Source organism: Variovorax sp. Varisp53 (assembly GCF_059491555.1).
This window is the reverse complement of sequence record NZ_CP168512.1, coordinates 1,138,753-1,196,423: the sequence shown is the minus strand read 5'-3', so window position 1 is coordinate 1,196,423 and position 57,671 is coordinate 1,138,753. Positions and strand designations below refer to the sequence as shown.

At 64.0% G+C, this 57,671-nt stretch carries 48 protein-coding genes, 1 tRNA gene and 1 pseudogene (2 of these 50 only partly in view); 14 read left to right on the top strand and 36 right to left on the bottom strand.

Features of this window, described 5'->3' with window-relative positions; translation table 11 throughout:
* The 3 genes in view from ACEOAB_RS05350 to ACEOAB_RS05340 are tightly spaced (at most 32 nt apart) and all read right to left on the bottom strand, a layout consistent with a single transcriptional unit that may run on beyond the window.
* Positions 1-139 carry the start of an ABC transporter permease gene (locus ACEOAB_RS05350; protein ID WP_007837472.1) on the bottom strand. Its footprint begins 701 nt before the window's first position, so 139 of the gene's 840 nt are visible here — the first part of the coding sequence; it begins with the start codon at positions 137-139; the stop codon falls past the left edge of the window.
* A gap of 3 nt (positions 140-142) precedes the next feature.
* The gene (locus ACEOAB_RS05345) at positions 143-1,084 is read right to left on the bottom strand and encodes an ABC transporter permease (protein ID WP_056586187.1); all 942 of its coding nucleotides are present in this window, start codon (positions 1,082-1,084) and stop codon (positions 143-145) included.
* Positions 1,085-1,116: 32 nt separating this feature from the next.
* Positions 1,117-2,694 carry an ABC transporter substrate-binding protein gene (locus ACEOAB_RS05340; protein WP_056587736.1) on the bottom strand — a complete coding sequence of 526 codons (1,578 nt, stop codon included), beginning with the start codon at positions 2,692-2,694 and terminating at the stop codon, positions 1,117-1,119.
* A gap of 190 nt (positions 2,695-2,884) precedes the next feature.
* Here ACEOAB_RS05340 and ACEOAB_RS05335 point away from each other — a divergent pair, with 190 nt between their 5' ends.
* Complete coding sequence (locus tag ACEOAB_RS05335) at positions 2,885-3,274, top strand: RidA family protein (RefSeq protein WP_007837475.1); 390 nt, start codon at positions 2,885-2,887, stop codon at positions 3,272-3,274.
* 17 nt (positions 3,275-3,291) lie between these two features.
* On the opposite strand, the pseudogene ACEOAB_RS05330 reads toward ACEOAB_RS05335, so the two are convergent.
* Positions 3,292-3,888: pseudogene (locus ACEOAB_RS05330) on the bottom strand (ATP-dependent Clp protease proteolytic subunit).
* A gap of 172 nt (positions 3,889-4,060) precedes the next feature.
* Here ACEOAB_RS05330 and ACEOAB_RS05325 point away from each other — a divergent pair.
* Complete coding sequence (locus tag ACEOAB_RS05325) at positions 4,061-4,582, top strand: hypothetical protein (RefSeq protein WP_413749898.1); 522 nt, start codon at positions 4,061-4,063, stop codon at positions 4,580-4,582.
* 4 nt (positions 4,583-4,586) lie between these two features.
* Here ACEOAB_RS05325 and lolD read toward each other — a convergent pair whose 3' ends face one another.
* Together lolD and ACEOAB_RS05315 are read right to left on the bottom strand one after the other, a co-directional pair.
* On the bottom strand, positions 4,587-5,264 hold the full coding sequence (gene lolD, locus ACEOAB_RS05320; protein WP_056586181.1) for a lipoprotein-releasing ABC transporter ATP-binding protein LolD: 678 nt from the start codon (positions 5,262-5,264) through the stop codon (positions 4,587-4,589).
* The gene (locus tag ACEOAB_RS05315; protein WP_413313782.1) at positions 5,257-6,513 is read right to left on the bottom strand and encodes a lipoprotein-releasing ABC transporter permease subunit; all 1,257 of its coding nucleotides are present in this window, start codon (positions 6,511-6,513) and stop codon (positions 5,257-5,259) included. The genes lolD and ACEOAB_RS05315 overlap by 8 nt, the downstream gene beginning before the upstream one ends.
* 142 nt (positions 6,514-6,655) lie before the next feature.
* Between ACEOAB_RS05315 and ACEOAB_RS05310 the strand changes: the two genes are divergently transcribed.
* From ACEOAB_RS05310 to ACEOAB_RS05275, 8 genes are all read left to right on the top strand, one after another.
* Complete coding sequence (locus ACEOAB_RS05310; protein ID WP_413749899.1) at positions 6,656-7,618, top strand: hypothetical protein; 963 nt, start codon at positions 6,656-6,658, stop codon at positions 7,616-7,618.
* Complete coding sequence (recJ, locus tag ACEOAB_RS05305) at positions 7,615-9,426, top strand: single-stranded-DNA-specific exonuclease RecJ (RefSeq protein WP_413749900.1); 1,812 nt, start codon at positions 7,615-7,617, stop codon at positions 9,424-9,426. Before ACEOAB_RS05310 ends, recJ begins: the two co-directional genes overlap by 4 nt.
* A 132-nt stretch (positions 9,427-9,558) precedes the next feature.
* Complete coding sequence (locus tag ACEOAB_RS05300; RefSeq protein WP_495653519.1) at positions 9,559-10,368, top strand: SDR family NAD(P)-dependent oxidoreductase; 810 nt, start codon at positions 9,559-9,561, stop codon at positions 10,366-10,368.
* A 188-nt stretch (positions 10,369-10,556) separates the two neighbouring features.
* The gene (locus ACEOAB_RS05295; protein WP_495653518.1) at positions 10,557-14,708 is read left to right on the top strand and encodes a WGR and DUF4132 domain-containing protein; all 4,152 of its coding nucleotides are present in this window, start codon (positions 10,557-10,559) and stop codon (positions 14,706-14,708) included.
* A gap of 43 nt (positions 14,709-14,751) precedes the next feature.
* The gene (locus ACEOAB_RS05290) at positions 14,752-15,888 is read left to right on the top strand and encodes an ATP-binding protein (RefSeq protein WP_413750918.1); all 1,137 of its coding nucleotides are present in this window, start codon (positions 14,752-14,754) and stop codon (positions 15,886-15,888) included.
* Between the two features lie 144 nt (positions 15,889-16,032).
* Positions 16,033-18,471, top strand: a complete 2,439-nt coding sequence (locus tag ACEOAB_RS05285; protein WP_495653517.1) for a DUF5682 family protein — start codon at positions 16,033-16,035, stop codon at positions 18,469-18,471.
* A complete protein-coding gene (locus tag ACEOAB_RS05280) occupies positions 18,468-19,592 on the top strand; it encodes a VWA domain-containing protein (RefSeq protein ID WP_495653516.1) in 1,125 nt (374 codons plus the stop codon). Before ACEOAB_RS05285 ends, ACEOAB_RS05280 begins: the two co-directional genes overlap by 4 nt.
* Positions 19,589-21,748, top strand: coding sequence for a YehQ family protein (locus ACEOAB_RS05275; RefSeq protein WP_495653515.1), 2,160 nt, complete (start codon positions 19,589-19,591; stop codon positions 21,746-21,748). The genes ACEOAB_RS05280 and ACEOAB_RS05275 overlap by 4 nt, the downstream gene beginning before the upstream one ends.
* Before the next feature lie 40 nt (positions 21,749-21,788).
* Here the strand turns inward: ACEOAB_RS05275 and ACEOAB_RS05270 are convergent.
* The 7 genes from ACEOAB_RS05270 to ACEOAB_RS05240 form a co-directional block, all read right to left on the bottom strand.
* A tRNA-Thr gene (locus ACEOAB_RS05270) sits at positions 21,789-21,864 on the bottom strand.
* Positions 21,865-21,915: 51 nt separating this feature from the next.
* Positions 21,916-22,491: a ClpXP protease specificity-enhancing factor gene (locus tag ACEOAB_RS05265; RefSeq protein ID WP_056509633.1), complete on the bottom strand. Its 576-nt coding sequence runs from the start codon at positions 22,489-22,491 to the stop codon at positions 21,916-21,918.
* Positions 22,492-22,532: 41 nt separating this feature from the next.
* Positions 22,533-23,144: a glutathione S-transferase N-terminal domain-containing protein gene (locus ACEOAB_RS05260; RefSeq protein ID WP_007835362.1), complete on the bottom strand. Its 612-nt coding sequence runs from the start codon at positions 23,142-23,144 to the stop codon at positions 22,533-22,535.
* Positions 23,145-23,239: 95 nt separating this feature from the next.
* Positions 23,240-24,016, bottom strand: a complete 777-nt coding sequence (locus ACEOAB_RS05255; RefSeq protein ID WP_007835359.1) for a cytochrome c1 — start codon at positions 24,014-24,016, stop codon at positions 23,240-23,242.
* A gap of 35 nt (positions 24,017-24,051) precedes the next feature.
* Positions 24,052-25,488, bottom strand: coding sequence for a cytochrome b (locus tag ACEOAB_RS05250; protein WP_413747859.1), 1,437 nt, complete (start codon positions 25,486-25,488; stop codon positions 24,052-24,054).
* A gap of 14 nt (positions 25,489-25,502) precedes the next feature.
* Positions 25,503-26,120: a ubiquinol-cytochrome c reductase iron-sulfur subunit gene (gene petA / locus ACEOAB_RS05245; protein WP_056509624.1), complete on the bottom strand. Its 618-nt coding sequence runs from the start codon at positions 26,118-26,120 to the stop codon at positions 25,503-25,505.
* Between the two features lie 199 nt (positions 26,121-26,319).
* Positions 26,320-27,081, bottom strand: coding sequence for a LuxR C-terminal-related transcriptional regulator (locus ACEOAB_RS05240; RefSeq protein WP_413747860.1), 762 nt, complete (start codon positions 27,079-27,081; stop codon positions 26,320-26,322).
* A gap of 352 nt (positions 27,082-27,433) precedes the next feature.
* Between ACEOAB_RS05240 and ACEOAB_RS05235 the strand changes: the two genes are divergently transcribed.
* The 3 genes from ACEOAB_RS05235 to ACEOAB_RS05225 all read left to right on the top strand — a co-directional run bounded on the left by ACEOAB_RS05235 (position 27,434) and on the right by ACEOAB_RS05225 (position 31,511).
* Complete coding sequence (locus tag ACEOAB_RS05235) at positions 27,434-27,736, top strand: hypothetical protein (protein WP_413747861.1); 303 nt, start codon at positions 27,434-27,436, stop codon at positions 27,734-27,736.
* 134 nt (positions 27,737-27,870) lie between these two features.
* Complete coding sequence (locus ACEOAB_RS05230) at positions 27,871-28,497, top strand: YjbF family lipoprotein (protein WP_413747862.1); 627 nt, start codon at positions 27,871-27,873, stop codon at positions 28,495-28,497.
* Positions 28,494-31,511: a YjbH domain-containing protein gene (locus ACEOAB_RS05225; RefSeq protein ID WP_413747863.1), complete on the top strand. Its 3,018-nt coding sequence runs from the start codon at positions 28,494-28,496 to the stop codon at positions 31,509-31,511. Before ACEOAB_RS05230 ends, ACEOAB_RS05225 begins: the two co-directional genes overlap by 4 nt.
* Before the next feature lie 60 nt (positions 31,512-31,571).
* On the opposite strand, the gene ACEOAB_RS05220 is transcribed toward ACEOAB_RS05225, so the two are convergent.
* The 20 genes from ACEOAB_RS05220 to ACEOAB_RS05125 form a co-directional block, all read right to left on the bottom strand.
* The gene (locus ACEOAB_RS05220; RefSeq protein ID WP_413747864.1) at positions 31,572-33,566 is read right to left on the bottom strand and encodes a polysaccharide biosynthesis protein; all 1,995 of its coding nucleotides are present in this window, start codon (positions 33,564-33,566) and stop codon (positions 31,572-31,574) included.
* A 197-nt stretch (positions 33,567-33,763) separates the two neighbouring features.
* Positions 33,764-36,019 carry a polysaccharide biosynthesis tyrosine autokinase gene (locus tag ACEOAB_RS05215; RefSeq protein WP_056586134.1) on the bottom strand — a complete coding sequence of 752 codons (2,256 nt, stop codon included), beginning with the start codon at positions 36,017-36,019 and terminating at the stop codon, positions 33,764-33,766.
* Entirely contained in the window at positions 36,016-36,450 is a 435-nt protein-coding gene (locus ACEOAB_RS05210) for a low molecular weight protein-tyrosine-phosphatase (RefSeq protein ID WP_056586130.1), read from the bottom strand. The genes ACEOAB_RS05215 and ACEOAB_RS05210 overlap by 4 nt, the downstream gene beginning before the upstream one ends.
* 114 nt (positions 36,451-36,564) lie before the next feature.
* Positions 36,565-36,933: a VanZ family protein gene (locus ACEOAB_RS05205; protein WP_413747865.1), complete on the bottom strand. Its 369-nt coding sequence runs from the start codon at positions 36,931-36,933 to the stop codon at positions 36,565-36,567.
* Positions 36,930-38,120, bottom strand: coding sequence for a DegT/DnrJ/EryC1/StrS family aminotransferase (locus ACEOAB_RS05200; protein WP_413747866.1), 1,191 nt, complete (start codon positions 38,118-38,120; stop codon positions 36,930-36,932). Before ACEOAB_RS05200 ends, ACEOAB_RS05205 begins: the two co-directional genes overlap by 4 nt.
* A gap of 6 nt (positions 38,121-38,126) precedes the next feature.
* Positions 38,127-38,786, bottom strand: coding sequence for an acetyltransferase (locus tag ACEOAB_RS05195; protein WP_413747867.1), 660 nt, complete (start codon positions 38,784-38,786; stop codon positions 38,127-38,129).
* A complete protein-coding gene (locus tag ACEOAB_RS05190; RefSeq protein ID WP_056586117.1) occupies positions 38,783-39,388 on the bottom strand; it encodes a sugar transferase in 606 nt (201 codons plus the stop codon). Before ACEOAB_RS05190 ends, ACEOAB_RS05195 begins: the two co-directional genes overlap by 4 nt.
* Entirely contained in the window at positions 39,385-40,620 is a 1,236-nt protein-coding gene (locus ACEOAB_RS05185) for a glycosyltransferase family 4 protein (RefSeq protein WP_413747868.1), read from the bottom strand. The genes ACEOAB_RS05190 and ACEOAB_RS05185 overlap by 4 nt, the downstream gene beginning before the upstream one ends.
* Positions 40,621-40,623: 3 nt before the next feature.
* Positions 40,624-41,760, bottom strand: coding sequence for a non-hydrolyzing UDP-N-acetylglucosamine 2-epimerase (gene wecB / locus ACEOAB_RS05180; RefSeq protein WP_413747869.1), 1,137 nt, complete (start codon positions 41,758-41,760; stop codon positions 40,624-40,626).
* 24 nt (positions 41,761-41,784) lie between these two features.
* Positions 41,785-42,912 carry a UDP-2-acetamido-2,6-beta-L-arabino-hexul-4-ose reductase gene (wbjC, locus tag ACEOAB_RS05175; RefSeq protein ID WP_413747870.1) on the bottom strand — a complete coding sequence of 376 codons (1,128 nt, stop codon included), beginning with the start codon at positions 42,910-42,912 and terminating at the stop codon, positions 41,785-41,787.
* Between the two features lie 4 nt (positions 42,913-42,916).
* Positions 42,917-43,960 (bottom strand): polysaccharide biosynthesis protein, encoded by a 1,044-nt coding sequence (locus tag ACEOAB_RS05170; RefSeq protein ID WP_056586104.1) that lies wholly within the window; start codon positions 43,958-43,960, stop codon positions 42,917-42,919.
* Between the two features lie 8 nt (positions 43,961-43,968).
* On the bottom strand, positions 43,969-45,051 hold the full coding sequence (locus ACEOAB_RS05165; RefSeq protein WP_495653514.1) for a glycosyltransferase family protein: 1,083 nt from the start codon (positions 45,049-45,051) through the stop codon (positions 43,969-43,971).
* A gap of 74 nt (positions 45,052-45,125) precedes the next feature.
* Complete coding sequence (locus ACEOAB_RS05160) at positions 45,126-45,950, bottom strand: hypothetical protein (protein ID WP_157609910.1); 825 nt, start codon at positions 45,948-45,950, stop codon at positions 45,126-45,128.
* Positions 45,951-46,003: 53 nt separating this feature from the next.
* Positions 46,004-47,185: a hypothetical protein gene (locus ACEOAB_RS05155; RefSeq protein WP_413747872.1), complete on the bottom strand. Its 1,182-nt coding sequence runs from the start codon at positions 47,183-47,185 to the stop codon at positions 46,004-46,006.
* A gap of 141 nt (positions 47,186-47,326) precedes the next feature.
* Positions 47,327-48,721: an oligosaccharide flippase family protein gene (locus ACEOAB_RS05150; protein WP_082571925.1), complete on the bottom strand. Its 1,395-nt coding sequence runs from the start codon at positions 48,719-48,721 to the stop codon at positions 47,327-47,329.
* Between the two features lie 6 nt (positions 48,722-48,727).
* Positions 48,728-49,813 carry a DegT/DnrJ/EryC1/StrS family aminotransferase gene (locus ACEOAB_RS05145; protein WP_413747873.1) on the bottom strand — a complete coding sequence of 362 codons (1,086 nt, stop codon included), beginning with the start codon at positions 49,811-49,813 and terminating at the stop codon, positions 48,728-48,730.
* Positions 49,810-50,400: an N-acetyltransferase gene (locus ACEOAB_RS05140; protein WP_413747874.1), complete on the bottom strand. Its 591-nt coding sequence runs from the start codon at positions 50,398-50,400 to the stop codon at positions 49,810-49,812. Before ACEOAB_RS05140 ends, ACEOAB_RS05145 begins: the two co-directional genes overlap by 4 nt.
* Positions 50,401-50,417: 17 nt before the next feature.
* On the bottom strand, positions 50,418-51,365 hold the full coding sequence (locus ACEOAB_RS05135; RefSeq protein ID WP_413747875.1) for a Gfo/Idh/MocA family protein: 948 nt from the start codon (positions 51,363-51,365) through the stop codon (positions 50,418-50,420).
* A 28-nt stretch (positions 51,366-51,393) separates the two neighbouring features.
* Entirely contained in the window at positions 51,394-52,695 is a 1,302-nt protein-coding gene (locus tag ACEOAB_RS05130; protein WP_413747876.1) for a nucleotide sugar dehydrogenase, read from the bottom strand.
* A 132-nt stretch (positions 52,696-52,827) separates the two neighbouring features.
* Complete coding sequence (locus ACEOAB_RS05125; protein ID WP_495653828.1) at positions 52,828-53,949, bottom strand: polysaccharide biosynthesis/export family protein; 1,122 nt, start codon at positions 53,947-53,949, stop codon at positions 52,828-52,830.
* A 489-nt stretch (positions 53,950-54,438) separates the two neighbouring features.
* Here ACEOAB_RS05125 and mscL point away from each other — a divergent pair, with 489 nt between their 5' ends.
* Complete coding sequence (mscL, locus tag ACEOAB_RS05120; RefSeq protein WP_056586078.1) at positions 54,439-54,867, top strand: large conductance mechanosensitive channel protein MscL; 429 nt, start codon at positions 54,439-54,441, stop codon at positions 54,865-54,867.
* A 4-nt stretch (positions 54,868-54,871) separates the two neighbouring features.
* On the opposite strand, the gene pdxA is transcribed toward mscL, so the two are convergent.
* The 3 genes from pdxA to ACEOAB_RS05105 all read right to left on the bottom strand — a co-directional run.
* A complete protein-coding gene (pdxA, locus tag ACEOAB_RS05115; protein ID WP_495653513.1) occupies positions 54,872-55,903 on the bottom strand; it encodes a 4-hydroxythreonine-4-phosphate dehydrogenase PdxA in 1,032 nt (343 codons plus the stop codon).
* Between the two features lie 64 nt (positions 55,904-55,967).
* Positions 55,968-56,741: a Nif3-like dinuclear metal center hexameric protein gene (locus ACEOAB_RS05110; RefSeq protein WP_056586072.1), complete on the bottom strand. Its 774-nt coding sequence runs from the start codon at positions 56,739-56,741 to the stop codon at positions 55,968-55,970.
* Positions 56,738-57,671, bottom strand: partial view of an MFS transporter gene (locus ACEOAB_RS05105; RefSeq protein ID WP_413747879.1) — the 3' portion only. It continues 419 nt past the right edge of the window; only the last 934 of its 1,353 coding nucleotides appear in the window; the start codon falls outside the window, past its right edge; the stop codon is at positions 56,738-56,740. Before ACEOAB_RS05105 ends, ACEOAB_RS05110 begins: the two co-directional genes overlap by 4 nt.

The following is a 57,671-nucleotide window of genomic DNA, read 5'->3' as shown; positions in this document are numbered from 1 at the left end:
GCACCGCCGTGTCGTTGGGATCGATGGAGGCGAACAGCGGTGCGCCGATCGCCAGGATGGCGATCACCAGCAGCACCAGGGCGGAAACCATCACGATGCGGCGATGCATCAGCTGGCGGAGCATTCGAGGCATGCGCATCGCTCAGACCTTCACGCGCGGATCGACCACTGCGTACAGCAGGTCGATCGAGAAATTGATGAGCACATAGATCGCGGCGATCACGAGCAACGCACCTTGAATGACCGGATAGTCGCGCCGCAGCACGGCGCTGACCACAAGGTTGCCCACGCCGGGCAGGCCGAACACGGTCTCGGTGATGACGGCGCCGCCGATCATCAGCGCGACCGTGAGGCCGATCACGGTGACGATGGGCACCAGCGCATTGCGCAGCGCGTGCTTGAGCACCACCGTGCTTTCGCTCAAGCCCTTGGAGCGCGCCGTGCGCACATAGTCTTCGCCGAGCACATCGAGCATCGAGGCGCGCGTGAAGCGGATGATGAGCGCCGAGTTCAAGAGGCCCAGCACCGTGGCCGGCAACACCAGCGCGTGCAGCCGCTCGGCCAGCGCCGCATCGGGCGCGCCGTAGCCCGACACCGGGAACCAGCCGAACGACACCGCGAAGATCTGGATCAGCACGATGCCCAGCCAGAAGCTCGGAATGCTCGCGCCCAGCATCGCGATGCCGGTGAACAGCTGGTCGACCACGCGCCCGCGGAACACGGCCGAGACGATGCCGCATGGCACGCCGATCAGCGCGGCGATGGCCACCGCCATCAGCGCGAGCAGCGTGGTGGGTTCGGAGCGCTCCCACAGCGCCTGCGTCACCGGCCGCTGCAGGAAGATCGAGGTGCCGAGGTTGCCCTGCAGCACCTCGCGCAGCCAGTACCCGAACTGCACGGGCAGCGGCTTGTCGAGGCCGTACTCCTTCTGCACGCGGGCGATGTCGGCCGCGGTGGCCTGGTCGCCCAGCAGCACCGAGACCGGGTCGCCCGATGCGGCGCGCGTGAGCACGAAGACGAGCACGGCCACGATGGCGAGCACGACGAGCATGCCGGCGGCGCGGGAAGCGATGTAGCGGATCATGGGGCGGGTTGTCGTTTCAACGGCCTCATTACTTACTTGATCCGGGCATTCCAGAAGAACGGCCAGGTCGCGGGCTGGTAGTTGTCCAGCGCCGGGCTCTTTGCCGACAGGCCGTTGAACTTGCCGACGTTGATGTACGGCACCTCGTCGTAGACCACCTGCTGCACCTTGCCCCACAGTGCGCCGCGCTTGGCAGGGTCGCTCTCGACGTTGAAGGCCTGCAGTGCCGTCTTCTTGGCGGGCGTGTCCCACCAGCCGGGTGCACCGTCGCCGAGCTGCGGCGGCGAGAGCATCGGCTCGGGGAACTGGCCCGAGTGCGTGACGTAGATGTCCCACAGCTTGGCGTCGTTGCGGCGCTGCACCAGCGTGGCCCAGTCGACCACGTTGAGGTCGACCTTGAAGCCGGCGCGCTTGAGTTGCTCGGCCATCAGCAGCGCCATGTTGTAGTGGAAGTCGTACTGGCGGCTGGTGAGCACGCGGATCGGCTCGCCCTTGTAGCCGGCCTTGGCCGCGGCTTCCTTCGCCTTGGCGGCGTTGCGCTGGTTGTACTGGTCGGCGCCGGCCGCCGAATAGAACGGCGAGCCCTTCGGGAAGTGGTTGCCTTCGGCCACGAAGAAGCGCGTGTCGCCGAAGCCGGCAGCGAGCATCTCGCCTTCGCCGAGCGCGGTCTGGATCGCCTGGCGCACCGGCTGGCTGGCGGCCACGCCTTCCTTGGTGTTGAGCACGAGGTACGGGAAGCCGAACGACGGCGTCATGATCGGCACCGTCTTGCCGCCCGACTTCTCCAGGCGCGGCAGCGCTTCCACCGGCAGCAGGTCGGCAAAGTCGTACTGGCCGGCCAGCGCGCCTTCGACACGCGTGCTGGCGTTGGGCACGGGCACGAAGCGCAGCTCCTCGATCGCCGCTTCGCGCTTGCCGCCGTAGCCGCTCGCCGGTTCCTTGCGCGCGCTGTACTTGTCGAAGCGCGTGAGCAGCACGAACTGGTCGGGGCGGCGTTCCTTGAACTTGTAGGGGCCGGTGCCGACGAAATCCTTCAGCGGCGAGGCGATGGAATCCTTGGCCATGATGGCGGCCATGCCGCTGGGCAGCGCGAGCTGCGACAGCAGCGGCGCATAAGGCTCCTTCAGCACGACCTCGACCGCCAGCGGGCCCTTGGCCTTGAGGCTGGCGACCTCCTTGCCCACGGCCTTGCCGCGCGGCGACTGGTCCATCCAGCGCTGCAGGCTGGCCACCACATCGTCGGCGTTGAGTTCGCGCCCGTTGTGCAGCATCACGCCCTTGCGCAGGGTGATGGCGTAGGTCTTGCCGTCGGCCGAGATCTTCGGCATGCCTTCGGCCAGCATCGGCACCACGTTCCACTTGGCGTCGAAGGTGTAGAGCGTCTCGTACACGTGCTGCATGATGGTTCCGACCAGGTCGGCCGTGGAGGCCATCGGGTCGAGCGTCTGCGGCTCGGCCACCATCGCCAGCGTGGCGAAGTTGCGCGGGCCCTGGGCGTGAGCTTGCTGATAGGGCAGCGCGGCGCACAGCATCGCGAGCAGGGAGGCTCCCAGCAGGCTGCGCTTCGACAGCTTGGGCAGGCGCTGGACAACAGGACCGACGTGGGGCATGGGGAACTCCTTCATGGGGCTTGCGAGTTTGTGAAAGAAAATTTCTCTTCGGCCTGGACTTTGAAGCAGTATTCATGCCAAATCATCCGTGTTAACCCTTGATTGAGGGTTAATCTGAAAGAGATTTTCAGATTGAGCGCGATACTCGCGGCTCCCTTCTCCCTTCTTTCACCACTTCTCAGGAGTCTTCATGCCCCTCGAATACCTCGGCGCCCCGCCCGTCGCGTCCGATCGCCAGGCCCGCCCCTTCTCCCCGGCCGTGCGCGCCGGCGACTTCATCTACGTGTCGGGCCAGGTGCCGGCGAACAAGGATGGCGAGATCGTGGTGGGCGGCATCGAGGCGCAGACGCGCCAGGTGATGGAAAACCTCAAGACCGTGCTCGCGCTGGCCGGCGCCACGCTCGACGACGTGTGCAAGAGCACCGTCTGGTTGCAGGACGCGCGCGACTTTGGTGCCTTCAACCGCATCTACATGGGCTACTTCGGCGAGAACAAGCCGGCGCGCTCGACCACCGAGGCGCGGCTGATGGTCGACGCCAAGGTCGAGATCGACGTGGTGGCCTACAAGCCGAAGGCCTGAGGACGCGGGCTCGGACTTCAGCCCTTCAACTCGGTCTTGCGCTGGATGATGCGCGAGACCAGGCCGTACTCCACGGCCTCCGCAGCCGACAGCCAGCGGTCGCGCTCGATGTCGGCCAGCACCACGTCGATGGGCTTGCCGGTCTCGCGCGCGATCTCGTGCGCGATGCGCTGGCGGGCCTTGATGATTTCCTGCGCCTGGATCGCGATGTCCGTCGCCTGCCCGCCTGCGCCGCCGCTGGGCTGATGGATCAGGAAGCGCGTGTTTGTCAGTCACACGCTGCGCTCGGGCGGCGCGGCCAGGAACAGGTGCGTGGCCGCGCTGCCGACCCAGCCGGTGCCGATCATGTTCACCGGCGCGCTGATGAAACGCACGATGTCGTGGATGGCATCGCCCGACTCCAGGTGCCCACCGGGCGAGCTCACGAGGATGTCGATGGGCTTGTCGGCGCTGTCGGCATCGAGCGCAATGAGCCGGCGCGTCACGTCGGCGGCCACCGAATCGGTGACGGTGCCGAAGATCAGCAGCGTGCGCGACTTGAACGCTTTCTCCTCCAGGTAGGAGTTGCGCGGCTCGGCGGTGGCCGCGGGCTTGGTGTCGTCTTCGGATTCCATTGAGAACATGGGCAGCATGAAGCAGGCTCCTGTGGTTTTGGACTGTCGGACTATTTGACGGACTAGCCCCCAGTTTCGCGACATTTCAATCAATGGCAAGCTGCTCAGGTACTCGGCGAGCGCCATTTCTCGCCATGGCTGATCCAGCGCGCCCCGGAGGCAGAATCCGGCAATGAACAAAAGCCTGCGGGGGATCTCTGGTGCGCTCTATGTCGGGGTTCTTGTCGCCGTGTTGCTCGCCGCACTCAGCACTTTGGCACTCATCCCGGAGACGAAAAAAGAAGATCTTTCGCGCACTTCGGGATTGTTCATGGGCATCGAACCGGGGAAGGGACGTGCGCGATCCATCAACTACGCGGTCGTCGAGTCCGATGGCAATTCCCGGCAGCTCGCCATCGATGCATGCGAACAACAGATCGCCCAACTGCCGAAAGGCACTCCCGTCATCACGCTGCACGATGACCACACGCTCTTCGAGATCGCAGCGAATGGCCAGTTGCAATGCACCTATGCGGCCACTGTCCAAGCCAGGGCAGAAAAACGAAGCGACAACCTTCGCTGGACCCTCTCAGGCGCAGCAGGGGGCATCCTGCTCGCACTGCTGTCCATCTGGTCACGCTGGCGAACCAACCGCCATCTGACGCAACTGCGGGCCGCCATGCAACGCCGCGAAGCCAGCAGCGCTGATCAGTAGCGGCTCACCCCGCCAGCCGCCCCGCCACCAGCTGCAGCACCCGGTCGCAGCGCTTCGCCAGGTCCTGGTCGTGCGTGACCATCACGAACGCCGTGCGATGCCGGTGCGCGAGGTCGAGCATGAGCGCGAACACCGTGTCCGCCGTGCTGCGGTCGAGGTTGCCGGTGGGCTCGTCGGCCAGCACGCAGGCCGGCTGCGTGACCAGCGCACGCGCGATCGCCACGCGCTGGCGCTCGCCGCCCGACAGCTCGGCCGGACGGTGATGCAAACGCTGGCCCAGGCCCACGCTTTCGAGAATCTTCGCCGCCGACTGCGCGGCCGCATGCGGCTCCACGCGGCGGATCTTCAGCGGCATGGCCACGTTGTCGAGCGCGCTGAACTCGGGCAGCAGGTGATGGAACTGGTAGACGAAGCCCAGGTGCTGGTTGCGCAGCCTTCCCTGCTCCGCCGGATCCGCGTGCGCAATATCTTTGCCGAGCAGCTCGACCTTGCCCGTCGTGGGCGCATCGAGCCCGCCCATCAGGTGCAGCAGCGTGCTTTTGCCGGAGCCCGAGGCGCCGACGATGGCCAGTGTTTCGCCGGCATGCACGTCGAGGTCCACGCCGTGCAGCACGGTCAGGTCGAGCCTGCCCTCGTGGAACCGCTTGGTCAGTCCACGGGCCTTCAATACAACTTCACTCATAGCGCAGGGCTTCGGCGGGGTTCACGCGGCTGGCGCGCCAGCTCGGGTACAGCGTGGCGACGAAGGCCAGCACCAGGGAAATGATCGCGATCGGCACGATGTCGCTTTGCTGCGGATCGCTCGGCATCTTGCTGATCAGGTAGATGTCCTTCGGCAGGAAGCTCGCATGGAACAGCTGCTCCAAGAAGGGCACGATCACGTCGATGTTGTAGGCGATGCCCAGGCCCAGCAGCAGGCCGGCCACGGTGCCGATCACGCCCACCATCGCGCCCTGCACCACGAAGATGCCCATGATGCTGCGCGGCGAGCTGCCCAGCGTGCGCAGGATGGCGATGTCGGCGCGCTTGTCGGTCACGGTCATCACGAGCGTGGAGACGAGGTTGAAGGCCGCCACTGCCACGATCAACGTGAGGATGATGAACATCATGCGTTTCTCGACCTGCACGGCCGCGAACCAGGTCTTGTTCTGGCGCGTCCAGTCGCGGATGAGGAACTCGCCCGGCAGGGTCACTGCGAGCTGGTCGGCCACGTCGCGCGCCTCGTTGAGGTTCTTGAGCTTCAGGCGGATGCCCGTGGGCCCTTCGAGACGGAACACCTTGGCCGCGTCCTGCTCGTGGACCATGGCGAGCGCCGAGTCGTATTCGTAGTGGCCCGAGTCGAAGGTGCCGACCACGGTGAACTGCTTCAGGCGCGGCACCACGCCCGCCGGCGTGACCTGCCCGCCCGGCGCCACCAGCGTGACCTGGTCGCCCGGCTGCACGAAGAGCGAACGCGCCAGCTCCGCGCCAAGCACGATGCCGAATTCGCCCGGCACCAGCTTGTCGAAGGTGCCCTTGGAGGCGATGCCGTTGATGTCGGTGACTTCGGGCTCGAGCTTGGGATCGATGCCGCGCACGATGGTGCCCTTCATGTCCTCGCCGCGCGCAATGAGCGCCTGCGTGTTGATGAAGGGCGCTGCGCCGACCACCTCGGGGTTCTTGCGGGCAGCGGCCGTAATCGTGTCGAGGCTTTGCAGCGCCTGCCCGTCGCGCGAGAAGATCTCGATGTGCGACACCACGCCGAGCATGCGGTCGCGCACTTCCTTCTGGAAGCCGTTCATCACACTGAGCACAATGATCAGCGCCGCCACGCCCAGCGCGATGCCGAGCATCGAGACACCGGAGATGAAGGAGATGAAGCCGTTGCGCCGCGTCGCCCGGCCTGCGCGCGTGTAGCGCCAGCCGAGCTGCAGTTCATAGGGAAGTCGCATCAAATTCCCCGCCGAGCCGCCTCAAGGGGAATTTGCCCACCCTCGGGGGGCGGCGAATACACGAAGTGAGGAGCGAGGGGGTAGGTCATCGGCGGAATTGTGGCATCCCGGATACCCTGAGGGCTTCCCGGACAATAGGGAGATGGCCGAAACCCTCCCACGTCACCTGTTGATTCCCTTTGCCGGCCGCGGTTCCCCTGCATGCCGCGCTGCGCTGCCCACCTTGCGGCTCGCCAATCTCGAAACCTTGCTGGCGCGGCTCACGCTGGCCGATACCGACACGCAGGACGAAAGCACGCGCTCGCCTCCGCACGAACGCGCGCTGGCCCGGGCAGCGGGCATCGCCGCGGCCGACGGCTGCATTCCCTGGGCTGCGCTCGAAGCGCGGCAACTGGGCATCGCCGCGCCCAACGACCCTGAAGGCTGGGGTCTCGTCACGCTGTGCAACTGGCAGGTCGGCATCGACGACGTGGTGCTGGGCGACCCGTCCGCCATCGAGATCGACGCCGCCGAATCGGCCGCGCTGCTGCAAGCCGCGCGCCCCTTCTTCGAGGAAGACGGCATCGCGCTGCACCCCTCCCCCGTACCCGGCCGATGGCTGGCGCGCGCCCCCATCTTCGACGGCCTGGCCACCGCCTCGCTCGACCGCGCGGTGGGCTACCCGATCTCGCAGTGGTCGCCGCTCGGCGACTCGGCACGGCCGCTGCGCCGCCTGCAGAACGAAATGCAGATGCTGCTGTACACCCAGCGCGTGAACGACGACCGCGCCGCGCGCGGCGTGCCGCCCATCAACTCCTTCTGGCTCAGCGGCACCGGCGCACTGAAGCACGAGGTTGCGCCCGCAGCTGTGCCGGCAGTGAGCGATGCACTGCGCGAAACCGCCCTGCGCGACGACGGCATGGGCTGGGCTGCCGCCTGGCACGCGCTGGACGCCGGCCCGGTCGCCTCGCTGCTGGCCGGCTACACAGGCGGCGCCGAGGTGTCCCTCACGCTGTGCGGCGATCGCGCGGCGCAGCGCTACACCGTGCAGCCGCGCGGCCTGGCTGGCTGGGCCAGGAGCCTGTTCGACCGCAAGCGCGCATCGGTCGTGCTGGAGTCGCTATGAAAATCATCGCCAGGGAGATCCCGCCGCGCACCGTCTGGGCGCTGGAGCAGGCCGGCGTGCACCCGCTGCTCGCGCGGCTGTTCGCCGCCCGCGGCGTGCGTGCCAAGGAAGAACTCGACGATGGCCTCGCGCGCCTGCTGGCGCCCGACACGCTGCGCGGCACGCACGAGGCCGCGGTGCTGCTGGCCGACGCCATCGCGCAGGACAAGCGCCTGTGCATCGTCGCCGACTACGACTGCGACGGCGCCACCGCCTGCGCGGTCGGCGTGCGCGGCCTGCGCCTGCTGGGCGCGAAGCACGTGAGCTACCTCGTGCCCGATCGCGTGGTCGACGGCTACGGGCTCACGCCGCCCATCGCCGAGCGCGTGGCCGACAGCGGCGCCGACATGCTGATCACCGTCGACAACGGCATCGCCAGCGTCGAAGGCGTAGCCGCCGCCAAGGTGCGCGGCCTGCAGGTGCTGGTGACCGACCACCACCTGCCCGGCCCCGAGCTGCCGTCGGCCGACGTGCTGGTGAATCCGAACCAGCCCGGCTGCGAATTCGAGAGCAAGAGCATCGCTGGTGTCGGCGTGATGTTCTATGTGCTGCTGGCGTTGCGCTCCGAGCTGCGCAGGCGCGGTGTGTTCGACACGCCTGCGCCCGCCGCCGGGCCGCCCCAAGGCGGGCCAGCCTCCCCCTCGGGGGGTGGCGAAGCACACGAAGTGGCAAGCCGGGGGGCAGGCAAACCGCAGCCCAAGCTCGACGCGCTGCTGCCGCTGGTCGCACTCGGCACCGTGGCCGACGTGGTGAAGCTCGACGCCAACAACCGCCGCCTCGTGGCACAGGGCCTGCGCCGCATCCGCGCCGGTTCGATGCCTGCCGGCGTTGCCGCCTTGTTCAAGGCCGCGGGCCGCAATGCCTCCGTCGCCACCACTTTCGACTTCGGCTTCGCACTCGGCCCGCGCATCAACGCCGCCGGCCGGCTGGCCGACATGACGCTGGGCATCGAATGCCTGCTGACCGACGACGCGGGCCGCGCCGAGGAGCTCGCGCGCATGCTCGACGGCATCAACCGCGAGCGGCGCGACATCGAGGGCGGCATGCGCGACCAGGCGCTGCTGCTGGCAGAGTCGCTGTTCGCCACCGATGGCGAGGGCATCGAAGCGCCGCCGCCGGCCATCAGCGTGTTCGACGCGGGCTTCCACGAAGGCGTGGTGGGGATCGTGGCCTCGCGCATCAAGGACCGCTTCCACCGGCCGACCTTCGTCTTCGCCGCGAGCGGCGCGCCCGGCAAGGAGCAGGAACTGAAAGGCTCGGGCCGATCGATTCCGGGCTTTCACCTGCGCGATGCGCTCGACCTCGTGGCCAAGCGCCATCCTGGCGTGCTGCTGCGTTTCGGCGGCCATGCGATGGCCGCCGGCTGCACGGTTGCGCGCGAGCACTTCGAGACCTTCGAGAAAGGCTTCGCGCAGGTCGCCGGCGAATGGCTGGCCGAAGCCGCGCTCACGCGGCAGATCGAGACCGACGGACCGATCTCGCGCGAGTACATGCGCATCGACCTCGTCGACACGCTGCACCGCGAGGTGTGGGGCCAGGGCTTCGCGCCGCCCACCTTCAGCGAAGAGGTGGAAGTGGTGTCGCAGCGGCTGGTGGGCGAGAAGCACCTGTCGCTCAAGCTCAGGCACCAGGGCCAGCCGATCGATGCGATCTGGTTCAGCCACACCGAGCCGCTGCCGCCGCGCGTGAAGCTGGCGTTCCGGCTCGATGCCGATGAATGGCAGGGCGTGCGGCGACTGCGGTTCCTGGTCGAAGGGGCGGAGTTCTAGGGTCTGTCTCTGGAAAAGCCTGCAATCGCATGCCATGGCGGGCGGGCAGTCGGGACGGATTCCTACGCGTGCGGCAAGCCGGCGTTCCTAGGGTGGCCCAAGAAGGTTCATCCACTTCATCAGGAGACCGACATGCAACCCAACGACATCCGACCCCTTGCGGTGGTGACCGGCGCTTCGTCCGGCATCGGCTTTCAGCTCGCGCTGCTGGCCGCGCGCCGGGGCCACGACCTGCTGATCGGCGCCGACGAGCCGCTGGAGCAGGCCGAGACCGAACTGCGCGTGCTCGGGGCCAACGTGGTCGCGGTGCGTGCCGACTTCGCCACGCGCGACGGCGTGGACACGCTGCTCGCTGCCACCGAAGGCCGCCCCATCGCGGCACTGTTCGCCAACGCCGGGCACGGGCTGGGCCACGGCTTCCTCGACCAGGACTTCCACGACGTGCAGCACGTCATCAACACCAACATCACCGGCACCATCTACCTCGTGCAGTGCGTGGGCCGCGGCATGCGCGAAGCCGGGCAGGGGCGCATCCTGATCACCGGGTCGATCGCGGGGTTCCAGCCGGGCAGCTTCCAGGCCGTGTACAACGGCAGCAAGGCCTTCATCGATTCGTTCGCCATGGCCCTGCGCAACGAGCTCAAGGGCACCGGCGTCTCGGTCACCTGCCTGATGCCGGGCGTGACCGACACCCACTTCTTCGCGCGCGCCGACATGCTCGACACGCGCGTGGCCCAGCAGAGCGACAAGGCCGACCCGGCAGAGGTGGCCCGGGCCGGCTTCGAGGCGATGATGCGCGGCGAAAGCGGCGTGATCGCAGGATGGCGCAACAAGATGCAGGTGGCGCTGTCGCGCGTGATGCCGGCGCCCAGGCTGGCCGAGCAGCACCGGCGCATCGCCGAGCCCGGCAGCGCGGAGCAACAGGCCAGGCCCTTCGTCTGACCTTTTCTTCCGGGGCGCGGCGCTCCGGCGGGCGCGGCTACGGGGGCCGCCATCGGCGATCCTGCGGCAGGTGAATATTTTTTTCGTATTCGCCGACACGCAAAGCGAAATCTTCTCGTTACTCGGGGCCGAGCTTTCACGCCGGCCCCTTATCCTCTGCGGCGAACATACAGGAGGATGTTTTTTCCATGCGCCGCTTTGAACTGATCGAGGGAACCGCCAGCAAATTCTGGGAAGTCGAGCAGGTAGACGCCGAACTCAATATCCGCTGGGGCCGCATCGGCACCGCGGGCCAGAGCCAGACCAAGTCGTTCGCCGACGCCACCAAGGCCGCCACCGCGCTGACCAAGCTGGTGGCCGAGAAGACGGGCAAGGGCTACGCCGAAGTGGGCGTGGCGGCCGGCACGGCCATCGGCAAGACCGAGGCGAAACCGAAGGCCGAGACGGCAACGGAAAAGACTGCGGCCCCGCCCGCCGCGAAGGCCGCCGCGAGCGCAGAGGCTGCTGCCGCCCCCACCGAAGGCATCGACAGCCAGGCCGACCGCGTGTTCGAAACCGTGCGTGCGCAGATCGAGGCCGGCACGCTGACCGCCAGCGACACGCTCTCCACCGCAACGCTCAAGCGCCAGCACGGCGTGGGCGAGCAAGGTGCGGCGCTCGCCTTCAAGCGGCTTCAGTCCGCGGGCCTGCTGTACGGCTGGGGCACCAGTTGCGCACCCCCCAAGAACGCCCAGGCCATCGCGAAGGAACTGGGCGCCAATGCATCGGCCGCGTCGTCCGTGGCCCTGGCCGCGCCCGCCGCCGACCTGCCGCCCGCGGACGGGGACACGCCGCCCTGGCTCGCCGCCGGCACGCCCATCCGGCTCTCGCCCGACATGCAGCGCGCAGCCTTCCCTTCGCGGCGCTTTCCGCCAAAGCCCGTCGACGAAACGGCGAGCCCCGCCGCGGCCTGGCTGCCGGTGCGGCGCAAGCTCAGCCTCGACGTCGACATGAGCAGCACCGACGCGGCCTTGCGCGCGGTTGCCCAGCGCGTGATCGACCGCGGCACGCAGCCCTCCCCCGCGGCCGATGCCGAGGCCGACACCCTGCTGCTGGCGTTCGCGCTGGGCACCGGCGGCAACTACAACGCAAACGAGATGGGCGAAGTGGTGGTGCACTACCTCGTCAAGCAGTACGGACTGCCGGACACCATCGACATCCTGCTGGCCGCCCAGCAGATCGAAGTGCAGTCCACCTACGACCGGTCGACGAAGAAGCACCAGTACAGCTTCTGCGCCACCGTCACCCGCCAGATGGGAAGCTCCTACTACGGTCCGCTGGGAACGGGCGAACAGGCGCTGCGCGTGCACCTCTCGCTGGCCGCCCCCGAGGTCTGGCAGGAGTGCCGCAACCGCATCGAGGCCGGCCTGCCCAAGGTCCACCCGGCCCGCCAGCCCGTGCTGGCGATGCTGCTGCCCGACGCCCCCGAAATCTCCAACGCGCTCGTGCACACGCTGGCGGCCGACAAGAACACGACCGAGAACATGCACTGGCTGCTGCTGACGGCCACCGACCCCGACGCCATCGCGCTGGCCGCGAAGGTCCGCCTGAGCTATTCGAGCGGCTTCTGGGGCAGCGGCTCCATGACGAGCACGCTGGTGCAGGAGCGCGGCGTGGATGCCGTGCCGGTGCTGGAGCGCGGCGCCGCGGACGACCACGCGGGCGACGCGCTGGCCTGCATCGGCACGCCCGACGCCGTGCTCGCGCTGGCCCGCGTGGCGGGCAGTTCGAAGGGCGCGCTGGCGCGGCTGGCGCTGGCCGTCGACCGCTGGCCGATGGCGGCCATTCCCGCGCTGTCGCGGCTCGTCGCGGCCGGCGGCAAGGACGCCAACCTCGTCACGCCCGGCCTCACGCGCCTGCTGCGCGCGCATGGCCCTGCCCTGCCCACCCTGCGGCCCTGGCTCGATGCGGGTGCGCAGGCGGTGATCGACCGGCAACTGGCGCTGCTGGCCGGCCCGAGCGAGGTGGCCGATGCAAGCGAACTGCCCGGCGTGCTGGCCGCGCCACCCTGGCTCGCCAAGGTGCAGAAGAAGGCGGCCGGCACCCTGGTGCTGGAGCCGCTGGCATTGGCATCGGTGGAGCAATGGGGCGAAGGCAAGCGCGAGAGCGCGCAGCGCCTGAACTCGTGGCAGACCGGCCGCCACGACACCGCGCGCAAGAGCGTCGACGTGCTGCTCGACGAACTGGGCTTCGACAAGGGCAGGCACAGCCTTGTGCCATTCGCCAAGGCCGCCGCCGCGGCCGTCGCGGCCGGCGACGCCGGCGCGCTGATCACCAGCTGGCGCGAGATGGTGGCCGAGCGGAAGAAGGACCGCTACTACTGGTTCAACTTCCACGCGAGCTTCGTTACGCTGCTGCCGGCGGCGATCGGCGTGCCGTTCTGGAACGCCGTCGCGGGCGAGGCCGAAAGCGACAACATCGGCCTGATCCTGGCCACCCACGGCCTCGCGGTGCTGCCCGGCCTGGTGGCCATGGTGCGATCCAAGCCCGCAGACAACCTCTCGCACGCCCTGAACTACGGCGCCGTCGAGCTGGCCGCGCCGGCCGCGCGCGCCTTCGCCAAGCTCAAGACGCTGCGCGCCGAAGGGCGTGAATGGCTGCTGAAGTATCCCGAGCACAGCGCAGCCGGCCTGATCGCGCCGGCGCTGGGCAAGGCCGGCGAGGCGCGCGACTGCGCGGGTTCCGCTTTGCGCCTGCTGCAGGCCAATGGCCATGAGGCACTGCTGCTCGAAGTGGCTGGCCGCTACGGCAAGCCCGAAGTGGTGGAAGCGCTGCGCGCCGTGCTCGACGAAAGCCCGATCGACCGCTTTCCCACCCGGCGCGCGAAGCTGCCCGAGTTCTGGCAGCCGCGCGGCTGGCGGCGGCCCGTGTTGAAGAACGGCAAGGCGCTGCCCGACGACGCGCTCGACCATCTGGGCCAGATGCTGACCTTTCCGACCAACGAGGAAATCTACGGCGGCATTGCCATGGCCAAGGAGGCCTGCGATGCCGGCTCGCTGGCCGAGTTCGCCTGGGACGCCTTCACCGCCTGGCTCGAGGCCGGCGGCCCCAGCAAGGAAGGCTGGGCCCTCACCGCGCTCGGTCTGCTGGGCAACGACGACACCGCGCGCAAGCTCACGCCCTTCATCCGCGCCTGGCCCGGCGAGGCCGCGCATGCGCGCGCCGTGACCGGGCTCGACGTGCTGGCCGCCATCGGCAGCGACGTCGCGCTGATGCTGCTCAACGGCATTGCGCAGAAGGTCAAGTTCAAGGGCCTGCAGGACAAGGCGCGCGAGAAGATCGACGCCATCGCCGAGGCGCGCGGCCTGAGCACCGAGGAACTCGAGGACCGGCTCGCGCCCGACCTCGGCCTCGACGAACAGGGCACCATGCTGCTGGACTTCGGTCCGCGCGCCTTCAAGGTCGGCTTCGACGAGTCGCTCAAGCCTTATGTGCGCGAAACCGGCGCCGACGGCACGGACGGCGCGCGCCTGCCCGACCTGCCCAAGCCCAAGAAGACGGACGACGCCGAACTGGGCAAGGAAGCCGTCGAGCGCTTCAAGCTGCTGAAGAAGGACGTGCGCACCATCGCCAGCCAGCAGCTGCTGCGCCTCGAGGTGGCGATGTGCGCGCGCCGCCGCTGGACGCCCGAGGTGTTCCGCACCTTCCTGGTCGAGCACCCGCTGGTGCGCCACATCGTGCAGCGGCTGATCTGGGGCGTGTACGCGGTGGAAGGCGGTGCCAGCTATGGCGGCACGCTGCAGGCCTGCTTCCGCGTGGCGGAAGACGGCAGCTTCACCACCGCGGAAGACGATCTGTTCGAGCTGCCCGTGGGCGAGAACATCCGCATCGGCGTGCCTCACGCGCTGGAGCTGCCGGCCGCCGATGCCGCCGCCTTCGGCCAGGTGTTCGCCGACTACGAGCTGCTGCAGCCCTTCGCGCAGATCGGCCGCGACGTCTACACGCTGTCCGACGAGGAGAAGAAGAGCCTGAAGCTGGAGCGCTGGAAAGACGTCAAGGTGCCCACGGGCCGCGTGCTGGGGCTGGCCAACAAGGGCTGGCGGCGCGGCCAGGCGCAGGACTCGGGCTGCATCTGGTACTTCAGCAAGCCGCTGGGCACGAGCCGCGTGATCGAGTTGAGCCTCGACCCCGGCATCATCGTCGGCATGGTGGACGAATACCCCGAGCAGACGCTGGGCCAGGTGCAGGTGGGCCAGCCCTCGGGCTGGGGCGACATGCAGGATGCGGAGGCACTGCACCTGCTCGACCCGATTTCCGCCAGCGAGTTGATCCGCGACATGGAAGGCCTGCGGGCCGCATGAGGCGCTCCGCGGCATCCCGAACAACGACCCGATCGAATCCCAGATGGCCATCACCAGCAAGACCAAAGACACCGGCACGGCACAGCAGCAACTGCAGCGCCCGCCGGCCGAGATCCTCTACGCCGAACAGCTCGCGCGGCTGCGCGCGCAGGACACCGACCCGCGCCCGCCCGGCTGGGTGCTGGGCCTGAAGGCCGCGCGCTCGTTCATCCTCGGCGATGCGGCGCTCGGCATCGCGCCCAAGATCGTCGCGCCGGTGGCCAGCATCGAACGCATGCTCGTCACCCTGGCCACCGGCCGTGGGCTGATGCTGGTGGGCGAGCCGGGCACGGCGAAGTCGATGCTGTCGGAGCTGCTGGCCACGGCCATCTCGGGCGTCTCGACGCTCACCATCCAGGGCGGCGCGTCGATCACCGAAGACCAGATCAAGTACGGCTGGAACTACGCGCTGCTCATCAACGAAGGCCCGAGTCCGCGCGCAATGGTGCCGGCGCCGCTGTACCTCGGCATGCAGCAGGGCCAGGTGGTGCGCTTCGAGGAAATCACGCGCGCGCCGCTGGAGGTGCAGGACTGCCTGCTGGGCATGCTGTCGGACCGCGTGATGGCGGTGCCCGAGCTGTCGGGCGAGCACGGCATGCTCTATGCGCGCGAGGGCTTCAACATCATCGCCACCGCCAACACGCGCGACCGCGGCGTGAACGAGATGAGCGCGGCACTGAAGCGGCGCTTCGACTTCGAGACGGTGTTCCCCATCCTCGACTTCGACCGCGAGCTGGCGCTGGTGCAGGAATCGGCCACGCGGCTGCTCGCGCAGAGCGGCATTCCGAAGACCGTGCCCGCCCCCGTGCTGGAGCTGCTGGTGTCCACCTTCCGCGACCTGCGCGGCGCACCCGCCAAGGGCGACAACGGCAACGCGGGCGACGCGGCGATGGACCGGCTCACCGCCGTGATGTCCACCGCCGAGGCGGTGAACGTGGCGCATGCGGTGGGCGTGCGCGCATGGTTCCTCGAACAGCGCGAGGGCTCGCCGGCCGACCTGGTCGACTGCATCGCCGGCACGGTGGTGAAGGACAACGCCGACGACCGCGCCAAACTGCGGCGCTACTTCGAGCAGAAGGCGGCGAAGCGCAACGGGCCGCACTGGCGCGCGTACTACGACGCCCGCCACCGCCTGCCCTGACATGAGCAAACCCCCAGGCTTCGCGCACTCCGTGTCGCTTCGCCAACCCCCTTGCAGGGGGCAACACCAGCGGCCCGGCAAAGCCGGTTCCGCGGTGTTCCGCGAAGGGCCCTCGCTTCGCTTGGCGCGCCATCGGTGACGAGGATGAGCGAATCGCTTCACATCGTCGGCGTGCGCCACCACAGCCCGGCCTGCGCGCGGCTGGTGGCCGAGCGCATCCGCACGCTGCGCCCCGCGTACGTGCTGATCGAAGGCCCGGCCGACTTCAACGAACGCCTCGACGAGCTGTACCTGCCGCACCGGCTGCCGGTGGCGATCTACAGCTATCTCTCGGGCGACGACACGCACCGCGGTTCGTGGTCGCCCTTTGCCGAGCATTCGCCCGAGTGGCAGGCGCTGCAGGTCGCGCGCGAGGTCGGCTCCGCCGTGCGCTTCATCGACCTGCCGGCCTGGCACGACGCGTTCTCGCGCATGGAGAACCGCTATGCCGACGTGGCCGACCACGAGCACGAGGAGCGCGCCGAAGCCTACGAGCGCGCGCTGACGGAGAAGCTCTCGGTGCAGGGCCGCGATGCGTTGTGGGACCACCTGTTCGAGGACGGCTGCGATGCGGCCGAGCTGGCAAAGCGCCTGTCCACCTACTTCGATCACCTGCGCGGCGAAGACCCCGGCTCGCAGGGCAACCAGGCGCGCGAAGCCATGATGGCGCGCTGGATCGCCTGGGCGATGGCGCAGCCGGGCAAACCCGGCCGCGCGCAGGCGCTGGTGGTGTGCGGCGGCTATCACGCGCCCGCGCTGGCGCGGCTGTGGCAAGGCATGCCTGCGGAGCTGCCCGCCACGCCGCAGCCTTCGCTCGAATCCACCGACGAAGAAGACACGCACGACGCCGACACCGCGCTGCGATTCGGCTCCTACCTCGTGCCCTACACCTTCAAGCGCCTCGACGCCTTCGCAGGCTATGCCTCGGGCATGCCCTCCCCCGCCTACTACCAGTGGGTCTGGGACCACGGCCCTGAAGGCGCCGCGCGCCGCGCGCTGCAGCACGTGATGCAGCGCCTGCGCGAGAAGAAACTCCCCGCCTCCACCGCCGACCTGATGGCCGTGCATCTGCGCGCACAAGGTCTGGCGCGCTTGCGCGGCCACGAGAAGCCGCTGCGCTCCGACTGGCTCGACGCGCTGGCCGGTGCGCTCGTGAAAGACGCGCTCGACGCGCCGCTCCCCTGGACCTACCGCGGCGCCATCCGCCCCGGCACCGATCCCGTGCTGGTGCAGGCGATGGACGTGCTGGCCGGCGACACCGTCGGGCAGTTGGCGCCCGGCACGCCCCAGCCGCCGCTGGTGGCCGCGGTGCAGGCCGAACTCGCGGCGCACGGCATCGTGCTGCGCGGCCAGATCAAGCTCGACCTGCTGCTCGAAGCCGACCGCGCGAAAAGCCGCGTGCTGCACCGCCTGGCTATCCTGCGGCTGCCCGGCGTGCGCCGCACCCAGGGGCCGAAGCTCGCGATGTCGGGCGAGCGCACCGAGCTGTGGTCGCTGAGCGAACCGCTGGAACAGCAGGCCGCGCTGATCGAGGCCGGCGCCTGGGGCGCGAGCCTGCACGACGCAGCGCGCGCCCGGCTCGAAGACGATCTGCGCCAGGCCCACGGCCACATCGGCCCGCTCGCCGATGGCCTCAACCAGGCTGCGTGGGCGGGACTGTCGGCGCTCAGCGATGCGCTGCTGCGCGAACTGCAGGGCGCCGTTGCCAACGAGCCGCGCTTCGAGGCGCTCGGCCCCGCGCTGTCGGTGCTGCACACGCTGCTGCGGCACGGCCAGATGCTGGGCATGGCCGATGCGCCCGTGCTGCGCGTGGTGATCGAGTCGGGCTTCGACCGCGCGCTGTGGTTGCTGGAGCCGCCCGCGGACATCGCACCGGCCGACATGCAAGCCCACCTCGAAGGCCACCTTGCGCTGCGGCGGATCGTGGCCGACGTGCTGGCCCACGCGCAAGACCATGCGCACGACGCGCACGCCCCGTCGCTGCTCGACGTGGAGCCGGCCCGCGCGCTCGCCGTGTGGCAGCGCAAGGCCGCCGACGCCAGCGCCGCTCCGGTGAGCCGCGGCGCGGCGCTCGGTGCCACGCTGAGCCTGGCCGGCCGCGCCGCCAACGCGCAAACGCACGACGACCACGGCGTGGCCGAGGCGATGCAACTGCTGCATTCGCTCCCCGCCCCCGTGCTCGGCGATGCGCTCACCGGGCTGCTGGCGCTGGCGCGCGAGGTGCTCGCGTCCGAACCCGCTTTCGTCGCCGGCATGGACCGCACCGTGCAGGCCCTGGACAACGCCGACTTCGTGCGCGCCATGCCCAGCCTGCGCGCCGCCTTCGCCTGGCTGCCGCCGCAGGAACGCGGGCTGCTGGCCGACCAGGTACTGGCGCTGCACGACGCCACGCACCTCTCGCGCCGCACGCTCACCGCCCACCGTGCGGGAGAGGCGGCACCCGAACAGCTGGCCGAGGCCCGCCGCGTGGAAGACGCGGTGCTCGCGCGCCTCGCGGCCTGGGGCGTGGCGCTCGAAGACACAGAGGAAGCCCCCCGCCCATGAGCCTCGACATTCCCGATCCGCTGCAGCGCTGGCGCCTGCTGCTGGGCGACCCGGCCGAGTCGGCCTGCGGTGGCCTGAGCGCCGAGGCGCAGGCCGCCGATGCCGCGCTCGACTGGCTCTACGGCCGCGACAGCGACCGCGCGAGCCGTGGCGAACGCAGCGCGGGCCTGGGCCCGTCGGCGCTCAGCACGCCGGACTGGATCAACACCATCCACACGCTCTTTCCGAAGGAAGTGATCGAGCGGCTGGAGCGGGACGCGGTCGAGCGCTACGGCATCGACGAGGTGGTGACCAACCTCGAGGTGCTCGAACGCATCGAGCCCTCCGAATCGCTGCTGCGCGCGGTGCTGCACACCAAGCACCTGATGAATCCCGAGGTGCTCGCGGCCGCGCGCAAGCTGGTGGCCGAGGTGGTGCGCCGCATCATGGAAAAGCTCGCTACCGAAGTGCGCCTGGCCTTCAGCGGCAGCCGCGACCGGCGCCGCCGCTCGCGCATGAAGGTCGCGCGCAACTTCGACTTCAAGCAGACGCTGGCCGCCAACCTGCACCGCTACGACCCGCAGCGCCGCAAGCTCTACGTGGAGCGGCCGGTGTTCATCAGCCGCACGAAGCGGCACGCCGAACCGTGGGACATCGTCCTGCTGATCGACCAGAGCGGCTCGATGGTCGACTCGGTGATCCACAGCGCAGTGATGGCCGCCTGCCTGTGGCAGCTGCCCGGCATGCGCACGCGGCTCGTGGCCTTCGACACGGCGGTGGTCGACCTGACCGCCGACGTGTCGGACCCGGTCGAGCTGCTGATGAAGGTGCAGCTCGGCGGTGGCACCGACATTGCAAAGGCGGTGGCGTATGCGCAGTCGCTCGTCGCCAATCCCTCGAAGAGCATCGTGGTGCTGGTGAGCGACTTCTACGAAGGCGGCAGCGAGCACGAGCTGGTGCGGCGCGTGAAGGCGTTGGTCGAGTCCGGCGCTAAGGTGCTGGGCCTGGCGGCGCTCGACTCCAAGGCTGAACCCAACTACGACCGCGAGATGGCCGCGCGGCTGGTGCGCGAAGGCGCGCAGATCGGCGCGATGACGCCGGGCCAGTTGGCCGGCTGGCTGGCCGAGAAGGTGCAGGGATGAGCGGCACCACGGCATGGCGGGCCGACCTGCTGGAGCTGACGCCCGAGGCGCTGACGGCGCTGGCCAACGCGGGCTTCGTGAAGCGCGCGCAGAAGGACGTGGCGGCCGGCCTGCTGCCGAAGCTGGAGACCGGCGCCGACGGCGTGGTGCAGGCGCAGTTCGACGACGGCGTGCGCACCAGCCTGCCGCCGGGGCGCACGCTGCGCGACGCGCAGTGCAGCTGCCCCGCCAGCGGCATGTGCCGGCATCGGGTGATGCTGGTGCTGGCCTACCAGGCGCAGGCAGCGTCGGCGCAGGCGGATGCGCCCCGCGACGCAGAAGAAGCAGCCGCCGAGCCGGACGGCGCATGGAGCCCCGCGCAGTTCGACGATGCCGCACTGGCCGCCAGCCTCGCGCCCTCCGTGCTCGAACAGGCGAACAAGCTCGTCGCCGCGCGTCCGGTGGTCGGCGTGCAGGCCTGGCGCAGCGCGAGCGCGCCACCGGTGGCACGGCTGCCGATGTGCAGCGTGCGCTTCTTCTCGCGCAGCTCGCTGGTTCATGCGCGCTGCGATTGCAAGCAGGGCAGCGGCTGCGCGCACGTGGTGATCGCGGTGTGGGCATTCCGGCAGGCCGGACCGCTGGCGCCGGGTTCGGCGGAAGTGCTGCTCGAGGTGTCGCCGCCCGCTTCGGCAGGCGCGAACGCCTCGGACCCGGCACCGCCATCGGCGGCGATGCAGGGCGAAGCCGCCGTTGCGCTGCGCGCGCAGATCGACGCCCTGCTGCTGTCGCTCTGGCTCGACGGTTCGAGCCAGCCGCCGATGGCGCTCGCGGCCCGCTTCGAGGCCGTGCGCGACCAGGCGCGCGCGCTGGCCTGGAGCTGGGTGGACGATGCGCTCGACGAGCTCTGGCAACTGCTGCAGGCCCAGCATGCGCGCAGCAGCCGCTTCGAACCGCTGCGGCTGGTGCGCGTACTGACCGAGCTGTGGGCGCGATTGCAGGCGGCGGCGCATGCCGCGCGGCCACAGGCGCGGCCCGCGCTGCCGGCCAGCCGGATCCTCGGCATCGGCGTCAAGGGCGAGGTCGCGCTCGATCACCTTCGGCTGGTGTCGCTCGGGGCCGAACTCTGGTCGGACGACGCCGCCGAGGGCGCGAGCGTTTTGTTCGCGGACCCCGACACGCAGAACGTGACCGTGCTGGAGCGCCAGTGGTCGCGCGCGGCCGATGCCGCCGCGGGCGGCACCGCGCAGGCGCTGATGAACCGGCGCGTCGCGGGCTTTCCGCTGCGGCAACTGGCGAGCGGGCAGGTCATCACCAAGACCGCGACACGGCGCGCCAACGGGCTCGTCGACATCACGGCCGGCGCGCGGCAGACGGGCGTGCTGCCGCTGTCGCCCAAGTCGTGGGACGACCTCGTCGCACCACTGCGGCAGGACAGCGTGGCCGCGCTGGTGGCGCATCTGCGCGAGGCCGCTCCCGACTTCGTGCGGCCGCGGCAGGCCGCGGGCGGCGCGTCGGCGGGTGCGTCGGGGCAGCTGCATGTGGTGGCGTTCGAACGCATGGAGGCGGTGTCGTGCCACTGGGATGCGGCGGCGCAGGTGCTGCATGCGCGGCTGAAGCAGGCAGCACCGGAAGGGTCGGACGAAGCCCCGGCCGAAGACGACAACAACGAACACGACTGGCTGCACCTGGCCTTGCCGCATCGCGCGGTCGCGCCCGGCGCCGTCGATGCGCTGGCCCGCGCGCTCGCCGGGGAATACGGCCCGCTGCGCGCCGTGGCCGGCACCGTGCATCTGCAGGGTGATCAGGCGGTGATGCAGCCGCTGAGCCTGCTGACGGCGCAACGCGCCGTGGTGCTCCAGGTCGAAGCGGTGGCGCCACAGCCGCTGGGCCTTCGCAGCGATGTCGAGGACGTGCCCGCCTTGAACGCGCTGGCCGGCGACACGCTGGAACTGCTGGCGCTGTGGCTGCGCCAGGGCCTGCGCCATCAGGGCGGCGGCGCGCTGTCGCGAGCGCAAGCGCAGGTGCTGCGGCTGAAGCAGGCCGGTCTGGCGCAAAGTGCGGGCTTGCTGGAGGCCGTGCTCGAGAACCTGCGGTCGGCGCAGCGGCCGGCGCTGGTGGCGCAACTGGCGATGCTGGGTCTGCTGATGCAGGGCGTGGCGCAATCGGCCTCGGCATGAAAAAACCCCTGGGCCGGTGAAGACTCAGGGGTTCTTTGCGTGGTGCCGCTTGTCGGAATCGAACTGACGACCTTCCGCTTACAAGGCGGGTGCTCTACCAATTGAGCTAAAGCGGCGAAATTCCAATGCGTGATTCTAGTGGCGCCAGCCGGGGTGGCCGGCCGCTGCTACTTGATGCGCTTGAGCGACGGCCGAGCACCGCCACCGGCCGGCGGGCGCGGCGGCTCGTCGTCGGGATCGGCGGGCAAGCCGGTGTCGATGGCTTCGTCGGCGTCCTCGCCCGTCACCAGATGGACGACCTTGCCCGCGTCGCCTTCGGTGCCGCGCGAGGCGTCACGCAAGGGCATGCGGGCCTGGCCCTGGGACGACGACGATGCGGCGGACGACGGCACATCGCCTTGCTCGGTGCCGAGCGATGGCGCCGGCGCCGGAAACGCCATGCCCTGCCCGTTCTCGCGCGCGTAGATCGCGATCACGCGCCCCACCGGCACGCTGATTTCGCGCGCACTGCCCGCAAAACGGGCCTTGAACTCGATGAAATCGTTGCCGAGCTTGAGCGAGCTGGTCGCGTCGAAGCTGATGTTGAGCACGATCTCGCCGTTCTTCACGTACTCGCGCGGGACCTGGACGGTCTCGTCGACCTGCACCGCGACATAGGGCGTGAACCCGTTGTCGGTGCACCATTCGTACAGCGCCCGGATGAGGTACGGGCGGGTGGAGGACGACTCGAGCGCGTTGATCATGAAAAACTGCGAAAAGCGATGAAAGCAGGCACGAAGCTTACTTACTTTCGCATGACCTTTTCAGAGGGCGTCAGTGCTTCGATATAGGCGGGGCGCGAGAAGATGCGCTCAGCGTACTTCAGGAGCGGTGCCGCGTTCTTGCTGAGGTCGATGCCGTAGTAGTCCAGGCGCCACAGCAGCGGAGCGATGGCCACGTCGAGCATCGAGAAGTTGTCGCCCAGCATGTACTTGTTCTTGAGGAACACGGGGGCCAGCTGCGTGAGGCGATCGCGGATGTGCGAGCGGGCCTTTTCCAGCGCTTTCTCGTTGCCCTTGGTGGTGCGGTTCTCGAGCGTCGAGACGTGCACGAAGAGTTCCTTCTCGAAGTTGAGCAGGAACAGGCGCACGCGGGCGCGGTCGACCGGGTCGCCGGGCATCAGCTGGGGATGCGGGAAGCGCTCGTCGATGTACTCGTTGATGATGTTCGACTCGTACAGGATCAGGTCGCGCTCGACCAGGATCGGCACCTGGCCGTACGGGTTCATCACGCTGATGTCTTCGGGCTTGTTGTAGAGATCGACGTCGCGGATCTCGAAGTCCATGCCCTTTTCGAACAACACGAAGCGGCAGCGGTGGGAAAAGGGGCAGGTCGTTCCTGAATACAAGACCATCATGGCGAGAGACTCCTAAAAATCAAAAAGAGTGGGTCGCGTTGGCAACCCACTCTGTGGGACCGGATGCACGAGGCGCCCGGTCGGCGTGGACGGAACTACTTGACGTCTTTCCAGTACGAGGCGTTCAGTCGCCACACGAAAACCACCGACATGGCCAGGAACAGCAGCACCCACACGCCGATGCGGATGCGGGTGTTCTGTGCCGGTTCGGCCATCCATTGCAGGTAACTCACCAGGTCGCCGACCGCATGGTCGTACTGCACGGGCGTCAGGGTGCCGGGAGTGACTTGCTCCCAGCCCTTGAACACTTCAGCCTCGTGGCCGTGCTGTTCGATCTTGGTGTAGACCGGTCGGCGCTCGCCCTGCAGTTCCCACAGGGGGTTCGGCATGGCGACGCTCGGGAACACGAGGTTGTTCCAGCCGGTGGCCTTGGTGTCGTCGCGGTAGTAGGTGCGAAGGTACGTATAGAGGTAGTCGGCGCCGGTGCCGCCGTGGCCGGCGCGCGAGCGGGCGACCAGGGTCAGGTCAGGGGGCGTGGTGCCGAACCATTCCTTGGCCTGGCGCGCGTCGATGTTGGCCTTCATGGTCTCGCCGACCTTGTCGGTCGAGAACAGGAGGTTGTCCTTGATCTGCTGCTCGGTGATGCCGAGGTCCTGCAGGCGGTTGTAGCGCATGAAGGCAGCCGAGTGGCAGTTCAGGCAGTAGTTGACGAACAGCTTGGCGCCGTTCTGCAAGGCGGCCACGTCGGTCGTCTTGTTGGGCGCCTTGTCCCACGCAATGCCCTCGGACTCGGCCGATGCCGCCGCGGAGAAGGTCAGGCCCAGTGCAAGACCCAGGACCGCGAGCCAGCCGGAAATGCTTTTCTTCTTCATCGTGTTTCTCTCAGCTCTCTTGGCGCTTGTGGTTCTCAATGGGCGGCGAAGACCACGCGCTGGGGCACGGTCTTGAACTCGCCCTTGCGGCTCCACCACGGCATCAGCAGGAAGAAGCCGAAGTACACGAGCGTGCCGATCTGCGAGACGGTCTGCGCGATGTCCAGCTTGAACGAGCCGATGGCCAGCTCACCCCAGACGCCGGGCGGCTGGATGCCCAGGTAGCCCAGGATCAGGAAGAAGAAGACGAACAGGCCGTACACGTACTTGTGCCAGCCCGGACGGTAGCGGATCGACTTGACTTCGCTGTGGTCGAGCCACGGCAGGAAGAACAAGATGATGACCGAGCCGCCCATGATGACCACGCCCCAGAACTTGGCGTCGAAGTTCTTGAGCAGGAAGATCACGACAGCCGCAAGGACGACGCCGGCGATCTTCAGGCCCATGCCCGACTTGCCCTTGACGAAGTTCCAGATGGCGGCTGCAGCGACGATCAGCGAGAACACGTTGACCATGTCGTCGGTGGTCGCGCGCAGCATCGAATAGAACGGCGTGAAGTACCAGACCGGGGCGATGTGGTTCGGCGTTTTCAGCGAATCGGCCGGAATGAAGTTGTTGTACTCGAGGAAGTACCCGCCGGCTTCAGGGGCGAAGAAGATCACCGCCGAGAAGATCGTGAGGAACACCACCACGCCGAAGATGTCGTGCACCGTGTAGTACGGATGCGACGGGATGCCGTCCAGCGGATGGCCATCGGGGCCGCGGTTGGCCTTGATCTCGATGCCGTCGGGGTTGTTCGAACCCACTTCGTGCAGCGCGATCAGGTGGGCCACGACGAGGCCGAGCAGCACCAGCGGCACGGCGATCACGTGGAAGCTGAAGAAGCGGTTCAGCGTGGCATCGCTCACCACGTAGTCGCCGCGGATCAGCAAGGCCAGGTCAGGGCCGACGAAGGGGATGGCGGCGAACAGGTTCACGATCACCTGGGCGCCCCAATAGGACATCTGGCCCCAGGGCAGCAGGTAGCCCATGAAGGCCTCGGCCATCAGGCACAGGAAGATCGCGCAGCCGAACACCCAGATCAGCTCGCGCGGCTTGCGGTAGCTGCCGTACATGAGGCCGCGGAACATGTGCAGGTACACCACGATGAAGAACGCCGAGGCGCCCGTCGAGTGGATGTAGCGGATCAGCCAGCCCCATGGCACGTCGCGCATGATGTACTCGACCGATGCGAACGCCTGGTTCGCGTCGGGCTTGTAGTGCATGACGAGGAAGATGCCGGTGACGATCTGGATCACCAGGACCAGCATCGCCAGCGAGCCGAAGATGTACCAGAAATTGAAGTTCTTCGGCGCGTAGTACTTGCCCCACTGGTCGTTCCAGAGCTTGGTGAGGGGGAAGCGGTTGTCGACCCAGTTCAGCAGCTTCTCGCCGGCGGGTGCGTTGGGGGAAATCTCGTGGAATTCAGCCATGTTCTTGTTCCGCCTCAGGCCTTCTTGGAGTCTTCACCGATCAGGAGCTTGGTGTCCGACAGGTACATGTGCGGCGGCACCGGCAGGTTGTCGGGCGCAGGCTTGTTCTTGAAGACCCGGCCGGCCAGGTCGAACGTGGAACCGTGGCAGGGGCAGAGGAAGCCGCCTTCCCAGTCGGCGGGCAGCGAAGGCTGCGGGCCGGCCTGGAAGCGGTCGCTCGGCGAGCAGCCCAGGTGGGTGCAAATGCCGACCACGACCAGCACTTCGGGCTTGATCGAGCGGTGCTCGTTCTGCGCGTACTTGGGGGTGAATTCGTCGGGGTGGCGCTTGGAGAGGGGATCGGCCAGCTGGCCATCCAGCTTGGGGAGTTCCGCGACCTGCGCGGGGGTGCGCTTGAGGATCCAGACCGGCTTGCCCCGCCATTCGACGGTCATTTTCTCGCCGACCTTGAGTGCCGAGATATCGACCTCGACCGCAGCACCCGCAGCCTTGGCCTTCTCGGAAGGCTGGAAAGTGCTCACAAAGGGAATGGCGGTGGCCACGCCGCCCGCTACGCCGGCACAGCTGGATGCGATCAACCACGTCCGCTTGCTTGTGTCGATCCGGGGCGAGCCGGAGGTCATGTCACTCATGGGGATCCTCTTGTCTTCTTCGCTGGAGCAGGGCCAACCTTAACCGTAGCAAGGTCAACCAAGGATTGTAGCGGGGCGCCGGATGGATTTTCAACGGGTCCCAACCCGCGGAAGCGGCGCGCAGGCGCGCGACCAGGCGTTGCGCGCCATGACGTGGACCGCTCGCCACCCGCAAGCAGGCGGCACGGGCGCACCGGCCTCAGTTCAGAAGGCCGTGCTGCGTCGCCTCGTGAACCGCCTGGGTGCGGGATTTCACCGAGAGCTTGCGGTAGATGCTCTTGGCATGAAACTCGACCGTGTTGACCGATAGGAAGACCGACTCTGCAATCTGCCGGTTGCTCCACCCTTGCGCGATCAACCTCAGCACGTTGAGTTCGCGCGGCGACAACAAACCGGACGCCGTCTGCGGCCGCGGCCGCGGTTGCGGAGGCGAAATGGCCACGAATGGAGCAACGCCCCTGGCCGACGCCGCGATCGTGCCCAGGAGACGGCGCGCGACGCGCGAGTCCATCGGTGCGCCGCCACGTTCGATCGAGCGCAGTTGAAAGGCCAGTTCGGCGTCGTCTGCCTCGGTCAGCAAGTAGCCCACGGCTCCCGCGGCAATGGCGGCATCCACCAGTTCGCGGTCGTCGGCCGCCGACATGGCAACGCTCTCGATCCAGGGATAGGACTGGCGGGCATGTTGAATCAACGACACCCCGTCGCGGGTCGGCAGATTCATGTCGACCAGCATCAGGTCATAGGGCAACGCTGCCAGCAGGTTGCGGGCCTCGGCCTGAGTGGAGGCGACGACCACGCGCCGTCCTGGCGCAAGTCCGCCCAGGATGCGCCGCATGCGCTCGGCCATGGCGATGTCTTCCCCAACGATCAACGCACTGCGAAAAGTGCCGCCGTAGGAATTCCTGGGCGCTTCGAGCTCCAGGATCGACTGTGAAGACAACGGATGACAAGCAACACTCATGGCGACAACTCCGAACTATAAATGCTCACTTTCGTTTCAGACACTGCAGGAACAATGCCTACGCAGAGCACTTTGAGTTGCAAATACCTCCGCCACGTCAAATGCCTTGATTTCATTGAGGAATGCGATGCTGCCAGCGTGAGTTTCAAGTAGCGACCGTCAGCGGCGGGCTTGCCGCGCCATCGTCGTTACGTCCGGCCCATCGAAGGCGTTACGTAGCACCGCGAAACACGCTTGGGCAAAAGTCACGACGGGGTCCGTCTCCCGCTGTAATAGACGGGGGAATTTGTTGCGGCACATTTGCGATGCTGTTAACCTCATTGCGATAAACACCGAATTCCAAGGGATCAGCATGACAATTTTCAAGCTCTCCGCAGCCGTGGCCCTCGCCGCTCTGGCAGCTTCTTCTGCTTTTGCTCAATCCACCGGTGCGAGCGATAGAGCCCTGATTATCCAGGGCGCGGCCGGCGCTGGTGGCGCTACCAATGCTGCAGTCGGACGAGTGAGCCCCCAAGTGGTCGGTGGTGTTGCCGCTGGCGTGGCGCTTGTTGCCGCTCTCGGCAGCAGCAACGGTGGCAATTCTGGCGGCGGCTTCGGCATTGGCCCTGGCGGCACGACGGGCACTGGCACCACCGGTACCACCGGCACGCGTTAATGCCGCGTGCCCTCCCCTCGGGAGGGCATTCGCTGAAAAGTCCGCGCGTAGGTTCCGCCACGCGATTCTTGAAACGTTGCCTTTGGGCAACGTTTTGTTTGGGCGTTGGCGGTTGCTCCTCCGGATCTTCTGCCATGTTGGATACGGCTCGCCTCCTCTATCGAGGTGCACCCGAGTCGGCCCAACCCAACTTCAATCCCAGCTACCGCTACCTGAAAACGGTCATTGACGGCCGAACCATTTTCATGGTCCTCGGCTATGTCGACACGCGCGCCGAAGGGCCGGTGGAAGTCTGGTACAGCAGCTCCGGCGAGGTCGTCAAGCTCCTGAACGGCCACTTGGCAGGGACCACCGGCCTCAGCGTCGACTGGCGCACCGTGCGCTTCTCTTCACTTCCTTCATGGCAAGCCGACGCGGGCACTTCTGCTGCGCAAGAGCAACGGTACAGGCGCGAGCGGGATCTCATGCCAGGCTATCGTTTCGGCATTCGCGATGAAGTCGTTCGCGCACCAATTGCGCCGCCCAGCAACAGCGCCCTCTCCGGGACTGCCGCCAACGCCTTGCAATGGTACGAAGAGCGCAGCGTGTCGTTGCCCGCAAATTCTTCGCTGCCGAACGCGCGCTTTGCCATCTCGCTTCTTTCAGGTACGCCTCAAGTCGTGTACTCGGAGCAATGCATTTCCAATGACCTCTGCATGAGCTTCGAGCGGTGGACACCTCCCGCGCCTGCAGCCGGCTCCCCGGCGGGCGCCGGTACATGAGCGCCCCGTTTCGCACGCGCAGCAAACACCATTGGCCCCGTCACGTGGCGGTCGCCTGCGCATTGGCGGCAAATTTCAGCGCGCTGGCACAGTCTTGGGACAAGGCTGCAGCCAACGCGCCGGCAAGCGATGCCGATGTGCGCCCCGGCGAACGCCTGAGCACCTGGTTGCTGCGCCAACCCGAGGGTGCCGCTGCGCCCGGCCTTGCATGGCGGGTTCCGCAGGAGCGACTTGCGCAGCAATTCCTCAAGAACACCTTGCTGGTTCGCATCGAAGCAGCGAACCGGCTCGCGGCTCGGGCCGATCAGGTCGAGCGCCTGAAGTTGATCACCTGGCTGCAGCAAATGCCGGTCACCGGCCGGGTGGCGCTCGGCGTGGTCGACCCGCGATGGCTGCAGGCCCATCCGGAAGAAGACCCGGTCCTGAGCGCCGGCCAGCAACTCGTCGCACCGCCGGCCGACCTGAAGACCGTTGCCGTCGTGCGCCCGAACGGCGAGCTTTGCCACGTGGCGCACGAAGCTGGCCGGTCCGCATGGGACTACGTCACGGCATGCGAACCCGTGGGTTCCTACGACTGGGCATGGGTTGCCCAGCCCGACGGCCGCACCGCCCGCGTGGGCGTTGCGCCATGGAACAGCCAACCCTCCGATGAGCCGGCGCCGGGCGCGTGGATCTGGGCCGCGCCGCGCGACATGACCGACCTGGTCGCCGCATCCGAGGGAATCATCAAATTCCTTGCAACGCAAGGACCTGCGCCACAAGGCAAGGACAGCCTCGCGGCGGTATCGCCCGCGCGAATGGATCCGCAAGCTGCGACGGCACCCTCAACCACGGTATCCGTGCGCCCGCAGCCCGTTCCGCAGTACCAGCCCTACCGCGCCAGCGGCAACGACTGGGGCGAAACCGGGTTGCTGCAAACGCCCACAGCCCGAATGGGCCAGGCCGGCGACTTCCGGACTTCTCTGACCAACGTGCACCCGTATTCGCGGCTCAACGTGATGTTCCAGCCGCTGGACTGGCTGGAGGCCGGCTTTCGCTACACGTCCATCAGCAATCGCGCCTACGCAGCCAGCACAACCGGCCAGAGCAACAAGGACAAGAGCATCGACCTGAAGGTGCGGCTCCTGAGCGAATCCGCCTATGTGCCAGAGCTCGCGCTGGGCTTTCGAGACCTCGGTGGTACCGGCCTGTTTTCTTCCGAATACCTGGTTGCCAACAAGCGCCACGGCGACCTGGATTTCAGCCTTGGCATCGGCTGGGGATACCTGGGCAGCAGCGGCAACATCCGCAACCCGCTGATCGCGCTGAGCAGCCGATTCAGAACACGCTCCGGTCGTTCATCGTCAACAGGGGGCGAGGCGAACTTCGGCTCCTACTTCCGCGGCCCTGCAGCCCTGTTCGGCGGCGTGGCGTGGCGCACGCCCTGGGAGCCGCTGACCGTCAAGCTCGAGTACGAAGGCAACGACTACCAGCACGAGCCGCAGAACAACAACCAGCGACAACGCTCCCCCTTCAACATCGGCCTCGAGTACCGCTACTCGCCGAACGTGGCCTTCAGTGCCGGCTTCGAGCGCGGCAACAAGGTGATGGTTGGCATCACCTTGTCGACCAACGTCGCATCGATGCGATCCAGCAAGGTCGCCGATCCGCCCCAGCCACGCTTTACCCCGGAAGCACCCGCGAATCCGCCCGGATGGGCGTCCACGGCTGCCGAGATCGAGTCACGTACCGAATGGACGGTCCAGCGCATTGCGCCGCAAGGCAGCGGCCTGCACGTCTGGATCACCGAGAGCAACACCGTCTATCGCGAAGCACGCGTGCAGCAGATCATTGCGGTGCTGCATCGCGATGCACCGGCGTCGGCAAAAACGTTCATCCTGCACTACAACGAACGCGGCCTGGCCATGCACGCACAGGTCGTCGACAGGGCCGAATGGATGACGGCGCACTACCAAGCACAAACGCCCGCAGAGAAACGGGCCGTCAGCCAACGCGAGTACGCACCGCCGCAGGACAACAGCGAAGACCGGCTCCTCGAGTTTCCGTCGAAGAACGCGGCCACCACCGCGGCAACGAGCACCTCGCAGCCCACCGAACCCGCGATGGCTGCCTGGGAGCATCGTCCCCAGAAATTCTTCTTCGGTTTGACGCCCAGCTTCTCGCAGATCCTGGGTGGGCCCGATGCTTTCGTGCTCTACCAGCTCGGTGTTCAGGCAACGGCCGAGTACCGCTTTACGCAGAGCACCTGGGTGAATGCCGCGCTGAACTGGCGCCTGGTGGACAACTTCGACAAGTTCACCTACACCGCGCCCAGCAACCTGCCGCGCGTGCGAACCTTCCAGCGCGAGTACGTCACGTCGAAGCGCTTGACCATGCCGGTGCTTCAGCTGACCCACGTGGGCCGCCTGAACGAAGACCAGTACTACAGCGTGTATGGCGGTGCGCTCGAACCCATGTTCGCGGGCGTCGGCGCCGAATGGCTGTACCGGCCATGGCGCAGCAAGTTTGCCCTGGGCGTCGACATCAACCATGTGCGGCAGCGCGACTTTGCGCAGGACTTCGGCCTGCGCGACTACAAGGTCAACACCGGCCATGCCACCCTGTACTGGGACACCGGCTGGAACGGCGTGCAAGCCAGGGTCAGCGTGGGCCAGTACCTGGCCGGCGATCGCGGCGTGTCCATCGACATCAGCCGCCGCTTCGACAACGGTGTGACGATCGGCGCCTATGCCACCAAGACCAATGTGTCGGCGGCGCGGTTCGGCGAAGGCAGCTTCGACAAGGGCATCTACATTTCGCTGCCATTCGACGCGCTGCTGCCGCGGTCCAGCAAGTTCTCCGCAAACTTCACCTGGGCTCCCCTGGTGCGGGACGGTGGCGCAAAGCTGGGACGAATCAACCCGCTCTACGAAATGACGACCTCGCGGGACCCGAGGGCGTTCAGCTTCTCGCCGCCGGACGACAACAAGCCCAAGGCTGGGGACAACATTCTGGATTTCGGGCCGGCTCGATAACCGCGGCTTGCGAGAGAAGCCTGGCTATCGAATCTCGCACTTGGCGAGCAGAGAAGAAAGTCAGGCGGCTATCGCGATCGGCGATGCGGGCTTGCCACCATCGTCGGGGCGATGATGATGCTCGATGCCAAGTGGCTGGCTCGCGGGCCGCACACGATGCCGCTCCATGTGCACCCAGTCGACCACTTCCAGGTGCGGCTGATAGCCAGCCAGCATCTGCTTCAGTGCAGCCTTCAAGGCTGGAACATCGCTGCTTTCAAGCGTTGCCTTCAGCACATCGAATTGGCGCCAAAGCTCTTCCCACGGTGGGCAATTTTCGTGCGCCTTCATCACGCGCGGATGCACCGTGGGCATGGCGTTGTTGCCGATCAACAGCTCTTCGTACAGCTTCTCGCCGGGGCGCAAGCCGGTGATGTGCAACTCGATGTCTCCTTCGGGCGTCGCCTCGTCGCGCACGGTGCGCCCCGAGAGCTCCACCAGCCGACGCGCCAGATCGATAATGCGCACCGGGTTACCCATGTCGAGCACGAACACGTCGCCACCCCAGGCCATTGCGCCTGCCTGGATCACCAGTTGGGCGGCCTCGGGAATCGTCATGAAATAGCGCGTGATGTCGGCATGCGTGAGCGTGATTGGCCCACCTGCTTCAATCTGGCGCCGAAACAATGGCACCACCGAACCGCTGGAACCGAGCACGTTGCCGAAACGGACCATCGAGAAACAGGTTTCGGTACTTTGCTGCGCCAGCCCTTGCAAAGCCATTTCGGCCAACCGCTTGCTGGCCCCCATGATGTTGGTCGGCCGAACGGCCTTGTCCGTGCTGACCAGCACGAAGCGCCGAACCTTGCACTCCATCGCCACTCGCGCGGCAGTGAGCGTGCCGATCGCGTTGTTGCGCACGCCTTCGATCGGGTTGTGTTCGACGAGGGGCACGTGCTTGTAGGCGGCCGCGTGATAGACCGTGTCAGGGCGCCACGCATGCATGATCTCGCGCAGCCGGCGGGCATCGCACACCGAGGCCAGGAGCGGGATGACGCGAACTTCAGGCGCAAGCTCCTCGAGCTCCTGGTGAACGGCATAGAGCGCGTATTCGCTCAAGTCGACCAGCAGCAGGACCGATGGTGAAAGTTGCACGATCTGCCGGCAAAGCTCGCTGCCGATGGAGCCACCAGCCCCGGTAACCAGAACCACCTGGCTGCGAATGTGCTTGTGCAGCAAGTCGGCCACCGGTGCCACCGGATCGCGGCCCAACAGGTCTTCGATATCCACCTCGAGCAGGTCATTGACTTGCACCCTGCCGTTGGCCAGATCGGCCAGGGCCGGCAATGTGCGCACATGCAGACGCAGCGGCAAGAGCCGATTCAAAATTTCAACGCGACGCAGATGGCTGGCCGAAGGCATGGCCAGCAGCACATCGGTAATGCCCTGCTTGGCGGCGTTCTGCTCCAACCACTCAACCGATTGAATTTGCACACCGTTGAGCGTGCTGCCCTGAAGGTGGGCTGCATCGTCCACAAAAGCACAAAGCATCATTTCGCGGCTTTGTGCCAATGCCGCGGCCAGCTGCAGACCGGCGCCGCCAGCACCGTAGATCACCACTTGCGGCAGGGCCTTGCGATGAAGTGCGCTCATGTACAGGCCACCCAGCCAATAACGCGCAAACATGCGGCAACCCGCAATCGCGAGGAAGAGCAACAGCGGCACCAGAATACCCACCGTGCGCGGCACGCCCTTTACGCCGACCACGGAGAACATCAGTGCATAACCGAGACCGAACACGGCACAGGCCCGCACGATTGCCATCAACGCAGCGCTGCCGGCATAGCGAAAGATGGCCCTGTACAAGCCGAAGACCACGAAGAGCGGCAACGCCAGGACCACGGCCATCACCGGCGCCGACCATTGCACCCCGCGCAGGGTTACCCATTGCTCATACCGAAAACTGAATGCGAGCCAAACGCACAGCAAGCACAAAGCCGCATCCACGGCCAATGCCAGCAAGCGTTTGGCGGGGCGCGGCAACGCAAGCAGCGGGGCAGCCAAACGATTGATCACTTGAGTTCCACTCGCCGGAAGCGCTGTTTCATTTCTTCATTCTCTGTGAAGAAATACCAGGGCACACCCCCTGTTCTGGGTATTCCGCCACGGTCAGATGTGAGTTTTTGTATTGTTTGTGTCGAGGCAAGTGACACGGTACTGAAGAAGATTTCTCATTCTTCAAACCGAAGCCATGCTCAGTACAAGCCGCAAACTCAGGCCGCTTCCTTGTATTTGTACTCGGTATAGCGGTAGCCGCCGTACTTGTAGCCGTAGCTTCCGTAGTGCCTGCGCGAGAGGTCCATGCCGTTGAAGACCACGCCGTTAACCTGCTGCCCCGCGTGCGCCAGGCGCTTGACGCTCTCGTTGAGTTCACCAAGTTGCGTGAGGCCATCGCGAGCAACCAGCAGGATGGCCCCGGTATGTGCGGCCACTGCCGCGGCATCAGCCGCAACCAGCACTGGCGGACTGTCGATCACCACCAGGTCGTACTGGGCAGACATGGCATTCAGCAAGTCGCCCAGCCTGGACGACAACATCATGTTTGCTGGGTTAACCGGGTAGTTACCGGTCGTAAGAACGTCGAGGTTAGGTACAACCTGGGCATGGATCGCCTGCTCGGTGCTCAGGTCTCCCACCAGAACGTCGGCCAGGCCGCCCTGCCGTGGAAGGCCGAAGGCTTTCTGGATGTGCCCCTTGCGCAAGTCGGCATCGATCAGCAGCACGCGTTTGCCAGCCTGCGCCATGATCACTGCGAAGTTGCCCGAAACAAAGCTCTTGCCCACACCCGGTGTCGCACCAGTGATGAGCACCCGGTTGTTCCCGGATTCCATCAAGGTCAGCTGCAGGGAGATGCGCAGGTTGCGCAAGCTCTCTATGGCGACACTCCCCGGCTCCGTGACGGCCAGGACCTGCACGCCGCCTGCACCGCCGGCAATACGTTGGAGAATCTTCTCCTGTTCGACGGCAAGAGGGACAACGGAATAGACGTTCAATCCGAGACGATCTTCGATCTCTTGAGGATTCCGAATGCCGTTGGCCATTTTGCTGCGCAGGATGGCCAGCGAGATGCCAGCCAACAAACCCAGCACCAGCGACAGCGCCACAACCAGCTGCTTCTGTGGCTTCACAGGCCTCTTGGGCTCGGTAGCCTTGTCGAGCAAGCGCACGTTGCCGACCTTGCCTTCCTTGACGAGGCGCAATTGCAGCGAGCTGTTGAGCAGCGATTTGTAGAGTTCACCGTTGACGCGAACGTCTCGCTCCAGCCGCAACGCGTCTCGCTGCTGAACCGGCATGGCGCTCACGCGGCGGTCGATGGCATCGAGTTCGTGACGGAAGGCAGCGATTTGCCCGTCGACCACGCGCACCTTGGGGTTCGTTTCAGTGAAGCGCGAGAGCAGATCGCGTCGCAGCTGCTCGGACTCGAGCTTCTTGGTCTCCAATTGCACAGCCTGGGTCAAGATTGCCTTGGCTTCCTCATCGAAGGCAACGGTTCCGTTCTTGTTCCGGAAGTTCGCGTACGCATCTTCAGAGCCTTCGAGTTGCTTCTTGAACTCGGGCAACTGCCGGTCGAGAAATTCGAGCGTCTTCTCTGCCTCGGCGGCCTTGCGTTCAACGTTTTGATGCACGTACTGCGCGCCGATTGCATCGAGGATGCGCCGCAAGCGATCGCGATCGCTGTCTTCCAGCGTTGCGCTGATCACGTTCGACTGCTTGCCCTGCTCACTGAGCTGAATTCGCTTTTGCAGGTCCTCGGTAGTGGCAAGCACAGAAGCGCGAGAGACGACAAACTGCGCGCCAGGCTTGCCATCGAGCTGCGAGACGATGAGCACGATCGTGCCGCCGTGCACCTGCTGGCTCAGCAACTTGCCTACCGTGCCGGTCAGCGGCTCGGCCAGGTCAGGGTGGGCAAGCGTGTACTGGCCATTGGCCTGTGCCGTGATGGTGAAAGGCCTCTGGTCCTCCAACTCAGGGGGAACATCAAACTTGGCGATGTCGATCGTCTCCGTGCCCGAAACGTAACCGCTCATCCCCAGAAAACCGGGCTCCGACAGCTCCTTGGCACGGCGGGCGAGCCACTCGCCGATCAGCGGCGTATAGCGCGGCTGCGCATCGATGTACAAGCGCGTTGCCTCGACCGCACCGCCCAAGATCATTCGTGACCGGATGATCTGGATTTCGCCAATGGCTGGCGTCTTCACGTCGAACAGTGCCCCCGTATCGCCAAGAAAACTCTTCGCATCGGGCGCGGAGTCTTCGACCTGGACCAGCAGGTTGGACTGATAGACGGGCGTTGACAGCACCGCGTAGGCGACACCCAGAGCGACGGCGACAAACGTGATGCCTGCCACCAACCATTTGCGGTCGATCAGGATGTCCAGGTATTCGGACAGATGAACTACATCGTCGTCGTCGCGCAGAGGCCCGGTAACGGCAACCGACGAGGGAGATGGGGTAGTAAGGGATGTCATGAGAGTTTTCTAATGCGTTCGACCCACGCACTGGCGCCGGCATCGATGAGTTGCAGGGCTTGCTCGAAGGCCGGTCGGCCCAAGCGGTAGGGGTCGGGGATGTCGACGCGCGCAACCTCACCCAGACGGAACAATTTGCCGCGCGTGAGGGGGTGACGCTGGTTGATTAGCAGACGCTGCTCTTCATCCATGACAAGGATGAGATCGGCCTGCTGGCACATCAGATTGGTCAGTTGGCGCGCACGGTGAGACTCGATGTCGAGCCCGCGCTCGGCCATGAGTTGACGCGCCAGGGGATCAGCCGGCTGCCCCACCAGCGCGCCAACGCCCGCTGAAGCCACCTCGAGCTGCGGCAAGGCAGCGGCGATCAAGGCCTCTCCCATCGGGCTGCGGCAGATGTTGCCGATACATACGACCAGGACGGACTTCATGGCGCGGGACGGCCCATCAGGTCAGCGACACCCGGTGGTCGCACAAGACTATTAATCACAATTTGAAAACTCCCCTTCCAATAGTATTTTAGTTCCCGGCAGTCGCAACAAGCCTCATGCACGCTCCGATGCGCGATGCCACACCAGCCGCGCCAGCACCTCTCCCAGCAAGAGCCCAACCGCGTCTGCCAGCAAGTCCTCCCACTCGGCAAACCGGTCGGGCGTGAAGGACTGCAACACCTCGATGAGCCCTCCGTAGGCCAGAAGCCCCAAAAGTACCGGGACGGGCTGCTTCGGCCACGCCCGATTGCCAAGAAAGGCCAACACCGCAAACGCCAGGGCGTGGTTGCTCTTGTCCCACCCCGTGCTGGGCATTTGCAGCGATGGCGGCATCAGGCTGAGCACCAGCAACGCAAGCATTGCGACGAACAGCAGCCAACGCCAAAGGGCAGCCCTCTGCGCGAGGCGGGACTGCGGCTTCAAGCCGACGCCTCGGCCAACACCTGCGCAATGACCGTGCAACTTTTGTCGACCTCGACAGCAGTCAATGTGGGATGAACGAGAAACATCAGGCTCGCTTCGCCCAGTGCGCGTGCAACGGGCAGCGGTTCGATCGGCCGCCAGCCGGTACCGTCGAATGCACGCTCCAGATAAACCTCCGAGCACGAACCCTGGTAGCAAGGCACGCCATCCGCCTGAATGGCATCGGCAATGCGGTCGCGGCTCCAGCCTAGGGCCAACCGCTCCGGCTGAACGTACACATAGCATTTGTAGTGCGCATGCACACTGCCGGCCGCGACGTGATGCGCAAAAAACTCCGGCACGCGCACCGCTGAATGGGGGCGTGCTGCCGCCCACAACGCCTGCGCGTGGCGCGTGCGCGCGGCGGTCCATTCAGCCATGCGCTTCAATTGAATGCGACCAATGACAGCCTGCATTTCGAGCATGCGCCAATTGGTGCCAAAACTTTCGTGCAGCCATCGAAAGCCCGGAGCGTGCTTGCGCTCGTATACGGCCTCGTAACTCTTGCCGTGATCCTTGTACTGCCACATGGCACGCCACAGCGCTTCGTCGTCTGTTGTGACCATGCCGCCTTCGCCGCCCGTGGTCATGATCTTGTCCTGGCAAAAGGACCATGCACTTGCATGGCCGATGGAGCCAACCGATCTGCCTTTGTAGCGTGCACCGTGCGCCTGCGCGCAGTCTTCGATTACCTTGAAGCCGTGCGTGGCGGCAAGCGCCATGATCGGGTCCATGTCGCAGGGCCAACCAGCCAGGTGAACGCAGATAACTGCCTTGGTTCGCGGCGAGATCACTCGAGCGATGGTCTCGGCCGACAGGTTGCCGCTTTGCGCATCGACATCCGCAAACACCGGCGTGGCCCCCGCATTCACGACACACGACACGCTGGCGATGAAGGTGCGTGGCGTGACGATCACCTCGTCGCCGGGGCCGACGCCCATGCCCTTGAGAATCACGTCCAGTGCCAGCGTGCCATTGGTCAGCGCAAGCGCATGTGCGGTGCCTGCCCAGGCTGCGAATTCGCTTTCGAATGTGCGGCACTCCTGGCCGGTCCAGTAATTGACCTTGTTGGACAGGAGCACGCGTTGCACGGCATCGGCTTCTTCAGCTGTAAAGCTGGGCCAGGGAGAGAACGAGGTATTCAACACGACGAATCAACCTTTGATGAATGGTTTGGCGGGATTGCCGACCACAGTGGCGCCGGCTGGCACATCGCGGGTGACTACCGCGCCCATGCCGACGACAGCGCCACGACCGATGACGAGGGGGTGGCCCGGTTTGCCCTGCTTGATGACGGCTCCGGTGCCGATGTATGCATGGTCTTCTATGAGCACATTGCCATTGCATTTGACGCCGGGCGCAAAGGTAACGAAGTCGCCGATTACACAGTCGTGCGCCACATAGCTATAGATGTTGGCGTGAAAGTACCGCCCGATCCGGATATTGGACGTAAGCATGGCGAAGGGACTCAATACGGCACCTTCCCCCAGCACTGCATCGTCCAGCATCACTACGTTGGCAGCGGCCACAGTCCATGGCAATACCCGGTTCTCAGCGCAGCGTGCAGCCAATTTCTCTCGTATCGCGCTGTTGGCGATGGCGAGCACTGCATGCCGCGCGCTGGCTTCTGCCTGCAAGAATTCTGCATAGCGCAGCACACGCTGGCCATTCATCATCTGCACTTCAGAGTGATCGTCGACAAACACCAACTGCTCGGCTGATATGCCTTGATGCCGCAATTGCTCGCGTGCCAAAGGCATTACTTCACGGCCATAGCCGCTGGCGCCATAAACGGCAAAGAGAGGAAGGGTCACAGCTTGTCTCCTGTTCGCGAGCCCAAAAATCGGGGCATCGTTGCTTCGCCCGCCGCACTGATGCCATCACGCACCAGCACCTTGCGCACGGTGAGCCACAAGATCTTGATGTCGAGCCAGAGCGACCGGTGGTCGACGTACCACACGTCGAGCTTGAACTTCTCGTCCCAGCTCAACGCGTTGCGCCCGTTGACCTGAGCCCAGCCCGTGATACCGGGGCGCACTTCATGGCGGCGCGATTGCTCTGCGGAGTACAGAGGCAGGTAGTCCATCAGCAGCGGACGTGGACCCACCAGGCTCATGTCGCCCTTGAGCACGTTCCAGAGTTCGGGCAACTCGTCGAGGCTGCTGGCGCGCAGGAAGCGGCCGAAGGGCGTCAACCGATCTGCATCGGGCAACAACTGACCATCGACGCCGCGTGCGTCCGTCATCGTGCGAAACTTGACCATGTTGAACGGTCGCCCGTGCAAGCCCGGTCGCGTCTGGCGAAAGAACGCGGGACTGCCCAGTTTGCGGCGCACCTGCCACGTCAGGAACAACAGCGGTAGGCCCAGGAGCAGCAACGCCAGGCAGGCGAGCACGATGTCAAAAAAGCGCTTCATTTCGATTTCGCACCATTGGCCAGGCGCGTGAAGATGGCACCGAATTTGGCGACGCCGACCTTCAGGGCCAGTTGTTCCCGGTAGTAGCGCTGCGCCTGCTGCCCCATAGCTACCAACGCGTCAGGCGACATGGCTGCGAACGCTTCGGCGGCGTCGGCCAGTGCGTTGGCGTTTTCGGATTCAACAACCACGCCGCCGCCTGACTGTGCAACCAACCCGGCCGCATCACCATCGACCGCCATCAATAGCGGCTTGCCGACGGCCATGTAGGCCTGTGTCTTGGACGGAATGGTGATCTCGAACAACGGATCCTTGCGCAGGTGGACCAACAGAGCCTCGGCGGCATTGAGCAACGCCCCCACCTCCGACATCGGCACCGGCGGCAGAAAGGTCACGTTACCCAACTGCAGGTCGGTCGCCCGCTGCTTGAGCCGGGACACCTCGACACCGCCGCCGAGCAGCACGAAGCACACCCGCGCGTTGCGCGCCTGCAGGAGAGCAGCTGCGTCGAGCACTGCATCGAGTGCCTGGGCCTTGCCCATGTTTCCCGCAAAGAGGATGCGGAATTTTTCCGGGCCCGGGAAGGTGGCTGGCGGATGCCCCTGCGGCGAAGCCAACGCAACTTCATCGGCCCAGTTGTAGATCACTTCGACCTTGGCATCAGGCACGCCACGCTCCAGCAGCAGACGCTTGAAACCCGGCGAGAGAACGGCGATGTGATCCACGCGGCGATACACCCATTGGCATACGGCAGCCACCGCGCTCAAGGCCCGGGCGTTGTTGACCATGCCGGTGGCGCGCAAGGTATCGGGCCACATGTCCTGTATGTCGTAGACCACCGGAACGCGGCGCAGCAGCCGCAGCAAGCCGGCCGTGATGCCCACCGTGAGCGGCGGATGGTAGGCATAGATCACATCGGGCCGCCGCGCCATGAACAAGCCATAGAACAGCGATGAGGCAGCGAAGCTGGCGTAGTTCAACACTCGTTTGATCGCCGACTGGTCGTGGTTGGGATAGAGCGGCACGCGCGTTACCTGCACACCGTCGATCACTTCACGCTGCAGCAACTTGATGCGGTAGCCCGGATACACCTTGCCACCCGGGTAGTTGGGGAAGCCGGTCAGCACCTCGACCTCGAAGCCCTGGCGCACGAGTTCGCGAGCGAACACGATGCCCTTGAACGTCGGCTCGGGGTCGAACCACTGCGTCAACAGCAACACGCGAGTTGCCATGCCTCAGTACTTTTTCCAGACCACGCGATTCACGTAGTCGGTGTAGCTGTGGACGATGCGAAGCACCTTGTCCGAAACATTGGGCATGCTGTAGTCGGCCACCTGGCGCAGGCCGCGTGCCTCGCCTCGGGGCTGGGTGTCCAGAATGGCCAGGCCTTGGCGCACACGCTCCACTTCAAGGCCCACCATCATCACGGCGGCCTCTTCCATCCCCTCGGGCCGCTCGTGCGCCTCGCGCAGGTTGAGCGCCGGAAAATTGAGGATCGACGACTCTTCGTTGATCGTGCCGCTGTCGGACAAGGTGGCTCGCGCGGACAACTGCAGCTTGACGTAGTCATGAAAGCCCAGCGGCTTCAGCAGCCGCACCTGCGGATGAAAGCGCGCGCCCGTTGCGTCGATGCGCTTTTGCGTGCGCGGGTGCGTGGAGACGATGACCGGCAAGCCATGGTCTTCAGCAACCGCATTCAACACAGCCACCAGCTTGGTGAACGACTGCGCAGACTCGATGTTCTCTTCGCGGTGGGCGCTGACCACGAAATACTGCTCAGCCTGCAAGCCCAAACGCTCCAGCACGTCGGACGCCTCGATGCGCGGGCGATAGTGCGTCAGCACCTCGAACATCGGGCTGCCAGTCTTGATGACCAGGTCGGGCGGCAGCCCTTCGCGCAGGAGGTAGTCGCGCGCGATGGTGCTGTAGGTGAGGTTGACATCCGCCGTGTGGTCCACGATGCGGCGGTTGGTTTCTTCGGGCACACGCTGGTCGAAGCAACGGTTGCCCGCCTCCATGTGAAAGATCGGGATCTTGCGGCGCTTGGCCGGGATCACCGAAAGGCAGCTGTTGGTGTCGCCTAGCACCAGCATGGCCTCGGGCTGCACTTCGGCCAGCACCTGGTCCACCGCGATGATGAGGTTGCCGATGGTGTGCGCCGCGCTGGTGGCGTTGGCCGCGCTGTTCAGGAAGTGATCGGGCTTGCGCACGCCCAAGTCGTCGAAGAAGACTTGATTGAGTTCGTAGTCGTAGTTCTGGCCGGTATGCACCAGCACGTGGTCGCAGTGCTCGTCGAGCCGGGCCAGCACGCGCGACAAGCGAATGATTTCAGGCCGGGTGCCGACCACGGTCATGACTTTGAGTTTTTTCATGGGGAAAATCGAAAGTCCTGGGGTCTACAGCGGGCAGGCAAAGGTGTCTGGCCGCGCGCGGTCGAACACCTCGTTGGCCCAGAGCATGACGACCATTTCTTCGGTGCCGATGTTGGTGATGTCATGCGTCCAACCGGGCACGGTCTCGACGATTTCTGATTTGTCGCCAGCGGTAACCAGCTCGTGGGTTTCACCGGTCTGCATGTGCCGGAACTTGAAGCGTGCCTGCCCCTTGATGACCAGGAACTTCTCGGTCTTGCTGTGGTGGTAGTGACCGCCTCGCGTGATGCCGGGGTGCGCGGTGAAGAACGAGAACTGGCCGGCATCCGGCGTCTTCAGCATCTCGACGAACACGCCGCGCGCGTCCCCATGCTGCTGCACCGGGTAGGCGAACGACTCGGGCGGCAGGTAGCTCACATAAGTCGAATAAAGCGCCCGCACCAGCCCCGTGCCCACGCGGTCCGTCATGAGGGTGCTGCGGCTGTCCTTGAACGACTGGATCTGCCGGGCCAGTTCGCCCACAGTGGTGGTGTACTGCGGCGCCACGGTGGCGAACCCTTCCGCGTCCGCCGCGGCGTCTGCGCCATCCATCAGCTGAACGAAGCGTTCGATGACGTCGTCCACATACACCAGCGTGACGGCCGCTGCCGGGTCGTTGACCTGGATGGGGAGTCCGCGCGAGATGTTGTGGCAGAACGTGGCCACTGCCGAGTTGTAGTTGGGCCGGCACCATTTTCCGAAGACGTTGGGCAGCCGGAAGAGATGCACTGGAATGCCGTGGCTGCGAGCGGCTGCCTGCAGCGTCTCCTCGGCCCCGCGCTTGCTGCGGCCGTAGGGATTGTCGAACCCCGCCTGGGTGGAAGAGGTGTAGACGACCGGCACCTTCTTGCCCGTGGCTTCGGCCACTGCGCAGACAGCGCGGCTCAGGCTCTGCGTGAGTTCCGCGTTGCCGGTGGCGAATTCCTGCGGGTCCTGCGGGCGATTGACCCCCGCGAGATGGAACACGAAGTCCACCCCCTGCAGCAGCGCGGGCAGTTGGTCCACGCTGTCGTCGCGAGTGAAGCAGACCACCTGCACGTCCTTGCGCTCAGCCAGGTGCAACTGGAGGTTCTTGCCCACGAAACCGCGGGCGCCGGTAATCAACACTTTCATGGTCTTATTCCTGCGCCTCGGCGACCTCACCGCGTGCAATGCGCTGCATGAAGTCGAGCTTGAGCAGCAGCTTCTTCATGCCTTCGACGTCGAGACGGGTGGTGTTGTGCGAGTTGTAGTCTTCGCCGTGCGTGCTTCGGGTAATGCGTTGCTCGCCCTGCTCCACATACTTGGCGTAATTCAGGTCACGGCCGTCGGGCGGCACGCGGTAATAGTCGCCCTGATCTTCGGCGCAGGCCATTTCCTCTCGGCTCAGTAGCGCTTCATAGAGCTTTTCGCCATGCCTAGTGCCGATCTCGCGCACCTCGTGATCGGGTTTGCGCATCACCTCTAGAATCGCTCGGGTCAGCACCTGCACGGTGGCTGCCGGGGCCTTCTGCACAAAGATGTCGCCGTTGTTGCCGTGCTCAAAGGCGTGCAGCACCAGTTCGACGGCATCTTCCAGCGTCATCATGAAGCGAGTCATAGACGGGTCGGTCACGGTGATGGGCTTGCCTGCCAGCACCTGCTCCACGAACAGCGGGATGACCGAACCGCGCGAGGCCATGACGTTGCCGTAGCGAGTGCCGCAAATGACGGTGTTCGTGCTTTCCAGATTGCGGCTGGCGGCGACCATCACCTTCTCCATCATGGCTTTGCTGATGCCCATGGCGTTGATTGGGTAGACGGCTTTGTCGGTGCTGAGGCACACGACTCGTTTCACGCCTGCGGCAATTGCTGCTTCCAATACGTTCTCGGTCCCGAGCACATTGGTGCGGACTGCTTGCATTGGGTGGAATTCGCAGGAAGGCACCTGCTTGAGTGCCGCCGCATGGAAGACGTAGTCCACGCCGCGCATTGCCGCACCCACGCTTCGCGAATCGCGTACATCACCAATATAGAACTTGAGCTTGGGATGGTTGTAGCGCTTGCGCATGTCATCCTGCTTTTTTTCATCGCGACTAAAGATTCTAATTTCAGCGATCCCGGTATCTAAAAATCCTTTGAGAACGGCGTTACCAAAGGAACCAGTGCCGCCGGTGAGAAGAAGATTTTTTCCAGCAAACATATGGCAACCTATTTAATTTCGTTAAGGATTTTCAGAAATTCTCTGTATCTATCGTCAGGGCCATTTACATCCACTAGCTTCTTTATCGGCGCCTGCAATTCCGAAAAATTCTCCAGGCAAAATTCGATTTTTTTTGCCATCTCCAATTCTCCGCTGCAAGAAAATATTGCCTCATGCTCCAGGAAGTTTGGCATCCCGTGAACAATCAGTGGCAATCCTCTACTCATCAGCCTCAGCGACTTGTTCGCGAGGGTTACAGCTTCTGTAGAGGGAACACCGGCTTTATAAGGCATTAAACCTGCGAAGAATTTTTCTAACGGGAGAGCTTCCAGGGTCGAGGGCGGCAAGTAGAAGATATTCTTGCAAACAGCACACAAATCTGAAACGACAGTTTTGCTCGCCGTTGCGAGTGGGCCGACAAGATAGAAATTTATCTGGGGAAGCCGTCGAGAAACATTAGCAAGCAGTTCAAAGTCAATAATTTCATTAATCGATGCCCAGATCAAAACAGCATTCCTAAGCGAATCAGAATTCGGCAAACTATACCGATCATCACTCCAAGGAAAAAAAAGCTTCGGTTTGCACCAAGCAGATAGTTGCTGCATTAAGGGATACGACACAGTTAAAACAGCATCGCTAACGCCGCAAGTTTTGGCCAAAGCATTTCGTACGCGGGCCTTGCCCGCGAGTTTAGCCTGCGCAACAAAATCGTCGTTCACGATTGTAATAATTTTATTACTCCCGAAAACCGATCTCAAAAAGTAGTAATCGTAATTGAAATTTATCACAATTGCATTTTCGCAAAGCCTTGATGGCAAATTTGCCTTAATGCTAAAAATTTCAAATAGATTATTAATCCATCTTAAAAGGAAGAAAAAACGGAGTTGATGATGAAAAATCTGCTTCGTAGTGACAATTGCGAGCCCGCCGTCACTGATCGGAAAATCATTCCTCCGGCGCTGCCAAAAAAACAATGGCTTTTGCACGAAAATCACGCTATTCCCGGAATTCAAAAGAAGATTTGTTAGCTGGTGTCGCAACCGCGGCGACTCATCCCAATTGCTTTTACTAAAAACAATAAAATTCTTCATCACCAGCCTCAGCAATCAAAGCCAAAATAAAAATCGACCCGCAAAGAAAGATTCGACACAAACAATGCAGTGTCTTAGTTTTTTATCGCATGAGATTTCAAAAATTTTAGCGTCTGCTGCCACCATAGAGCATTAGGATCCCAACTCACATCAGGTTCGTAATTCCAAATCACGATCCCATCGGCGTATTGGTAGCAGGTCTCCAACTCCATGCCCCAATAGTCCACGGGCAGATATTTCTCTTTAAGCCTGAGATTGCTGCTATGGTATTGGGGCCACAAGTAGCAATAAACTGGCTTGCCAAATTTTCGGGCCACCTTCAAAGTTTCTTCCGCATAGCGTCGCCACCCTGCCTGATCTTCATAGAACGTGTAGAGAGAAGGATAAATTGCATCGACGTAAGGCGCAAAATCGGCCAACGCTTTATTGTTAAGAGTTTCCCACGTGCGTTTTTCAGCTAATTTATTTTTATCAACAAGTGGCCAATAGGTTCGCTCGGGAATCACGCCGTAGAAACCAAATGAAATTTCGGGGCGAGCGGCGCGAATTCGCTTCAGTATTTCCAAAAACTTCTCTTTGTTCTTGACTCGCTCGATCTCATTTTCCGTGTAAATAGACCATCGCTCTATATCGATGACAGTCGGAAGAGGCCCTTTTTCTAGGCTAGCGACCAGTCCATCAAAAACAGCTCCTCGAGCGATTTGATCCGAGGACTTGGAAGGAAGCAACGATGACTCGTAAATAATCGGATTCCTACCAACGCCAAATTCGGAAACATCCACCCCGCCCTTGTAATGCATTGACTGCACAACCATAAATTTCTTTTGGGAGGGCTCTGCAAAAATTGGCTGCCCGCAACTCAATCCAAAAGAGAATAATAAAACAATGAATATTTTCATAGATTGCTCGAATTTTCACCAGTTTGGAATTCTGAATGCGAACTCAACTTTTTCTAGTGCGACAGTTCAGTTTTGCCGATCAATGGACTCCCTTTTTTAGTTGCAACGAGGACCTTCGTCGCAAAAAACAGGAGCATTCCAATAAAAACAGGAAACACCAGCGACACCCACGCGCGAGCGAAAAACATATTGATGCACACGTAGAAAAATAAACCGGGAAGGAGGAAATTTCGAAATTTCAGGTAGTACATCAAAACCAGCGCCAATAAAAATGCAATGGCAACGACACCAGCGATGCCGAAATATTGGTGGACTGAAATTATGCTGTGTACATAGTCGCCACTAGCAGGCATGCAGGGCAAAAATAAACACTCGACCCGTTGATCAATCGTCGACACATAGCTCGAAAAGAAAACCTCCCGTGCGGTCAAACTTTCATCTCCCCCTAAGTCATACAGGGTTTTGAATCTAAAAAATAAATCAGACTCATCGCTCTGAACTGCAAGACCAAGAGCAACGGCAATTAACAAAACCCCAAAGAAGATGATCAGCTTATTTCTTCCTCGAATTTGGCCGACGCAAAAAATGTATGCGACGCAAAAAATAAGCAAAGAAGCGCGAGAACCAAGAAAAATCAGCGCCATTACGGAAATCGCGAAAAAAATCAAACTTTCTTTTGTCGAAATGTTTCGCGAGCCCAATACCGACAACGAAAACATTGCCAGCAAATCGGAGCTTGTCAGATAATTAGCCCCTCCATACTCCTTAACGACCGAGCCCCCGATGTTCTTTCCTTCCGTGTAGACAAATATCGTCCACGCGGTTATAGCAATTAACCCCAGGTAGGGAATCCATCGCGCGCTCAATGAGCTTCCTGCAGCAATTCCAGAAGCGCCATTTTTTTTAATCATCAGTCCGAAGACGAGGGTTGAGAGAATAAAAGACGTCAATAAAACGCGGCCATACTCAAGTTCAGCAGGATTGAGCGGGACGAAAACCGCGCCACTCAAGTAGGCCAGAAAGAGCACAAGATAAAAAATTGCCGGGATAAAAAACAAACTCAGCCTCACTCTATACAGGGCATAGAGCATCACCGCGGTCCAGCCGACGACGACCACATCTAGTTCGACTAACTCCGCAAATTTAACTGCGTAAGAAACAAGCAACACGAAGAAGACTATCGCAAGATCGAAGTAATCTTGACCCAGTTGCTTGGCATCGAGTGGATATTTCATTATTTTATTTCGACGGAATTTTCAGTCATAAAACTCTCCGAGCACACCGTAAAAACCTATCGGACTATTAATGATTTTTAACCTATAAATAGCCAAAACAAACCAGCGTTTTTAAAAGCTTGCTCGCTCTTCGTGTCGCACTCAGAATTTCGGCAATACCGACGAGCTGGCAACCAAAATTACTCCTGCAACCATCCAAACAAAAGCGCTACGAAAAGCTGCAATCAAGACATTCAATAATTCGGCCATTTTTACTCCTGCCATTCGAACCACCACGTACAAATATAGGGAATAAAAAATAAATCCAGAAACAGCGTAGACTTCAACAATCCGCGATTGCATCCACAATCCAGCTAGTACCACACTACCAACCCGTAGCAGCAAACCAAATAGCTGCAGATTTAACGCACTACGCTGATTTCCGGTTACATGCAAGGTCATAGAAATTGGAGATGCTAAAAACTGCATGACAAACCAAGGGGTCATCCAAGCCACCAGTTCGCCAGCTCGCAACCATTTCTCCCCAAATATCAATGGAAAAAATGTCGGCGAGACAATTCCGGCAAATAACAAAGGCCCTACGCCACTTTTAGCCAAGCCGCCAATTATTTGCAGAGTAAATCCGGAGAGCCGCCTAGCGCGCAATTCCTCAGGCGCTCGCGATAAATAAACCTGCGAGACTGCGGCACCGATTAAGCCCATCGGCACAGCCATGGCGCGCATCGCCAACATCAAATAACCGGCTTCAGGGCCCACGGCAATTCCGGCGATGAAAAGAACCGGGAGCTGAATGCTGGCGCTGTTAGCGAATGCTTCGAAAGTGGAATATTTAGGAAAGCGGTCGTATTTCCGAAAAACGCGACTCATGCCACTCCAATTCACTCTTTGAAAGGCGGTTCGATCCTCACGGAGTGCCACACGTCCCAATCCAAGCAATCCTGCGCCGCTGTTGACTACTTGCCCTACCAGCAACCCCAAAGGAGCGAGTCCAGCCCAACCCATTCCGATCTGAGTTCCAGCCCCCCCTATCGCTTGGGTCATTCGGGTTTTGGCAATCCCGCTAAAACGCTTCTTGCGAGTAGCCCAGAATTGGACTGCTGCGTAGGCACTCCCGAGCCAAATGCCTATGGGTAGCAGCCATAAATATGGGCGCAATGCAGGTTGACCCACCAAAGCCGTAATTTGCGCCGGAAAACACCAGATCACAACCCCTGCTAACACGGCGACGATAGTGCAGGTGCACAATGCCACTGCCAACAGGTTGGCGGCATCCTCATCATCTTCGGGTAGCGGAATCGCGATCTCTAGTCGCAGGCACGCGGCAACCGAGACGATCGACAAAATAGAAGCGAATACCGCGAGGACGCTGAAATCGGCGGGCGTGTACAGCCTAGTGACAAGTGGCAACACCAAGATGGAAAAGGCCTGCGCAAATGCAGTCCCCCCTACCAGCACGCCAACAGAGCGTGCAAAGCCAGTTCGGTTCATCGATCGGAGCCGCGCGCGCAGCACCAACACTACTTGACGCAGGGGCATCTGCGTTCAACCAGGGATCAAGGCTGTAGCTATTGCGGCTTGCTCGGAGGAAGCTAGGTACGCATGCATCGGCAAGCTCAGAACCTCCCGCGCTACCGCATCACCTACTGGCAATCTGGCCCACTCATCTGCCACTGCAGGCTGCTGATTCAAAGGAATTGGGTAATGCACAACAGTCGGCACGCCGGCCTGCTTCATACGGCTCTGTAACGCCTCGCGATCGCTAACGCGCACGGTGTATTGCGCCCAAGCACTCTGGCTGTGCGACTCGACGTGCGGAGTCATAGCTACGCCAACCCCATTCAACAAGCGTCCGTACTCCGCAGCCACACGCTGACGGCTAGCGATTTCGTCGTCGAAGATCTCAAGCTTCGCCAGCAGTACCGCGGCCTGCAACGTATCCAGCCGACTGTTCACCCCCACCCGCACATGGTGATACCGCCGATCCTGCCCATGCCGAGCAATCTGCCGCATCACCTTGGCCAGTTCGTCATCGTTGGTGAAGATGGCGCCCCCATCCCCATAGCAACCCAGTGGCTTGCTGGGAAAGAAGCTGGCGCACGCAATGGTGCTGAGATTGCAACTCTTGCGCCCCTTGTAGGTAGCGCCAAAACTCTGCGCCGCATCCTCGATCACCGGAATCCCGTGTTTGGCGGCAATGGCATTGATCGCGTCGAAATCAGCGCACTGGCCATACAGGCTCACTGGAACAATGGCCTTGGTCCGCGGAGTGATCGCAGCTTCCAAGAGCGCCGGGTCTAAGTTGTAGGTGCGCGCATCGATGTCTACGTACACCGGCTTGGCGCCCAGCAACGCCACCGTTTCGGCAGTCGCGATGTAGGTGAAGCCTGGGGTAATGACTTCATCGCCCGGCCCAATGCCGAGCGCCATTTGGGCGATCTGCAAGGCATCCGTGCCGTTGGCTACGGTGATGCAATGCCTGGCGCCCGTGTAGGCCGCAAGCTTCTCTTCCAACTCGGCAACTTCGGGGCCGAGGATGTATTGACCGTGCGCCAGCACGCGCTGGATGGCCGCGTCGATCTGGTCCTTGATACGGGCTTGCTGAGTCTTGAGGTCGATGAATTCGATCATGGTGCCTTCGTTTCCAGCTTGGTCACGGCATTGCCGTCGAGTACATAACGCGCGCCGGTGTGCGCGCAAACGGCTTCAGCTGCACCTTGCAGCGGCAGTGCGAGCTGCTCGCCAAACTCGCTCATCCAGCCGATCTGCTTGGCAGGCACTCCGACCATGAGCGCATAGGCGGGCACGTTCCTGTTGATCACGGCACCCGCGCCGATGAAGGCAAATTCGCCCACGGTGTTGCCGCAGACGATGGTGCAGTTGGCGCCCAGCGTGGCGCCCCGCTTCACGAGGGTGCGGCGATATTCGTCCTTGCGCGTGACGGCTGAGCGCGGGTTGTAGACGTTGGTGAAGACCATGCTCGGTCCGCAGAACACGTCGTCCTCCAGCGTCACTGCGTCGTAGACGCTGACGTTGTTCTGGATCTTGACGTTATTGCCTATGGAAACGTCGTTGCCTACATAGACGTTCTGGCCGAGCGAGCAGCCCTCGCCGATGGAAGCCTGCGCGCTGACGTGCACCCAATGCCAGATGCGGGTGCCGTCGCCGATGCGGGCGCCCTCGTCGATGATCGCGGTGGGGTGGGCTTTGTATGCCATGCCGAGTTCGCGGCGCGTCAGGCGAGATGCCGCACGAACGGATGCACTTCGCCCTGCTCGCCTTGGACGGGCGTGGCGCTGCGAATCACGTTGACGGTTTCGATGCAGTGGCGCGCATCTTCGAGGCCATAGCCACGACCGGCCAGAATTTCCTTGTAGCTCGCCGTGTGCAGGTCGGTGAAGCCTTCCGAAAATTCGAGCTTCTCGCCGCTGATGTCGATGTTGCGGAAGGTGGTCTTCTTGCCCTTCACATCGGCCGGCAGATCGTTGGCATCGATGGACAAGAACCAGCGCACGCGCGCGCGTTCGTATTCGAGGTAGCCCGCCGCCTTGGCCGTGCCGCTGTAGTGCACCACGTTGCGCTGCAGCTTGCCGAAGATGAAGTGCAGCATGTCGTAGAAGTGCACGCCGATGTTGGTCGCCACGCCGAACGACTTGCGGTTGTCGCCCTTCCAGCTTTCCATGTACCACTTGCCGCGCGAGGTGATGTAGGTCAGCTCGACGTCGAACTTGGTGTCCGCGGGCGCCGCTGCCACCTTGTCGCGCAGCTTCAGGATGGCTTCGTGATGGCGCAGCTGCAGGATGTTGAAAACGCGCTTGCCGGTTTCCTTTTCAACCCGCTCCAACTCATCGACCAGCTCGGGCGTGGGTACCAGCGGCTTTTCGCAGATCACGTCGCAACCCAGGCGCAGGCCTGCAGCAATGTGCGGATGGTGCAGGTAGTTGGGGCTGCAGATCGCCACGTAGTCCAGCGCCGTGGCGGGGTTGCGCTTGAGTTGCTGCGCATGCTCGTAGAAGCGCTCGAACTCGGTGAAGAACTCGCTCTGCGGCGAGATGCTGTCGATGATGCCGACCGAATCGTTGATGTCGTAGGCCACCGCAAGATGGTTGTCCGTGTCCTTGATGGCACGCATGTGGCGCGGGGCGATGTATCCGGCGGCGCCGATCAGAGCAAAGTTTTTCATGTCGAAGAAGAAGCAAACGGGAGATGGCTTACAGGCGGAACAACGAGAAGCCGCTGTCGCGCGCCTCCTGCGCACCAAACAGGCTCTTGACGTCGACCAGCACGGGTTGCTCACCACGGCACAGAGCTCGCAACTCGGCCATGGTCGCGCGGCGGTACTGGTTGTGGCCCACTGCGACGACGAGCGCATCGACCGGATGTGCGGCGTCGACCTGGCCAAGTCGAATGCCGTACTCGTGGTCCACCTCTTCGGCGTCAGCCCATGGATCCACGACTTCGACGGAAGCGCCCCACGCCTCGAACTCGCGCACCATGTCCACGATCTTGCTGTTGCGGATGTCCGGGCAGTTTTCCTTGAAGGTGATGCCCAGCACGCCGATGCGGCAGCGAGGCACGTCCATGCCGTTCTTCAACATCAGCTTGATGGTGTTGCGGGCAACGTAGCGGGCCATGTTGTCGTTGATGCGACGGCCAGCCAGAATGACTTGAGGGTGATAGCCGACCTGTTCTGCCTTGTGCGTCAGGTAGTAGGGGTCCACGCCGATGCAGTGCCCACCCACCAGGCCCGGACGGAACGGCAAGAAGTTCCATTTGCTGCCTGCGGCCTCAAGCACGTCGAGCGTGTCGATGCCCAGGCGCTCGAAGATCACGGAGAGCTCGTTGACCAATGCAATGTTCAGGTCGCGTTGCGTGTTCTCGATCACCTTGGCGGCCTCGGCCACCTTGATGCTGGCTGCCTTGTGCGTGCCCGCGGTGATGATCTCGTTGTAGAGGCCATCGACTATGCCGGCGACTTCAGAGGTGCTGCCACTGGTGATCTTCTTGATCTTGGTGAGCGTGTTGACCTTGTCGCCCGGGTTGATGCGCTCCGGGCTGTAGCCGCAAAAGAAGTCGACGTTGAACTTCTTGCCGCTGAACTTTTCCAGCACAGGCACGCAAACTTCCTCGGTGGCACCCGGATACACGGTCGACTCGAAGATCACGATCGCGCCCTGGCGCATCACCTTGCCAACGGATTCGCTGGCCTTTACCAAGGGCGTCAGGTCGGGCCGGTTGGCGTTGTCGATGGGGGTGGGCACGGTCACGATGAACACGGCGCAATCGCGCAGGTCGTCGGCATGCGACGTGAAGGCCAACTGCGTGGCAGCCTTCAGCTCTTTCGGCGTGGTTTCCAGGGTGTGGTCATGCCCCCCTTGCAGTTCGGCGATGCGCTTGGCATTGATGTCGAACCCGACCACGGAACGCTTCTTGCCGAACTCCACGGCAAGAGGGAGGCCTACATAACCAAGGCCGATGATTGCAATGGGTTGATTTGGATGAATGGCTTGCATGATGGGAACGCTGGAACAAGAACTTCGACAGCGTCCTCTCGATGGAAGCCGTCGCCCTATCGCACCTGAACCGTCACCTTCAAAGGCCCGCCCACTCCCCGCATCTCGTCAGAGAAAGAACAGGCCTCGGCTTCAGTTGGTGTGCCTGACGTAGATCTCGCTGGCGGCATTGGCCACCGTCGCCGACGGCAGGATCAAGCTGACCACGCGGTTCCACTTGACCAGCGGCACGGGGTCGATATAGACCACGTCCTGCGACTGCAGCCTGAACTGGCTCGCAATGGCAAGCGCTGCCGGGTTTCGCGCATTGAGGTTGAAGATGGCGGGTGCACCTGTGGCGCCCTGGCGAATGACGTAGATCTGCCCGGCGTTAGCGGTGGAATTCAACGTGCCTCCGGCTTCGCCCAGCGCCTCGCTCAGGCTAAGGCGGCCGTTGCTGCGCATGGGCAATGCCAGTGGAGCCACGACTTCGCCCATGAGGAAGACCTTGTCGTCTTCTCGGTTGGCCACGCGCACGGTGTCGCCGTTCTTCAGCGGAATGCTGTTGCCGTCGTAGCCGGCTTCGCGCAGCCTGGTCATGTCGATCCGGATCGACTGGCCGTTGCGAATGAGCGTGACCGCCGAGCGGTTGCCCGCGGCCGTGATGCCGCCGGCCCGGTTGATGGCTTCGTTCAGCGTCATCGGCACGTCGGTGAAGATCTGCGAGCCGGGGGTGCGCACTTCGCCTTCTACATACGCACGGCGGCTGCGGAACGACTGGATGCGCACGGTCACTTGCGGGTCGCGGATGTGCGGGGTGAGCAGCTTGCCGATCAGGTCGGAGGCATCGCCCTCGCTCAGCCCCGCCACCCGCACGCGGCCGATGTACGGAAAGGCGACCTCTCCGTCGGAATCGACAATGAAGCCGGGAGCCACCTGCACGCCGGTCGGGTCCGCAGACTGCGAAATGACGGCGCCGGCATTCGGCAGCAGTTCGGGGTGGTCGTAAACGATCACGCCCACCACGTCGCCAGGGCCGATGGTGTAGCGCTCGCTCTTGCCGAACAGCGCATTGACCTCAGGCGGAACGCCCTTCGGAGCCGCCTGCGCCAGCGTGCGCACGAGCGCGAGGGAAATGGGGGTGATCTGCCCCTCGGGTGCCTCGTCGGGAAGATAGCGAAACTGGTTTGCCAGTTCGCCCCCTGCCTCGTAGGGCTCCACGTTGCCCATGCCCGGCACGACCGCACAGCCTTGAAGCACCACCACACATGCCAGTGTCGAAGCCAACTTCAGGACATTTGCATTTCTTCTCAATTCCGATCCCCCAAGGAAATTCCAATTTTTTAGCGCCAAAATAGCAGGCGATAAAAACTACGCACGCACTTATTGCGCTGCAATTCTTTTTCACAATTCGTGGTTACCGCAGGCACACTGCTGGGCACTGTCAGGGCGCAGAGTGCCTCGTGGAGGCGCTGAACCGAGAACATGCAACTGCATGTCACTACTGGTCCGCTTGTCTTAGCGGCGGCGTGATCCTAACAGTGGAGCCCCGCTCGGATGAGTCACCACGGGGGTCCCGTTTCCTTTTGTAACTAAAACTACTGAAACTGGGTACACCTAAGCACGCACTTTTCTTTCCGCATTGCGGATGAGGCAAATAGATCAAATGCGCCGAATGCTTCACGCCGGGCAGCCGATTCCGGCGCGCTTCCGCGGGCATACTCGACGCTCTTTCAACAGCAGAGCTCCAGCAGCTTTTGAATCATGAGCATCCTCAGTGAATTCAAGGAATTTGCCGTCAAGGGCAACGTCATCGACCTCGCGGTGGGCGTGATCATCGGCGCCGCGTTCGGCAAGATCGTCGACTCGCTGGTGGGCGACATCATCATGCCGCTGGTGGGCGTGGTGTTCGGCAAGCTCGATTTCTCGAACCTCTATGTGGTGCTGGGCACGGCGCCCCCGGGCGTGGCAAACACGCTGGCAGACCTGAAGAAGGCCGGCGTTCCGGTGCTGGCCTATGGCAGCTTCATTACCGTGGCCGTCAACTTCGTGATCCTTGCGTTCATCATCTTCATGATGGTCAAGCAGATCAACAGGCTGCGGAAGACCGAGGCCGCGCCGCCTGCTCCGGCCGCAACGCCAGAAGACATCACGCTGCTGCGCGAAATCCGCGACAGCCTCAAGCGCCCTTAAGCCCTTAAGCGCCCCTCAGCACCCGGGCCATGCGCAGCGCCTCGACGAGGCTCGACGCATCGGCCAGGCCCGTGCCCGCGATGTCGAACGCGGTGCCGTGGTCGGGGCTGGTCCGCACCAGCGGCAGTCCCAGCGTTACGTTCACGCCCTTCTCCACGCCCAGGTACTTGACGGGGATCAGGCCCTGGTCGTGGTACATCGCAACCACCACGTCAAACTCGCCGCTGGACGGCACGCCCTGCCTGGCGCGCGCGCGCATGAAGACAGTGTCGGGCGCATAGGGTCCGCTGGCGTCGATGCCTTCGGCGCGCGCGGCCTCGATGGCCGGCGCGATGATCTCGCGCTCTTCCGAACCGAACAGGCCGCCCTCCCCCGCGTGCGGGTTGAGGCCCGCCACGCCGATTCGCGGCACGCGGCCGAGCGCATGCGTCAGCGCGCGGTGGGTGATGCGCAGGGTTTCGAGCACACCGTCGAAGTGCACCGCCTCGATGGCGTGGCGCAGCGACATGTGGATGCTGACGAGCACGGTGCGCAGCTCGTCGTTGGCCAGCATCATGCGCACCGGCACGTCGGCCAGGGTGCGGCCCAGGTGGGCGGCGGCCTCGGCCTGCAGCAGCTCGGTATGGCCGGGGTACGGAAAGCCGGCGGCCGACAGCGCTTCCTTGTGCAGCGGCGCGGTGACGATGGCGCCGATTTCGCCGCGCTGCGCGGCCCAGACGACGCATTCGCCAGCCACACGGCCGGCTTCGGCGCTGATCTGGCCCAGCTTAATTGGCGATGGCGGCGCGATCACCTGCAGCACGGGAATGCAGCCCGGCGGCACCGTTGCGGCTTCGGCGGCGGATTCGATTTCCAGCACCGGCCATGCCGGCAGCCCAGGTGCTGCCAGCGCCTGCGAGGCCTTGCGCACCGTGCCCACATCGCCGGCGACGAACGCGCCATGCGTTGCATCGGGCGCGTCGCGAAAGGCCTTGGCGATGATCTCGGGGCCGATGCCTGCGGGATCCCCGAGGGTGATGGCGATGGCAGCGCTCATTGGAAAGGCATCTCCGTGCTCCGCACTGCGGTGCAAGCTTGCTTGGGGCGGTCCGGCGCTGCGCTCATGCCGGGTTGTCGATGTCGATGAACTCGTGCTTCAGCCCGAGCTGCGCCGCAACGTGCCCGGCCACGGCTGGCGCGCCGTAGCGTTCGGTGGCGTGATGTCCGCACGCCAGGAAGGCCACGCCCATCTCACGCGCGTAATGGGCCTGGGGCTCCGAGATCTCGCCGGTGATGAAGGCGTCGGCACCGGCCGCAATGGCGGCTTCGAAGTAGCCCTGTGCGCCGCCTGTGCACCACGCGATGTTCCTGATGGCGCGATGCGCCGTGTCGACGAGCGTGACCGGTCTTTTCAGCACTTTTTCGACGTGGGTGGCGAGCGTCCTGGCGTTGGCGAAGCTCTCGCCGTTTTCCTGCGCGCCGAGAAAACCCAGTTCCTGCTCGCCGAAGCGCCCGGCCGATCCGGCATGGGCCACGAGCCCCAGTTGCAGGCCGAGCTGTGCGTTGTTGCCGAGCTCGGGATGCGCATCGAGCGGCAGGTGATAGGCGAAGAGATTGACGTCGTCGCCCAGCAGCAGGCCCAGGCGCTGCTTCATCCAGCCGGTGACGCAGCCGTCCTGGCCGCGCCAGAACAGACCATGGTGGACGAAGATGGCATCGGCATCGGCGTGGATCGCGGCCTCGATCAGCGCGCGGCTGGCGGTTACGCCCGAAACGATCTTGCGCACCACGGTGCGCCCTTCGACCTGCAGGCCGTTGGGTCCGTAGTCCTTGAAGCGCCCGGGGGCGAGCAGCAGGTCGAATGCGTGAAGCAGTTCGTGGCGGGTGGTGCTCATCGCGCCATTGTCGCGCCGCCCGCGATGGCCGCGCCATCCCGCATGGCATGGCCACGAGCGGCCAGTGGCAACAGCGCCAGCAGGAAGCCCAGCCCGGCCAGCGCCGCCACGTAGTGCGCCGGCGCCATGGTGTCGCGCTGCAGCCAGAGCGTGAGGATCACCGGGGTCAGTCCGCCGAAGACCGCATACGACATGTTGTAGGCAAACGAAAGCCCGGTGAAGCGCACCGGCGCCGGGAAGGCGCGCACGCCCGCGATCGGCACCGTGGCGATGGTGCCCACGAACAGGCCCACCAGCGCGTAGTGCGCGTAGAGCGTCGACGGCGTGCCGGGCAGCCCGCAGTAGAACAGGTAGGCCGTGGCGAACAGGCCACCCCAACCGATCAGCATGACGGTGCGCGTGCCGACGCGGTCGCTGGCCCAGCCGGCCAGCATGCAGCCGAGCGTCAGGGTCAGCGTGGCGAGCGCGTTGGCTTCGAGCGTCAGCGCGGCCGGAATGTGGTGCACCTTCTGCAGGTAGGTGGGCGTGTACAGCACCACAACCACGATGGCGGCCGACAGCACCCAGGTCAGCAGTGCAACGTACATGGAGGCCAGCCGGTGGTCGCGCAGCACGGTGCGCAGCGGCATCTCGCGCGCCACGCTGCGGCGCCCGGCCAGCTCCTTGAACACCGGTGTCTCGTGCAGGAAGCGGCGCAGGTATACCGACACCAGCCCGAACACACCGCCCAGCACAAAGGGAAGGCGCCAGGCGAACTCGCTCACCTGCACCGGCGAATAGTGCCGGTTGATGGCCACCGCAACCAGCGAACCCAGCAGGATGCCGCCGGTGATGCCCGAGGTCAGCATGCCGATGCCGAAGCCGTAGCGCCTGGCCGGAACGTGCTCACCCACGAACACCCAGGCGCCGGGCATCTCGCCGCCAATGGCC

Coding starts and splice junctions, on each gene's coding strand:
- ACEOAB_RS05345 (WP_056586187.1), bottom strand. CDS start 1,084: ATGATCCGCTACATCGCTTCCCGCGCCGCCGGCATGCTCGTCGTGCTC.
- ACEOAB_RS05340 (WP_056587736.1), bottom strand. CDS start 2,694: ATGCCCCACGTCGGTCCTGTTGTCCAGCGCCTGCCCAAGCTGTCGAAG.
- ACEOAB_RS05335 (WP_007837475.1), top strand. CDS start 2,885: ATGCCCCTCGAATACCTCGGCGCCCCGCCCGTCGCGTCCGATCGCCAG.
- ACEOAB_RS05325 (WP_413749898.1), top strand. CDS start 4,061: ATGAACAAAAGCCTGCGGGGGATCTCTGGTGCGCTCTATGTCGGGGTT.
- lolD (WP_056586181.1), bottom strand. CDS start 5,264: ATGAGTGAAGTTGTATTGAAGGCCCGTGGACTGACCAAGCGGTTCCAC.
- ACEOAB_RS05315 (WP_413313782.1), bottom strand. CDS start 6,513: ATGCGACTTCCCTATGAACTGCAGCTCGGCTGGCGCTACACGCGCGCA.
- ACEOAB_RS05310 (WP_413749899.1), top strand. CDS start 6,656: ATGGCCGAAACCCTCCCACGTCACCTGTTGATTCCCTTTGCCGGCCGC.
- recJ (WP_413749900.1), top strand. CDS start 7,615: ATGAAAATCATCGCCAGGGAGATCCCGCCGCGCACCGTCTGGGCGCTG.
- ACEOAB_RS05300 (WP_495653519.1), top strand. CDS start 9,559: ATGCAACCCAACGACATCCGACCCCTTGCGGTGGTGACCGGCGCTTCG.
- ACEOAB_RS05295 (WP_495653518.1), top strand. CDS start 10,557: ATGCGCCGCTTTGAACTGATCGAGGGAACCGCCAGCAAATTCTGGGAA.
- ACEOAB_RS05290 (WP_413750918.1), top strand. CDS start 14,752: ATGGCCATCACCAGCAAGACCAAAGACACCGGCACGGCACAGCAGCAA.
- ACEOAB_RS05285 (WP_495653517.1), top strand. CDS start 16,033: ATGAGCGAATCGCTTCACATCGTCGGCGTGCGCCACCACAGCCCGGCC.
- ACEOAB_RS05280 (WP_495653516.1), top strand. CDS start 18,468: ATGAGCCTCGACATTCCCGATCCGCTGCAGCGCTGGCGCCTGCTGCTG.
- ACEOAB_RS05275 (WP_495653515.1), top strand. CDS start 19,589: ATGAGCGGCACCACGGCATGGCGGGCCGACCTGCTGGAGCTGACGCCC.
- ACEOAB_RS05265 (WP_056509633.1), bottom strand. CDS start 22,491: ATGATCAACGCGCTCGAGTCGTCCTCCACCCGCCCGTACCTCATCCGG.
- ACEOAB_RS05260 (WP_007835362.1), bottom strand. CDS start 23,144: ATGATGGTCTTGTATTCAGGAACGACCTGCCCCTTTTCCCACCGCTGC.
- ACEOAB_RS05255 (WP_007835359.1), bottom strand. CDS start 24,016: ATGAAGAAGAAAAGCATTTCCGGCTGGCTCGCGGTCCTGGGTCTTGCA.
- ACEOAB_RS05250 (WP_413747859.1), bottom strand. CDS start 25,488: ATGGCTGAATTCCACGAGATTTCCCCCAACGCACCCGCCGGCGAGAAG.
- petA (WP_056509624.1), bottom strand. CDS start 26,120: ATGAGTGACATGACCTCCGGCTCGCCCCGGATCGACACAAGCAAGCGG.
- ACEOAB_RS05240 (WP_413747860.1), bottom strand. CDS start 27,081: ATGAGTGTTGCTTGTCATCCGTTGTCTTCACAGTCGATCCTGGAGCTC.
- ACEOAB_RS05235 (WP_413747861.1), top strand. CDS start 27,434: ATGACAATTTTCAAGCTCTCCGCAGCCGTGGCCCTCGCCGCTCTGGCA.
- ACEOAB_RS05230 (WP_413747862.1), top strand. CDS start 27,871: ATGTTGGATACGGCTCGCCTCCTCTATCGAGGTGCACCCGAGTCGGCC.
- ACEOAB_RS05225 (WP_413747863.1), top strand. CDS start 28,494: ATGAGCGCCCCGTTTCGCACGCGCAGCAAACACCATTGGCCCCGTCAC.
- ACEOAB_RS05215 (WP_056586134.1), bottom strand. CDS start 36,019: ATGACATCCCTTACTACCCCATCTCCCTCGTCGGTTGCCGTTACCGGG.
- ACEOAB_RS05210 (WP_056586130.1), bottom strand. CDS start 36,450: ATGAAGTCCGTCCTGGTCGTATGTATCGGCAACATCTGCCGCAGCCCG.
- ACEOAB_RS05190 (WP_056586117.1), bottom strand. CDS start 39,388: ATGAAGCGCTTTTTTGACATCGTGCTCGCCTGCCTGGCGTTGCTGCTC.
- ACEOAB_RS05185 (WP_413747868.1), bottom strand. CDS start 40,620: ATGGCAACTCGCGTGTTGCTGTTGACGCAGTGGTTCGACCCCGAGCCG.
- wecB (WP_413747869.1), bottom strand. CDS start 41,760: ATGAAAAAACTCAAAGTCATGACCGTGGTCGGCACCCGGCCTGAAATC.
- wbjC (WP_413747870.1), bottom strand. CDS start 42,912: ATGAAAGTGTTGATTACCGGCGCCCGCGGTTTCGTGGGCAAGAACCTC.
- ACEOAB_RS05170 (WP_056586104.1), bottom strand. CDS start 43,960: ATGTTTGCTGGAAAAAATCTTCTTCTCACCGGCGGCACTGGTTCCTTT.
- ACEOAB_RS05165 (WP_495653514.1), bottom strand. CDS start 45,051: ATGAAGAATTTTATTGTTTTTAGTAAAAGCAATTGGGATGAGTCGCCG.
- ACEOAB_RS05160 (WP_157609910.1), bottom strand. CDS start 45,950: ATGAAAATATTCATTGTTTTATTATTCTCTTTTGGATTGAGTTGCGGG.
- ACEOAB_RS05155 (WP_413747872.1), bottom strand. CDS start 47,185: ATGAAATATCCACTCGATGCCAAGCAACTGGGTCAAGATTACTTCGAT.
- ACEOAB_RS05150 (WP_082571925.1), bottom strand. CDS start 48,721: ATGCCCCTGCGTCAAGTAGTGTTGGTGCTGCGCGCGCGGCTCCGATCG.
- ACEOAB_RS05145 (WP_413747873.1), bottom strand. CDS start 49,813: ATGATCGAATTCATCGACCTCAAGACTCAGCAAGCCCGTATCAAGGAC.
- ACEOAB_RS05140 (WP_413747874.1), bottom strand. CDS start 50,400: ATGGCATACAAAGCCCACCCCACCGCGATCATCGACGAGGGCGCCCGC.
- ACEOAB_RS05135 (WP_413747875.1), bottom strand. CDS start 51,365: ATGAAAAACTTTGCTCTGATCGGCGCCGCCGGATACATCGCCCCGCGC.
- ACEOAB_RS05130 (WP_413747876.1), bottom strand. CDS start 52,695: ATGCAAGCCATTCATCCAAATCAACCCATTGCAATCATCGGCCTTGGT.
- mscL (WP_056586078.1), top strand. CDS start 54,439: ATGAGCATCCTCAGTGAATTCAAGGAATTTGCCGTCAAGGGCAACGTC.
- pdxA (WP_495653513.1), bottom strand. CDS start 55,903: ATGAGCGCTGCCATCGCCATCACCCTCGGGGATCCCGCAGGCATCGGC.
- ACEOAB_RS05110 (WP_056586072.1), bottom strand. CDS start 56,741: ATGAGCACCACCCGCCACGAACTGCTTCACGCATTCGACCTGCTGCTC.